Source organism: Acinetobacter sp. ANC 4173, assembly GCF_004331255.1.
Classification (GTDB): domain Bacteria; phylum Pseudomonadota; class Gammaproteobacteria; order Pseudomonadales; family Moraxellaceae; genus Acinetobacter.
Map to the genome: position 1 here is coordinate 57,672 of NZ_SJOF01000004.1, position 57,671 is coordinate 115,342.

Below are 57,671 nucleotides of genomic sequence, written 5' to 3' on the forward strand. Positions count from 1 at the left end.
GATCATTGGTCCAAACACTTGAAGCGAGACCGAATTCAACATCATTGGCTTTTTCTAATGCATCTGCTTCATCTTTGAAGGTTTGAATCGTCACGATTGGGCCAAAAATTTCATTTTGGATGGCTTCGTCGTGCTGTTCTAAACCACAAATAATGGTCGGTTCGAAATAGTAACCATCGTACTGAGTCACTTGTTTACCACCAGTCACAATTTTGGCATGCGCAGGTAAGCGATCTAAAAAGCCTTTCACATGTACAAGCTGGCGTTGGTTATTGAGGGCACCAAACAAAGCTGTTTCGTCATCAGGTAAACCGCAGTGAATTTGCTTGGTTTTAGCAACCATTTTTTCTACAAATTCATCAAAAATGCTTTCTTGGACTAAAACGCGTGCCGCTGCGGTACAGTCTTGTCCTGCGTTGAAGAAGCCAGCGATGCTGATTGCATCTGTTGCTTTTTCAAGATCAGCATCATCAAATACCAGCACAGGTGCTTTACCACCAAGTTCCAAATGCGCCTTTGCTAAATTGCTTGCCGCTGAAGCAGCCACTTGTAATCCTGCACGAACTGAACCAGTAATCGACACCATTGCAGGCACTGGATGAGAAACAACTTTTGAACCTGCATCAGCCAAACCTAAGATGACATTAATGGCACCTTGAGGGAAAAACGGAGCAGCAATTTCAGCAAGTAGCAAAGTACTATTTGGCGTGGTGTCACTTGGTTTTAATACCACGGTATTACCCGCTGCTAAAGCAGGCGCAATTTTCCAAACTGCCATTAATAATGGGTAGTTCCAAGGCGCAACTTGACCTACAACCCCAATAGGTTCACGACGGATACTTGAAGTAAAACCATCTAAATATTCAGCAGTTGCCTTTCCTTCTAAGCAGCGAGCTGCACCCGCAAAAAAACGGATGTGATCAATAGAGGCTTTAATTTCTTCAGCCGCAATCATGTGTTTAAGCTGACCCGTTTCTACACTCTGTGTATCTACAAGTTGATCTGCATTTTTTTCCAATGCCTCTGCAAAATTCAATAATGCTTTTTGGCGCATTGAAGGCGTTGAGCGTCTCCAAACTTTAAATGCAGCTTTTGCACACTTATAGGCATAATCCACATCTTGTTGTGTCGCATTTGGCGATTGTGCATAAATTTGACCGTTCACAGGGCTAATTAAATCAAAGAATTCAACCCCTGTTGTTTGAACAAATACACCATTAATAAAATGCTTTAATTGTTTAACGTGCATTTGAACAAATCCATTCGCCTGTTCTAAATTTTCACCAATATGTAGGTCTGTCATGCAATTTCCTTATTCAGCAATTCAAATAAAATATCTATCTACTCACCACAATTTCTTATTTATTATTTATGATTTTTTTTGTCAAGAATATTTTAAACGTGAACCAAGATAAACCCACCCTGAAATTAAAATTAATATACTTACATTTTTTCATTTAAACTTTACATTTTTATTTTAACTTTACATTTTTACATAATATTAAATATTTTAAGTTATTGATTTTCATCAATTAAAATTAATTATAAAAATAATAACATCAAAAATAAATAAATAAAAAACTACATAATATTATGGCAAAAAAATTATTTTAAAAAAAATTGGCTCCTGCTAAAATTAATAAATTGGCTCTCGTTTGTAATTATAAAAAAAGACAAATTAGGCTATGTAAATGTATAGCGATTTGAATTATTCATATCAGAAAAAAATGGTATTGAATCTCAAATTGCAGAAAAGGAATTTCATTTAAAACAGAAAATTTTATTGATCTTCATCAAAGGATTAAATTTTCTAGATTCGAATTAAAAACCTTTTATACCTAGAATATTCCACGCTCCCAAAACAGGATTGGGAAAATTTTAATACTTAGGTATTGAACTTTATTGCTAAATAAGGAAATTGCATGAATGACCTTCCTATAGGTGAAAATGTAGGACAAGAGACGAATTCATCGTCTGTCCAAAATTCACAGTTTGAACGATCAATTGGATTGATCTCGAATTTCTCACTTGGTTTTACTTATCTATCACCGTTAACAGCCGTTTATTCACTCTTTGCACTTGCGATTACGCTTGCTGGTCCTCCATCTATTTGGTGGATTATGGTTGCCGCTTTTGGTCAATTATTGGTTGCAATCGTATTTGGTGAAACCGCTTCACAATATCCAATTACTGGCGGACTGTACCCTTGGGCGAGACGTCTATGGGGAAGAAAATATGCGTGGATGGCTGCATGGGTTTATCTTTGGGCATTGGTCGTTACCGTGACTTCTATTGCGGAATATAGCGCAGGATTTGTCGCCTCATTATTCCAATATGAACCAACGGCAATGAATTGTTTATTGACCACCATCATATTGTTAATCTTATGTATGGTTGTGAATATGTCTGGTACCAAAAACCTGGCACGTGTTGCTAAAATCGGTTTCTGGTGTGAAATTGTGAGCGTAATCGCGTTGGGAATCTACTTATTGATTTTCCACCGTGCTCAACCATTCTCGATTGTATTTGATACCATGGGCGTTCTTGCACAAGATGGTTCATATACCACAGCATTCTTCTCTGCATCACTACTTGGCTTATTCATGTTCTTCGGTTTTGAAGCCTGCGGTAACGTCGCTGAAGAAGTTAAAAATCCAAGTCGCCAAATTCCAGTGGCCATGATTTTGAGTATTGTATTCGGTTGTATCTCTGCAATGGTTTCGGTATTAGGTTATTTACTTGCATCACCAAACTTACAAGCGATTGTAAATGGTCAAGTGACTGATCCTATTCCATTTATCTTACGTGATACATTGGGTACAAATGGTGCAAATCTGTTTATTGTGATTGCCATCATCGCGATGCTCTCTTGTATCTTGTCTTTACAAGCTGCCCTTAGCCGTCTTTTGTTCTCTTTCGCACGTGACCAAATGCTGCCTGGAAATAAATGGATTGCTAAATTATCGAAGCAAAATGTACCTGATAACGCCATGATTTTAAGCTGCTTGTTGCCGCTAATTTTCTGTGTTGTGGTGTATTTCTCACCCGATAACTTGGCGCGAATCACTGCCTTTGCTGTCATCGGTATTTATGTTTCTTTCCAAATGGTTGTATTTGCCGCGCTGAAAAACCGCTTAAAAGGCTGGAAACCTGCGGGTGAGTGGAGTGTTGGTGCTTGGGGTCTACCAATCAATGCGCTTGCTCTGGCATATGGTGTGGTTGCAATTTATCTACTTGCTCAACCTGCCGATGTTCCTTCTTTCTTTGACCGTTGGATTGTACTGATTGGTTTAGGTTTCGTAATTGTCAGTGGTCTGCTCTACATGTTTATTGCAAAACCTTATGGCAAATCACGAGCGCCTGAGAATGATGCAATTGCGCATGCGGCTGAACTGCGCCAAAAGCGTAATGCAGCTTAATTCTTCTTCATAAGAAGCAAGATAAATTCATCATTCAACTCTAAACTTGCCTTTATAGCGTGTTGAAAACAAATGTTTAGAGCGTGGAAGTTAAAGAAATGAGTTCTTTGAGTACTGCGCTCTGTAAACATTTATACCTTATTTACAGCTTTTTAAGTCATGGATGACTTTTCCAAATGATTTAAAACGATTTACAGGTTTTAATACATGGACAATCGCAGTATTAACATTCGCAAACTCACATTAGCGCAAGTGATTATTGTGGGTATTGCTTATATGACCCCGATGACTGTTTTTGACACTTTTGGGATTGTGTCAGACATCACCAATGGTCGAGTTCCCCTCGCCTACATCTTCGCACTTTTTTCCATGTTGCTGACGGCATTTAGTTATGCTCGATTAAGCCAGCAAACTGACCGTCCGGGTTCTGCCTATACCTACACCGCTGAAAGTTGTGGAAATTCGGCAGGTTTCTTTGTCGGATGGTGTTCATTACTCGATTATATTCTGCTGCCTTTAATTAATGCCTTATTGGCGGGAATTTATCTCCATGCCTTAATGCCAGCAGTGCCCTATGCGGCATGGGTATTTGTGGCTGCTGGATTAGTCACATTAGTCAATTGTTTTAGAATTCATATTCTTGCCAACCTTTCCCTGCTCTTTGTATTCGTACCATTAATCTTACTTGTGGTTTTTATATATCTGGTGATTAGTGGCATTGGTTCAAATGGCTATGAACATGTGCTGACCTTAAAACCATTATTTAATGGCGATACCAGCATTGTGCCATTAATTACGGGCGCATCTATTCTGTGTTTCTCGTTCTTAGGTTTTGATGCTGTAACGACGCTATCTCACGAAACTAAAGATCCGAAAAAAACCATTCCTCGTGCTGTCATGTTGACCACATTCATAGGCGGTTTCATCTTTATTTCTGCATCATGGTTTATTCAGCTTTATTTCCCAGATAACGCGCGTTTTAAAGACCCCGAAGCGGCTTTACCAGAAATTGCCTTATATGTCGGCGGCGCCTTATTTCAAGCATTATTTTTGGTTGGACAGATCATGAATACCGTCGCCTCTGGATTAGCTTCTCACGCCAGTGCAGCGCGCTTAATTCATATTATGGGTCGCGATGGTATTTTCCATAAAGGCATCTTCGGTTCAGTCAACCAAAAATTAGGTACACCTTTATATTCTGTTCTTGCCATCGGCATGGTTTCTTTGACAGCAATGTTTTTAGATTTATCTACCGTACTGAATTTAATCAGTTTTGGTGCCTTAATTGCTTTTACAGCTGTGAATTTCTCTGTATTCATGAAGTTTTATGTGCATGAAAAGCAACGTGCAGGTTTTAAAGCGTTCTTCTTAAATCTTTGTTTACCTGTGTTATCTGTACTATCCCTTGTTGCAATGTGGCTCAATCTAGAATCCAGTGCATTACATTTTGGTCTTGGCTGGCTAACTGTTGGCATCGTGTTGTTTGTGTACAAGAAAATTCGCAAACAAAGCATCGTCCTGAGCAATGCTTAAGCTTATTCACCAAATTTAAAAAGAGAGTTCCATATGTCTATCGAAGTGACTAAACCCATTTTACTCAACGATGTCACATTTAAGGCCAGCCAATATCAACAAACTGGTCAAGAATGGAACTGGATTGCAGCTTCACGCGGTCAGTTCGACCACCCTGCCAACTACTATGAAAGTTCATTGCAAGATTGGCATACTTTTGATGTGCTGAATGCAAATATCGAGTGTGATGTGCTTGTGATTGGAGGTGGACTATTAGGAACCTCGACCGCACTGCATTTGGCAGAACAAGGTCTAGACACCGTGTTGGTTGAAAAAAACCGCATTGGCAGCGCTGCTTCTGGGCGTAATGGTGGACAACTAACGCCGGGCTTGGCGCGTTGGGAAGCCGAGACCATGGCGGAGCACTTTAGTTTTGAAGATGCAAAAAAGTTATGGCATTTCACGTCCACTGAAGCCATGTCGTTAATTGACGGCATCAGTGAAAAATATGACTTACATTTGCAACGTAAACGTGGTCATATCACGGCTGCGGTGCATTCAGGACATTTAGATGCTTTGCGTGACGGTATGCAAGCACGTGAATATTTAGAAGAAAGAAACACCGCGATGCTTAGCCAAGATGAATTGCGTACGCACATTCATTCTGAAAATTATTTTGGCGGCTTGTTAGATCACCTCGGGGGTCATATTCATCCCCTAGCCTTGACCCGCGGTTTGGCGTATGGTTTTTGTCAAAATGGTGGCAAAATTTATGAACAAACTGAAGTAAAGTCTATTCAAGAGCGTGCCGATGGTATTTATGTCACCACGGCAAACGGTGTAATTAAAGCCCGTAAAAGTGTGGTGATGGCGGTACATCATGCGTCGTTTACACTATTGGAAGAACGTAAACAAACCACCATTCCTTTTTATACTTATGTGTGTACCACAGCACCGTTAGAACTTGATTTAAAAGCGTTACTCCCAACGGATATGCCAGTGTATGACACGCAGTTCCAAATTGACTATTATCGTGGCGTATCTCAAAACCGCTTGTTATTTGGGGGGGAAGGTACAGGTTCTTGCTGGGATGCACAGCAGACTCACGACTATTTATTGGGACGTATTAAGCATGTATTCCCGCAATTAAAGCAGGTTGAGATCGACTTTGTTTGGAGTGGTAAAACTGACTTAACCGTGAATGGTGCTACTGATAGCCGTAAGTCTGGCAACAAGTTCCCAATTTATGCAGTGCATGGTTGGAGTGGACATGGCGTGGCACAAACTGTACGCATTGGTAAAGCCATTGCAGATGACTTTTGTGGTCAATCGGATGACTTTGAAATGCTGACCAAAATTCAGCATATGAATATTCCGATGGGTCGTGCGTTAGCACCCATTGTAATTCCAATTGCCAAAAGCATGTATGGCCTTGGCGCGATGATTAATCCAGGGAAAATGGTGTCGTTCTAATTCATTTTAAGATCAGTTCAAAGGCTGCCTATGTGCAGCCTTTTTGCCCATACCGTTATTACTTTCTAAGCTGCCTACATGGCAGTGAACTCACAAAGCTACCACCATTTACGTATAGTAAAGCACCCGACCATCTTTTTGCATGACACGAGCCTGTTCAAGGTAATAGACATTTGCGCGTTTTGAATGAAGAATTGCTTTTAAGTTTGATGGATTCAGTTGTTCCATTTTTTATAAAACTATAAATGTAATAATTAAAATGAGTATAAAAAATTATTGGAAAAATATATGAATCTTGAATGTAAAACGACATACTTTGACGTTTACTTCACTCTTTAGTTTAAACAAAATTCTTATTTTTCAACTTAAAGCGTTGGTCGTAAGGCTCAGCTTTGTGTATAAAAATTAAACTCAATGGATCAAAAAATACAGAAAATTGTCTAATTCATTATGATTTAACTGATTTATTTTTTCGAAAATCTAGATAAAATTCGATTAAAGACCAAATCACGACCAATAAAAAAAAGAAAAACACCAACAGAAAAGCGGAAAAATACATCATATTGTTCAATCCTAAACTTGCTTTAGTAAAACGACAGATATCCAATGAAGTTCCACTTCATCTAAGACAAAAGTCTAATATGGTTTAAATGCAATGAATAGTGATTTTTCCAATAAATTAAGACTTTTTTTCAATAAATTGATCAATAAAACCAATAAATATGGCAGTTTATTGCTATAACCGAAACACCATCACAAAACAAAAAAACCAAATATACACTTGTATTTTATATATGCAATTACATCATTCCAGCTATTGACCTTATTTTGAAATAAGCAGACATTAGCAAGCTTGATTAACCCCATAACATTAAGATCCGCTATGTTAAAAAAAATGATTGGCGAATCCGCATTTAAACTTGCGGGCTGGCAATATCACGTAGAACCCAATACGCTCGAAAACAAACAAGTGATTGTGGGTTTTGAACACACCTCAATGATGGATGCTGTTTTATCTCTCGCTTTGTTCCAAATTTACGATATTAAAATCCATACCCTCATCAAAAAAGAATTGTTTAAAGGCCCGTTGAAACCATTGCTAGAAGCTATTGGCGGAATTCCAGTTGACCGTAAATCTAATCAAGATATTGTGGGACAAATGGTCGACCTTTTTGCCTCTCACGAGAAATTTAATTTAGTCATTGCACCTGAGGCAACTCGTGCAAAAGATGGTGAAGTCCGCAAACCCATCCGTACAGGATTTTGGCATATTGCCAAAGCGGCCAATGTCCCTATTGTTTTGATGTATGCCAACTCACAAACCAAACAAGGTGGTATTTTTGGCAAAATTTATCCCACTGAACTTCATCACGACCTAGCACTTATGCAAAAGTTGTATAAAGAAAATGTGGGATTGGACATTATTATTCCTGAACCCCAATAGCATTGTTCAATTGTTTAAAAACTCAAACTTAAGCCCTTTCTCTAAAAAAAGGGCTTATGGTAGAATCTGCTCAATTTGATTTGGCATAAGGCCAATCTACAAGGAGCATATTTCGCATGGCGGGTCATTCCAAGTGGGCTAATACTAAGCATCGTAAAGCAAAACAAGATGCGAGCCGCGCTAAAGTATTCACAAAATTCATTCGTGAAATTGTTACAGCTGCCCGTTTAGGCGGCGGTGATGTTGCATCTAACCCACGTTTACGTGCTGTCGTTGAAAAAGCATTAGTCGCAAATATGACACGTGATACCATCAACCGTGCTATTCAACGCGGTGTTGGTGGTGAAGAAAATGCTGACTTAAAAGAAGTCACTTATGAAGGTTATGGCGTAGGCGGTGTTGCTGTTATTGTTGAAACCATGACCGACAACTTAAACCGTACTGTGCCTGATGTTCGCCATTGTTTCTCTAAAACCGATGGTAACTTAGGGACTGCTGGTTCAGTGGCTTATATGTTTACTAAACGCGGTGAAATTACTTTTGAAGACGTTTCTTTAGAAGACAAAATCATGGACGTGGCTTTAGAAGCTGGTGCTGAAGATATTGAAGTAGCTGAAGACGAAATTTTAGTCATCACAACACCTGAGACTTTTGGTGAAGTTCAAGATGCGCTAACAGCAGCAGGTTTAAAATCTGACAATGCTGAAGTCGTGATGAACCCTTCAACTAAAGCATTGATTTCCGATGTAGATCAAGCGAAAAAAATCGTGAAAATGATTGATATGTTTGAAGATTTAGATGATGTGCAAAACGTTTATACAAACGTTGAATTTACAGAAGAAGTTTTAGCTCAGCTAGATGAGTAATCTTTCAAAAAATAAAAAAACGCGCTCATAGGCGCGTTTTTTATTGCTGTATGTAGACGATGACCTTGCTTAGATGAGTAATCGGTCTGACTTTAAAATTTAGTATCTAAACCTTATTCAATAAACCCCGACAGTTAAATACATTGTATTCCTTAATGACGAAGCTGGAATGTAAGGCAACCACATGCTCAATCTTACCAATCCGATTCAGGAGAATCTGACTGTAATTTTCCATATCGCGTGCAATCACTTCTACAATAAAATCTGCCGACTGCCCTGTGACCAAAAAAGCATTAATGACTTCTGGAATACTTTCTAATTCTTCTAAAAATTTGGAAAAAGTATCGCTATCATGCTTACTTAAAGAAACTTGCAGTAATACATGTAAGCTAAAGCCGAGTTTTTGATAATTAATGTCGCGACGCACATTGGTCATGACATTGGTATCAATTAAATGTTTAATACGGCGATGAACCGAGCTGACAGAAAGATTAATTCGCTCTGACAGTTCATTCAGGTTCACATCTTCATGGGTTAATATTTCCAGAATTTGTTTGTCAAAGCGGTCTAATTCCATCACTGGCTCCAAAAATAAAATAATAAGGTATAAATAAAACCACGTATGAGTTATTTGAATTATGCAAGATACGTGCTCAGCATCCGAGAACGATTATTTCGTTTATTCCACTAAAAATAAAGTCGCGTATGCTACTTATTTTTATCAATCCATAAATTTACAGAAATTCAATGCAATAAATACCCTTGAATATAAATTAAATGTCATTCTTAGGTAATATTTAACGATCTTTTTTACTTGAGTAGTTCGTAGAAGATTATATGCCGCGCCAGTCTACACGTGCATTGCGTTCGGTGTAATAAATACGCTGTACATATTGTCCCAAAGGTAAATCTAAAAGTTGATGCTTGAAGATATAAAACTCTTCAGAACTACCCGAAATGTAGTCTTCTTCACGCTCCCAAGGGGTTCCAGCTATTTCTAATAAAGGTGCAAGCATGGAACAGACTGAAATATCTGCAAGCCCCAAACGCTCACCCACAAAATAACGCCCATCATTTTCTAATAATTTCTGATTCAATATGGTAATCAGTTGTTCCATCTGATGCTTAGAATAAGCAACTTTTTCAGTATCAAGCTGATAACTCTTAGACACCAGTGTTTTTAATATGGGTTTAGAAAATTTCTCAAATTGGCGTAGATAACCTTTTTCACCAATCATAATGTCTAAGGTTTCATCACTTTCCGATAAACTTTGCGCCAAACCCCAACGGCGTACATGTAAGCCAAGCTCAGACGCCAAAGCATTAATTTCTAATGCAACTTCTCTTAAATGTGGATCTGTACGTAATAATGCATGTTCAGGATAAGTCTGATCTAAATACAATGCAATTTGGGTTGAATCCGCAACCCAATACTCATTGTCTCGTAAAATTGGCAGTTTATTTTGCCCTGTTTTGAGTTGTGCAAAAGCACGATGTACACCTGGGATTAGATTCTGCGCAACAAAATCGAGTTGTTTATGATCGAGTAACCAGCGAGCTTTCTCACAATAATGAGATAAAGGAAACTGGTATAAAATTCGCATAAACACTCCAAAAGATGAGACGAACATTGATTTATTCAGAAAACCAACGCTTTCAGTCTGTTACTTTAGTCAGTCAAAGCTAGAAACACAATGTCCTTTTTATCCCAAAATAACTACGACTTAACCTTGTACGGTTATACAATTTTCTGTCTTGAATATCTTTAAACAAGATAACCCTCCATTTCTGGAACAGCCCATAAAACCTTATAATTAAAATTATTAATTAAAATCAACCACTTAACTTATCTAAATTTATTCAAACTTTACCACTTTAAGTTTTAAACATTATTTTTCATAAGTACATGGAAATCAGTCAGTTAATTTTCTATAACAGACCGATTAACGTTTTGACATTGTTTCAAAGGTGTCATCATGGCTTATATCAATTCTAAAAACATACAGATCATCGAAAATGATCAGGATGCAATTAATGCCGCTTATCAGGTCGCGGACTTTGCCCTTGAAGGTCGCAATGCTCGCGATCAAAACCGAGTATTACCTTTTGCAGAAATTGAACAATTTAGCCAAAAAGGCTTAGGCGGTTTAAGAATTCCCAAACAATATGGCGGTGCTTATGTGTCTAATAAAACACTGGCACGTGTATTCCGTATTTTAAATAAAGCCGATTCTAGTGTAGGACAAATCCCACAAAATCAAATTAGCTTGCTTTACCTCATTGATTTGATGGGCACTGAAGCGCAAAAGCAGTTCATTTTTCAGCAAATTTTAGAGGGTAAACGCCTTGCCAATGGTGGACCAGAACGCCATACCAAAGACTCTAAAACACTCAACACCATTTTGAGTATTGAAAATGGTCACTACTATCTGCAAGGTGAAAAATTCTATTCAACGGGTAGTAGCTTTGCCCACTGGTTAGCCATTAAAGCCATTCATCCTGAAGGTCATGTGGTGCTGGTGGTTGTAGATCGTGAAGCGCAAGGCGTAGAAGTGATTGATGACTGGGATGGTTTTGGACAACGCACTACATCGAGTGGCTCAGTCCGTCTGAACCATGTGGAAATTGATCCTTTCCTGATCTTTGACGAACGCCTCTTAACGGCAGCACCAACCTATCGTGGGGCTTATTCACAACTGTTACAAGTCGCGATTGATGTCGGCATTGCTGAGGCTGCCTTTGAAGATACGCTGGCAACCGTCAAAAAAGCGCGTCCAATTGTCGATGCCCAAGTGGAAAAAGCCAGCTTTGAGCATTACACCTTACAAGAAGTAGGCAAACTGCAAATTCAACTTGAAGCCGCTATTTTACTGCTCGATGACGCCGCAGAATTTTTAGATGAGCTAGATCAGCTTGAGCGTGTAACCGATGAGCAAGCTGCACGTGCCTCTATTCTCGTCGCTGAAGCCAAAATTTATGCCAATGATGCGGCACTGAATATTTCTGAAAAACTGCTCGAACTCGGAGGCAGCCGTTCGAGTTTAAGTCAATTCAATTTAGATCAGCACTGGCGTAATGCACGTGTACATACCTTACATGATCCAGTGCGTTGGAAACTGCATGCGCTAGGTGATTATTACCTGAATCATCAATTACCTGCCCGCCATGCATGGATTTAAGGAGAATAACATGACCTCATTTCAAAGCATTTCCCCTGCACAGGCAGCGCAACTTGCACCCGCACATATTATTCAATCCGATGCCGAAGCCTTAGAAATTGCACATACCTTGGCAGAACAATTCAAGCACAATGCGATTCTACGCGATGCTGAGCGCATTTTGCCTTTTGATGAAATTGAAGCTTATAGCCAGTCTGGACTTTGGGCCATTACGGTACCTAAACAATATGGGGGTGCTGAAGTTTCAAGCTATACCGTGGCGAAGATTATTGCCCTTATGAGTGGTGTGGATGGTTCAATCGGTCAGATCCCGCAAAATCATTTCTACGCCCTAGAAGTACTGCGGAATACAGGTACTGAACAACAAAAACAAAAACTTTATCAGGAAGTCTTGCAAGGTGCGCGCTTTGGTAATGCGCTTGCAGAATTTAAAACTAAGAATGCCGCACAAAAACAAACTGCAATTTCTCCGACAGCGAATGGTTTTATCGTCAATGGTGAAAAATTCTATTGCACAGGCAGTTTGTTCGCACATCGCATTCCAACCTTGGTCAAAGATGCACATAACCGCGAGTTTCTGGCCTTTATCCCACGTAATAGTGAAGGCCTAGAACTAATTGATGATTGGTCGGGATTTGGACAACGCACCACAGGCAGTGGTACGGTCAAATTCCATCAAGTCTTTGTCGCTGCAGAAGATGTGATTCCTTTCGATCAAGCCTTTCAACAGCCCACCTTGGTTGGTCCTTTTGCCCAAATTATGCATGCGGCAATTGAAACAGGCATCGCCCGTGCTGCTTTTGAAGAAACCTTGGTCCGTGTGCGTCAAGCCCGTCCTTGGATTGATTCAGGTGTCGATGCTGCAACCCAAGACCCACTGACCTTATTAGAATTAGGTCGCGTCGTAGCAGATGTTCGCGCTAGCGAAATGTTATTAAAACAAGCCGCTCGCTCTATCGATGCCGCCAAACCACAACCCAGCGAAGACAACATTACCCAAGCGTCTTTAGATGTTGCCAAAGTACGTGCCCATAGCAGTGAAACAGCACTCAAAGCATCGTCCAAACTGATTGAACTGGCAGGTAGCCGTGGTAGCCAGCGTGCAGATGGTTTAGACCGTTTTTGGCGTAACGCCCGTGTACACACCCTGCACGATGCAGCGCGCTGGAAGTATTACTTCATTGCCAATTACACCCTCAACGGCATTCGCCCTCCACGTCGAGGGACCTTGTAATGACACAACAAACGCCAAAAAAGATTATTTTAAATGCCTTTGATATGAACTCGGTTGGACATATCAATCATGGTTTATGGACACATCCTCGAGATCAATCGCACCGTTTTAATGAACTCAGTTATTGGACTGAATTGGCACAAACACTAGAACAAGGCTTATTTGACGGTCTATTTATTGCCGACATTACCGGTGTTTATGATGTCTATCAGAATGGCATTGATTTAACCCTGAAAGAATCGATCCAGTTGCCTAGTCATGATCCAAGTACCTTGGTTTCAGCTATGGCTGCTGCAACCCAACATTTAGGTTTTGGTGTTACGGTTAATTTAAGCTATGAGAACCCGTATCAATTTGCTCGTCGTTTTGCCAGTTTAGACCATTTAACCCAAGGTCGTATCGGTTGGAATATTGTGACGGGTTATTTAGATAGCGCGGAACGTTTAGTAGGACAAAAGGGTCTAAAAGAACACGACCTGCGCTATGCCCAAGCCGAAGAATTTCTTGAGCTTTGCTATAAGTTTTGGGAAGGCTCTTGGGAAAATGACGCGGTACTGAAAAATAAAGCGCAGCGTATTTTTACCGATCCCGCTAAAGTACATGCCATTCAGCATCAGGGACAGTTTTATCAAAGTCAGGGGGTGTTTCAAGTCTCTCCTTCACCACAGCGTACCCCCGTTTTATATCAGGCAGGCGCTTCGCCACGTGGTTTGGCCTTTGCGACTCAACATGCTGAAGGTATTTTCATTGGTGGCGACCAACCTGAAAAAATCAAACAACAAGTGGATAAAATTCGTGCCCTCGCAGTTACACAAGGTCGCGATGCCGATACGGTAAAAATCTTTGTCGGGATTACGGTTGTGACCGCCGAAACGGACGCACTGGCACAGGAAAAGTTAGCAGAATATATTCGTTATGCCAGCCCTGAAGCGGGTTTAGCACATTACTCCAGTTCAGTAGGCATCGATTTATCCCAGTTTGCAGATGATGAAGCGATTCCTTATCAAAAAACCAATAGTATTGCCTCGGTCAATCAAAAGTTTAAAGAACAAACCATTACCCGTAACGACTTAAAAGCACAGCATGTCTTGGGTGGACGTTATCCCCTCATTATTGGAAGTGGTGCAGCTGTGGCGGAACAACTGATTCAGTGGATTGATGAAACAGGCATTGACGGTTTTAATCTGACCCGCACAGTTGCCCCAGAATCGCATCAAGACTTTATTCGTTATGTTATTCCTGAATTACAACAACGTGGGCGCTACAAAACCAGCTACAGCGAAGGCAGTTTAAGACACAAACTGTTTCAACAAGGCGACCATCTTGCCGCCCATCATCCTGTGCAGCAGTTCCGATGTTTAAGCTCAAACTCGACTCCAGACTTAACCACACATTCAGAAAAACAGACAGCTTAACTGCTGTAAATTGAAAAATACGAGAGATAACATGGCTTTAACTGCAAAAAATAAATTCACCTTCTTGGGGGTGATTGTCGCTGCACTGGTGATTGGGCTGGTGGCGTGGAGTTACCATAAAAAGACCAGCAATACCGAATTGGTCATTGGTATTAGCCCACCCTTTGCTAATCCATTAAAAGTCGCGGTCGAAGAAGCGAAACAACAAGGGATCAATGTCAAACTGGTGGAATTTTCCGACTGGAATACGCCGAATATTACCTTGAATCATGGCGATATTGATGCCAATTATTTCCAGCATCAACCCTTCTTGGACAATGCGATTAAGGAAACTCAATTCAAGCTGAAAGCATTGGATAAAGGCGTCACAACTCATGTCGGTTTATATTCCAAAAAGTATCATTCACTGGGTGAACTACCAGATCAAGCACGTGTGGTCATTCCAAATGATCCTGTGAATCAAGGTCGCGCATTGTTGCTTTTACAACAAGCCAAACTGATTACTTTAAAAAATCCAGAGAATCATTTATCTAACTTACAAGACATTGCTGCCAATCCTAAAAAGCTGCAATTTATTGAAGTTGAAGGTCCGCAAACGGCACGTGCAGTGGATGATGCCGACTTAGTTTTCAGCTACCCACATTATTTACGTCTTGCCAAAACCATTGACCCGAATGATGCGCTGATTTTGGATGACAACACCAATACCCGTTATTCCATTTTATTTGTGGTGCGCGATGACTACCAACAGCAACATCCAGAGAAAGCCGCACAATTAGAAAAATTTATCAAAATTTATCAGACTTCTGCCAAAGTTAAACAAACTTTGAATGATGAAATTGGCTCAAAACTTTGGTTCCCTGGCTGGAAGTGAGATTGAGCAATGACAGATTCAGTTTTTAAGCCCAAAAATCCTAAGGTATGGCTGATTGGACTGACCGTTGTGATCTTGATTGCTGCTGTAGCGGTTTACCGCTACAGCAAAAGTCAGGCCCAACAAGATGTTTTAACCATTGGCATTAGCCCACCTTATGCAGAACTGCTGCAAAGTGTCGCAGATGATGTGAAAAAACAAGGGATTCAGGTCAAACTGGTCGAATTCTCTGACTGGCATGCACCAAATGTCGCAGTACAAAACGGCGATATTGATGCCAACTTTTTCCAGCAAAGCGTCTTTTTACGCAATGCAATTCGTGAAACTCAATATGACCTCCACGCCTTTGCCACAGGTACAGGCAGTCATGTTGGACTATATTCAAAAAAATATAAGTCTTTACAAGAACTCCCAAACAAAGCCCGCGTGGTCATTCCGAATGATCCTGTAAACTCTGCCCGCGCACTGATTTTGCTGCACCGCGCAGGTTTAATTCAATTGAAAGATATCAATAACGAACTTTCGACTGTGCAGGACATCGTTCAAAATCCAAAGCAACTGCAATTTATTGAAGTTGAAGGACCACAAACTGCACATGCATACAACGATGCCGACCTCATTTTTGGTTTTCCACATTACTTAAACATGGCGAAAGTAACCGATCCGCATAGCGCTCTGTTTCTCGACCCTATCGATAAAAAATATGCAATTTTGTTCGTCACGCGTAAAGACTACAGCGATCACAATCAAAAACTAGCCACTTTCGTTCAAGCTTTCCAAAACTCTAAAAAAGTTCAAGAGATTTTAGACCGAGATTTTGGCAGCAAAATGTGGTTTGAAGGCTGGAAATAAGGAGAAAGACAATGGTGAGTTTTGGTTCTCATGTGGATTTTTCCCTTCCACATATCAAAATCCGTAATTTGAACAAGTATTATGCAGTACAAAATCAACACGTCCATGCACTAAAAAATATTGATTTGGATATTCCTGAAGGTAAGATTTTCGGCATTATTGGTAAAAGTGGTGCGGGAAAATCTTCCCTGTTACGCACACTCAATGGCCTAGAAAAAGTCAGTGAAGGTAGCATTCACATCCATCAACACAACTTAGCCGAACTCAATCATGCCGAACTGATTCAGCTACGTCAGCGCATCGGCATGATCTTTCAGCACTTTAATTTAATGTCTGCCAAAACCGTCTGGGACAATGTCGCGCTTCCGCTCAAAATTGCCCATTACAGCGCTGCTGAGATTGAGCAACGGGTCAGTGAAGTGCTACAACTGGTTGGTTTAGCAGATAAAGCGCAACACTATCCTGCCCAACTTTCAGGTGGGCAAAAACAACGGGTCGGCATTGCTCGAGCGTTGGTACATCATCCTGAAATATTGTTATGTGATGAAGCAACTTCGGCACTTGATCCAGAAAGTACCTCAGTGGTGTTATCGCTGCTCAAGGAAATCAATCAAACCCTCGGTATTACCATTGTCCTGATTACTCATGAAATGCAAGTAATCCGTGAAATTTGCGATCAAGTGGTGGTGATTGAACACGGTGAAATTGTGGAGTCTGGACAAGTCTGGTCGGTATTTTCTAATCCTCAGCAGCAAATTACCCAAGAGTTGCTGAATTTAGAACAATTGGAGTTGCCATTTCAGTTACACGCAGAACCCTCAACAGAATCGAGTCATACGATCTTGCGATTAAGTTATGCTTCGACATTACAACATGCACCCGATCTAAACTCGATATTCTCAAGCGTAGATGGTCCCGTGCACCTGTATCAAAGCCATATTGATTCGATTCAGGAACATTTGATTGGAAAATTTGTGGTGGCCGTGCCGCAAGCCAATCTGGATCTCAATCAGCTTAAACAACAACTGCAACACCAGTTTGCCAAAATTGAGGTATTGGGCTATGCACGACCAACTCATTGAACTCTTGCTCACAGGAACAGTTGATACCCTGCTCATGGTCGGTGTATCCGCGATTTTGGCTTTCCTGATTGGTTTACCCATGGCAGTCATACTGGTGAATACCAGTGAACACGGCATTTATCCCTCAAAACCGATTAATCAAGCTTTGGGTTGGGTGGTGAATATCACCCGTTCGGTGCCTTTCCTGATTTTAATGGTGGCTCTGATTCCCTTAACACGCTTTATTGTCGGCACCAGTTACGGCGTCTGGGCTGCTGTCGTGCCCCTGACCTTAGCCGCAACACCATTTTTTGCACGGATTGCGGAAGTAAGTTTGCGTGAGGTCGATCAGGGCTTAATTGAAGCCGCACAAGCCATTGGTTGTAACCGTAAACAAATCATTTGGCATGTATTACTGCCCGAAGCATTACCCGGGATTGTGGCAGGTTTTACCGTCACCATTGTCACCATGATTAACTCCTCCGCAATTGCAGGCGCGATTGGTGCAGGTGGATTAGGTGATATTGCCTATCGTTATGGTTATCAACGCTTTGATATGCAAATGATGCTTGCGGTCATTGTGGTATTGGTGATTCTGGTCATGTTGGTACAGGCAACAGGAGATGCGCTTGCACAACAACTAGACAAACGAAAAGTTTAACAATCATGCACTTGAAGGTGCCGAAAAGAAAGATACCAGCCATGACCTGACTTTGTCATGGCTTTCATGTAAAATCAGCGCCAATTTTTAAATAATACGTTGTGAGTCATTTCATGGGTTTTAATTGCGGTATTGTCGGCTTGCCGAACGTTGGTAAATCTACCCTTTTCAATGCGTTAACTAAAGCAGCAATTGCGGCAGAAAACTTCCCGTTCTGTACCATTGAACCAAACACAGGGATTGTTCCTGTTCCAGATTTACGTTTAGACAAATTAACTGCAATCGTAAAACCACAACGTGTGATTCCAACCACGATGGAATTTGTAGATATCGCAGGTTTGGTTGCTGGCGCATCTAAAGGTGAAGGACTCGGTAACCAGTTCCTTGCCAACATCCGTGAAACTGATGCCATTGCACACGTAGTTCGTTGTTTTGAAGATGAAAACGTTATTCACGTGAATGGTAAAATTGACCCCTTAGATGATATTGCCACCATCAATACTGAACTTGCACTTGCTGACTTGGAAACTGTAACCAAAGCCGTTACACGTTTAGCAAAATCAGCGAAAAGTGGCGACAAAGAAGCCATTGCAACGAAAGCCGTTTTAGACAAAATTCTGCCTTTATTAGATGAAGGCAAACCAGCTCGTGCTGCAACGCTTGATGACGATGAACGTAAATTGGTACGTGGTTTTGGTTTAATGACTTTAAAACCAACCATGTACATCGCTAACGTGGCTGAAGATGGTTTCGAAAACAACCCACATTTAGAAGCAGTGAAAAAACTTGCTGCGGAAGAAAATGCAATTGTGGTTCCACTGTGCAACCAAATCGAAGCTGAAATTTCATTACTTGAAGATGAAGACCGCGCTGAATTCCTTGAAGCTCTAGGTATGGAAGAACCTGGTCTTAACGTGGTGATCCGTGCAGGTTATGCCTTACTTGGCTTACAAACTTACTTCACGGCAGGCGTACAAGAAGTACGTGCTTGGACTGTAAAAGTTGGTGCAACTGCGCCACAAGCTGCGGGTGTGATTCACACTGACTTTGAAAAAGGCTTCATCCGTGCTGAATGTATTGCTTATGATGACTTCATTCAATATAACGGCGAAGCGGGTGCCAAAGAAGCAGGTAAATGGCGTTTGGAAGGTAAAACTTACGTGGTACAAGACGGTGACGTTTTACATTTCCGTTTCAACGTCTAATTAAGTTAGATGTTGCTAAAAGCCAGTGTTATCACTGGCTTTTTTATACCCAAAATATGGATGAACCAAGCTCATCAACAACACCTCTTAACTTTATATACAAAAGATACAGAGCACTCTCCTTTTTCTGTCGCCTGAAATCTTGAGCATAATTCAAACATAAATGACTCAGGTTAAACACAATTTCCATATGATAAATATAATGATAATAATTATCATTATATTTACATTAAATCCAACATCGCCTACACTCCTATTCATAACTAAAAACTTAGATTAAAAGGATGCTGCTATGGCTTATACCCTTCCCCATTTACCTTATGCCTATGATGCACTCGAACCGCATATTGATGCGAAAACCATGGAAATTCATCATAGTAAGCATCATCAGACTTACATCAACAATATTAATGCAGGCATTCAAGGGACACCTTGGGAAAACTTAACGGTGGAGCAATTAGTTACTCAGGTAAATGATGTTCCAACACAACTCAAAAGCAATGTCATCAACAATGCAGGTGGACATGCCAATCACAGCTTATTCTGGACCATTATGAGTCCTCAAGGCGGTGGACAACCTATAGGCAAAATTGCAGCAGCGATAGAGGCTGAACTGGGTGGATTTGACAACTTTAAAGAGGCTTTTACCAAAGCGGCACTCACCCGCTTTGGTAGTGGATGGGCTTGGCTAACAGTCAGCCCAGATCAAAAATTATTGGTAGAAAGCACAGCCAATCAGGACTCGCCACTCATGCAGGGTCACACACCCGTTTTAGCACTCGATGTGTGGGAACATGCCTATTACTTAAAATATCAAAATCGACGCCCTGAATATATTTCAGCATTTTTTAATGTTGTGGACTGGCAAGAAGTCAACCGACGTTATGAACAGGCAATCCAATAATGCATGTGGTGGTTGAATTGCCCATGTCATCATTTCATCAACTACGCTTTATATTGGGAGTTCTTATTTTGCTAAGTGGTGCATTACTTTGCATTTATAAAGTGGCTACATCCATATATGTCTTTTAATTTTTGAGAAACTGTGTCCAATGCTCCATATGGCAGAGCATTGGATTAAAATACATAAAGATTTAAATGGTATTAAGATGTCGTGGCATGTGCAGGTTTCGTATCCATCGCTGCGCGTTGTTTTCGTGCCTGTTCCAATATACGTTGTTGCAATTCTTGTCTAAAGCCCATCATAAATATCGCTTCGGCTAATACAAATAACGGACCAATGATCAAACCGACTAAATCATCGACAAAGGCAGGTTTTTTCTTTTCATAAAAATGCCCCACAAACTGAAATACCCAACCCACCACAAAAATACCAATGCTCAGCGTTAACCACACCGCAAAACCTAAACTGGCAATCTTTAATGCCACAGGATAGACCGCAGAAAATAGCAATAACATGATACAGCCAAACCAGAGATCTAATTTCAAATAATACGCACAACTCACTATAATCAAGCCCAAGGCTAAGGTGATTTCAAATCCTGCAAAGTGAAACCCTGCCCGTGCTGTCAAACACATAATGGAAAACACAATCAGCGGGATCCCCACAAAATGCGTTAAAATATTTTTATGATCAAGATGATAAGCCGCATACTGGCTTAAAAGTTGTTCTAATTTACTCATCGGAATCGTCCTTGTAAGATGCATAAACGCACTATATAAAAAAATCATTTTTATAGTTGTCACCTAGCCGACAATTCAAAATATAAGGATGCCCATGACACTGCAAATGGATGATCTTCAACATCTGGCAAATAATCGTTGGTATTCTGAATTACCGCTCTCCTTTCAGCAGTTTATTCAGGAACATGCGCTTATACAGCACTATCAGAAAGAGCAAGCTATTTTTTACTCTGGAAATGCTTTTAATGGAATCTATGCCGTACTCGATGGCGCAGTACGCTTAGGCTATGTCGATATTGAAGGTACAGAATCTATTGCTGCAATTGCAGAGCCGATTATGTGGTTTGGTGAAATCTCTTTAATTGACCAGCAACCGCGTTCCCACGATGCCATTGCGATTCAAAAAACACGCATCCTGCATATTCCTAGTGCTGCCATCCACACTTTACTCACTACACAGCCTCAGTTTTGGTTTCATATTGCTCAACTCACCAGCCAGAAATTACGTATTGCCTTTTTAGAGCTGATTTCAATTCAAACTCAGACCATCAGGCAACGGCTAGCTTTACGATTAATGCTGATTTTACAAGGCTATGGCAATCATGTACTGATTGAAAAAAATGTCATTCAATTGAGTCAGGAACAACTGGCACAAATGTTAACTTGTTCACGGCAAACGGTGAATCAGGAATTACAAGCTTTAGAAAAACTCGGTGTATTAAAACTTGCGTTTAAAAAAATTGAAATTTTAGATCAGGAACAGTTACATCGCTTGGCGTATACCCTACACAGCTAAAACCAAAGTAACATGCCGTGTTGTTATGGTGCAAAAGTTTTCACCATAACTGTGCACACTTCAATATATGCACCAAAAAGTAACTCAATTAAGAATTTAATTGGCAGACATTGACCTCATCAAAACCATTGGTGCAAGGTGCAACTTCATGTGCAACAGAATCATGCAAAGCTGTGTGTGCTTTCGGTTGTTCAATCTGCGCATTCACCGTTGAACTGAATACCCAGAAAAGACTTAAAGCAAGCATAGATGTTTTCAACATAGAACGATAACCTCACGATCATAAATGTTACTTTTCACGTAAATTATATCGTTTTTTATCGCATAAAGATAATGCATTAAATTAATCAAGTCAGTCTTATTTTCTATTATCGTCTTTACTGTTCGTACATCTGCATTGTAATGTTATCAACCACAATGCAGCTTTAAATATTTAAATTTTATGAACTAAATGCCTTTTTCTTCGGGTCAGTATTGCCTAATTCTGGATGCTCAAGCGCATCTTTGCATTGTGCTTTGTCTCGTTCATAATCCGCTTTTTTCTGCGATACTGTCGCTGAGTTCTCCATAGTCTCCCGCGCCCAAACATCTAAACCAGTCAATGCTTTTCGACACAATGCGTATTTGCCTTCAGTCACAGAGTCTGTCATTTTGACGTTAATACGCCAATCTGTACTTAGTTTACGCGCAGGTTTACGTACATTCTCTTCAATTAAATTCCGTTGCTTACGGTATACATAAGGATCTGCCTCGTTCATGAATCGCCATGCTTCATGTGCATAGGTGGTTGCATCATTGGTTAATTTAGGCGCAGCCTTAATTTCAGCTTTCTTTTCAGCATGATCTGAAGATTGACCACAACCTTGTAATAACACCGCACTACTCAACACAGAAACAACAAGAACAGGCGCTCTAAGTATTCGCATTTAGGGAATCACCGCAACAATCTAGTAAGCACTATGCTAGTAAATTCGGCTACAATACACAATCTTATTTGACCTATCGTTTAACTCTAACAAGGTGTGTCGTGTCACAACACAAATTAACACCCAAGCAAACGGCTGGCTTTTGGCAAGGTGCCAAAGATAGCCAAGCGATTATCTTAACTTATTTACCTGTTTCTTTTGCCTTTGGGGTTTCTGCGACGCAGTTTGGCTTTAGTGCTTGGGAAGCCTTATTTCTCTCTTGTACCATGTATGCCGGTGCCAGCCAATTTCTGGTGGTTGCACTTTTAGGCAGTGGGACATCTATTTGGATGACTGCACTGACTGTCATTGCCTTGGATATTCGTCATTTACTGTATGGTCCAGCCTTACAAAACCTAATTCAAGACCGATTAAACCTAAAAAAAACCGCGATTTGGGCGTGGGGACTGACTGATGAAGTCTTTGCTTCAGGCATGATCAAACTTTCTCAAAGACGCCAAGAATGGTCTGAATCATGGATGTTGGGACTGAGTTTATTTAGCTGGTTATCTTGGGCAACCGGCTCTTTTTTGGGTGGACTGTTTGCCGATCAAGTCAGCAATCTACCGCAGTTTCTTCAGGCTGCACTGGATTTCTTGTTGCCCGCGTTATTCCTCAGTTTCCTACTGGCTGCTTTTGAGAAAAAACATATTTTTGTGGTGAGCGTGACCATTTTAGTGTCTGCGATTGCCTGCTATTTCATTGATCTCTCTGCGGCAATTTTCATTGGTATTTCATCAGGTATATTTGCAGGTTTGTTTAAGCACTATGTCCTCAAACAACATGATGCAGAACTTACAGGAGCATCACATGAATCTTGAGATTATATTGGTGGGAGTTTTGGTCGGTATTGCCAATTTTGCCTCACGTTTTGGTCCTTTTTTTGTCATTCAAAAATTTCAACAGAATTCGCAAAAGCGTGGTGCATTGTGGTTAAAAATCGCCTTAGGCTCAATTGGTATTTCCGCCATTAGCTCCATGTTGGTCGTTGCAACTCTTCCACCATTGTTAGAAACACCCAATAAAAGTTTGGCAATGTTAATTGGGTTTTTGGTCCTGACTGGCTTGTATTTCAAGTTTAAGAAAATTGTACTCGCAACTTTAACTGCTGCGTTGACCTATGGTCTGGTTTATACCTATATGCCTTTTCATTTTTAATTTATTCTGAATGGATGATTCACAACCCAATTCATCACTTGAGAGCAATTTTCAGGTGATTAACTAAAAAGATGAAATAAACTTACTTTATGAAAGTTAAATAATTTTGATTAAAAGCATAAATGATCCTGTCAGAATAAACTGCTCAAAAAATTGTTCGACAATCTTATTATTTTATGTGAAACCGACCTGAACACGGCCTTGAGTTCTGCTATGCTAAAACCCCATTTACGCAAGGATGAATCACATGAGCGTGACTATTGGTACTCCCCTTCAATCTTCTGCATTTAAAGTTCTACTATTAGGGTCTGGTGAACTCGGAAAAGAAGTGGTGATTTCACTGCAACGTTTGGGTGTCGAAGTACACGCAGCTGACCGATATGACCATGCTCCTGCCATGCAAGTTGCGCATTATCAACATACCTTGAATATGGCAGATCCTGAAGAATTAAAACAACTCATTAATCAAGTTCAACCCAACCTTATTGTTCCTGAAATTGAAGCGATCGCGACTGAAGTTCTGGTCGAAATTGAAGCACAACAAATCGCGACCATTATTCCTTCTGCCAAAGCCGTGAACCTTACCATGAACCGTGAAGGTATTCGTCGCTTGGCTGCGGAAGAACTTGGTTTACCCACGTCTGCTTACCGTTTTGCCGACTCTCTTGAATCTTTCCGCGCTGCTTGTGATGACATTGGTTATCCAAACTTTGTGAAACCGGTCATGTCCTCTTCGGGCAAAGGTCAATCACGTGTAAAAAGCTTTGCTGAAGTGGATGCTGCTTGGGAATATGCGCAAACAGGTGGCCGTGTAAATCAAGGTACTGTCATTGTGGAATCACAAATTGACTTTGATTTTGAAATTACCTTACTCACTGTTCGTGCTAAAAATGCAGAAACAGGTGAAATTGAAACCCAATACTGCGACCCAATTGGCCATCGTCAAGATTCTGGTGATTATGTAGAAAGCTGGCAGCCACAACCCATGACAGCAGTGGCTTTGGAAGAAGCAAAACGTATTTCTCATAAAGTCACGACTGCTTTAGGTGGTTGCGGTATTTTTGGTGTGGAATTGTTTGTCAAAGGTGACAAAGTGTGGTTTAGTGAGGTCTCACCTCGTCCACACGATACAGGTCTTGTGACTTTAGCTTCTCAATATCAAAGCGAATTTGAATTACATGCACGCGCCATTTTAGGCTTGCCTGTCAATACCGCTCGCCACAGTGTTGCTGCAAGTGCTGTCATTTATGCAGGTGTGGATGATACCAATCTTTCCTTCTCTGGCTTAAATCTTGCTTTGGCAAATCCAAATACTGATTTACGTCTGTTCGGAAAACCTGAAGGTTTTAAACGCCGCCGTATGGGTGTTACTACTGCACGCGCTGAAACCACCGATCAAGCACGTGAACTGGCACAACACGCTGCGGATCAAGTCATTGTGAATCAGAACTAACTTATACATATTACGGACTCCTGTTCATGATCAATACTTCACCATTATTGAATTACGTCAAAAGTAACCATGATATTCAAGCGATTAACCAATGGCGTACCGATGTAGAAAAGCAATTACAGGAAAGTTTTGAACATGGACAGCCCATTCGTGAAATTATTTTAGCGCGCTCTAATCTGATTGATGAAGCACTGCAATTTCTCTGGCAACATGCTGAGTTAGATCAAACCAATCTCGGTCTGTTTGCGGTCGGGGGCTACGGTCGCCATGAAATGCTGCCATATTCAGATGTCGACATTATGATTTTGTCGGAAGATGAAATTACAGCAGATCAAGAGAAACTGATTTCTACTTTTATTTCTTCGCTTTGGGATGTTGGCAATTTTAAACCCGGCATCAGTGTGCGTAGCATTCGCCAATGTGTCGAAGAAGCCACCAATGATCTCACTGTTGCCACTACCCTAATTGAAGCACGTCTAATTATCGGCTATGAACATCTCGCACGTTGGCCGCGTCGCATTGTTTCGCAAACTTGGACAGATAAAACTTTCTTTGACGCGAAAATGGAAGAACAACATCGCCGTTACGCACAACACAACAATACTGAAAGTAATTTAGAACCCGACATTAAAAATGCTCCGGGCGGTATCCGGGATATTAACCAAATTGGCTGGATTGCTAAACGCCATTTCCGAGTGAACCGTATTTATGACTTAGTCCATTTGGGCTTTATTTCTGAGTTTGAACTCGGTGTATTGGAAGAAGCCGAAAGTTTCTTATGGGAAATTCGCCATCATTTACACCGTCTAACCAAACGTGACGAGAACCGTTTATTATTTGACTATCAGCGTGACATTGCTGGTATGTTTGGTTATGTACGTGAAGAAGATAAGTCACCCAACTATCCAATTGAACAATTCATGAAACGGTACTACCGTACTGCGCAACAGGTGTCTACCCTGAATGAAATGTTGTTGGCATATTTTAGTGAATCCGTTATTACCCCACGACTGCCACAATATGAACGTCAAATTGTAGAAATTAATGATAATTTCAAACTAGTCGATGGCAAATTGGCAGTTCAGCACCATAAAATTTTCGCTGAAAAGCCTAGTGCAATTTTAGAATTATTCTATTTACTCGCGAACCGTCCAGAAATTGAAGGCATTCGCGCGCGCACCTTACGTCTACTCATACTCGCAGCGAAACGCATTGATCAGGCTTATCGCGATAATCCTGAACACCAAGCCTTGTTCATGGCAATTATTCGTTCGCCTTACCGCTTATATGACACCATGGTCGCGATGAAGCGTTATGGCGTTCTGGGTAACTATATTCCTGCTTTCGGACAAATTATGGGACTCATGCAATATGATTTGTTCCATATTTATACGGTCGATGCACACACTTTATTATTATTGCGTAACTTAAATCGCTTTAAAGAGCCTGAATTTGCCAAAGATTTCCCTGTCGTCAGTTCAGTATTCCAACGTTTAGCACGACGTGACATTGTATTTTTAGCCGCCTTATTCCACGACATCGCCAAAGGACGTGGCGGTGACCATAGTGAACTTGGTGCAGATGATGCCATTGAGTTCTGTCGCGTACACGGATTTACCGAGCGTGAATGCAAACTGGTGGCTTGGCTAATTCAAAATCATCTACTCATGTCACTGACGGCACAGAAAAAAGACATTTCTGACCCCGATGTGGTGAAAGATTTCGCAGAAAAACTGGGGGATATGGAGCATTTAGATTACCTCTATACCCTCACTGTTGCCGATATTAATGCGACCAACCCAAAACTTTGGAACTCATGGCGCGCATCACTCATGCGCCAACTCTACACGCATGCTCGCGACATTATTCGCACAGGTCTTGGTCGCCCCGTCGACTACCAAATGCTGATAGAAGACACCAAATTTGCAGCCAGTGAAATGTTGGTCAACGATTTTTCTTTGGCTGATGTAGAAAAAGTCTGGCAAGAACTCGGTGATGAATATTTCATTAAAGAATCGGCTGATGAAATTGCTTGGCATACCCGCGCAATATTAGAACACGGTGAAAATCCTGCACCGTTAGTATTAATGCGTGCACATCGTATTTCTGCGCAAGATGCGGTACAGATCTTTATTTATACGCGCGACCAACCCAACTTATTCGCAACCACTGTGGCCATTTTAGATCGAATGAATCTGGATGTTCAGGATGCGCGAATTATTACTGCGACTACAGCATTTAGTTTGGATACCTATGTGGTTTTAGACCGTTTTGGCACCTTATTAACCGATCCTGAACGTGAGGCTACGGTTATTCACTCGCTCACCTCAGCACTCAGCCAATCTGATAAATATCCGGGATTAATGCAGCGCCGTATTCCACGCCAACTTCGCCATTTTGATATTGAAAATACGGTAGATGTAACCTTGAATGAAGCGTTACAGCAAAATATGGTTGAAATTTCTACACTTGACCATCCGGGATTACTTGCGAAAATTGGTGGTCTGTTTATGATGCAAGGTTTAGACATTCACTCTGCTAAAATTGCCACTTTAGGCGAACGCGCCGAAGATATCTTCTTTGTGACCAAAAAAGATGGCTCACCAATGACGGAAGAAGAAACGGTATTATTTGCCAATCAACTGAAGCTAGCATTGGATGAAGCCTCTAATCAGGTCTGTGGTCAACATTAATTTTTAACGTTCGGGTATCCGTTTCATGAACTCTAGTTTATCCCTATTACATCCTTATCCATTTGAAAAGTTAAATAAACTTTTTAAGGATGTACAACCTGCAGATTTACCTTTGATTCCTCTTTCGATTGGAGAACCAAAGCATCCTGCACCAGAGTTTGTGAAACAGGCGATTATTGATAATTTCCAGCATCTATCGACCTATCCAAACAGTAAAGGTTTACCTGAATTACGCCTTAGCATTGCCAACTGGTTAACGCGACGTTTTCATCTCAATCAAATTAATCCTGAACAGGAAATTTTGCCTGTTTCAGGGACGCGTGAAGCGATTTTTTCATTCGTACAAGCTCTGATTAACCGTGATGAAAAACCGTATGTGGTGATGCCAAACCCGTTCTATCAAATTTATGAAGGGGCAACTTTACTGGCAGGTGCAGAACCTTATTTCATCAACTGTACCGAAGAAAATGGCTATTTAGGTGATTTTGATGCGGTACCTGCTGAAGTCTGGGAAAAAACAGCACTCTTGTTTGTTTGTACACCGGGCAACCCAACAGGCGCGGTACTGTCTAAAGAACAATTTAAAAAGCTGATTGCGCTATCCGATCAATACGGTTTTGTGATTGCATCAGATGAATGCTATTCAGAGCTTTGGTTTGATCAAGCTCCAACTGGACTTTTAGAAGTTTGTGCTGAAATTGGACGCGATGACTACAAAAACTGTGTCGTGTTCCATTCACTGTCAAAGCGTTCAAACTTACCGGGTATGCGTTCTGGTTTTGTTGCGGGCGATGCAGCCTTATTAAAACCATATTTGCAATATCGTACTTATCACGGTGCAGCAATGCCTGTTCAACATCAGTTGGCCTCTATTGCAGCATGGGATGATGAAGCACACGTTGAAGAAAATCGCGTGCAGTACCGTGCCAAGTTTGATTTATTTCAAAATGAATTGGGACAGCTATTACCCATACAAAAACCTGATGCGGGCTTTTATTATTGGCTTAAAGTAGATAATGATGAAGCTTTTGCCAAAATGTTAATGGAAAAAGCTCATGTAAAAGTCCTTCCAGGACGCTATTTATCGCGTGATACCGCGACTGGTAACCCTGGTGAAAACCATGTCCGTCTCGCTCTAGTTGCAGACCTTGCACAGTGTGAGCAAGTAATCGCGCGATTAAAAGCCATTTTATAATTAGTCTGAAAAAAACAAGGGGCATTCTCAACAGCCCCTTGGTTTAATCACTAAAAATATTTCAAATGACCATCTATAGCTTGTAAGCAAATTTACTGCTTTTATGCACCCGAGTAACAATAGAAAAAACAAATACTTACATACTTTTCACTGGTTAAATTAGTCGTATTGACTTAAATATTTAATTGTTCATTTAACAGTTAACTCGCCATAGCATCCATCAAGCCATATGCACCAACTTATACTCCGGATAATACTGTTCCTCATTGGTGCTATCCATATAAGGTATCCCAACACCCGAACGCAGCTCGTTTAACAGGTTTTCGTTGCTGAATGGAAACATACTGAAACCTGATTATTCGGAATTACAGGCGTACGAATCGTATTTTTGATACTTAACTCTTGTTCAGAATCATTATACATATAGGCAAATTGCGTAGACAACTTATCGGGGAAATTCAGATTTTCTTGTACTCCCCCCTGTATTGGTTCGTTTACCCGCTTGTAGCAGCTTATGTGAACTACCTGCAACGATGCTTTTTTCAGTCAAATCAAAGGATGCCAGCATGATTTAAGCATTCGGGTTCATTTCATCTCAATCTCGTATTGTTCACCTGCAAAAGGTTTAAATGCATGCTGGTAGCCAGAGAAATCCATTTGATGACTCCGCCTTTTACAACAGTCTGCCATGTAAAATAATTATTCATCATAAAATAGATCTGTAGAGTCATCGATTAAAGCATTATCAAAACCATAGCAAATCCTAAAAAACAACAACCTGTCAGCCTATACAATACCCTCGTATTCCTTTTTAAAAAGAGATTCCAGCCACTAAAATTGAATAGTTTAAGCAAAAACAAATTCCAGAACAGAACAACACAGACCATCCATAGGCATATCAAAAATAGCTGTTTAAAATTAAATTGATTGTAGACCAATAAAATCAGACTACTATAAAACATCAAATTTTTCGGATTAAGCACACTAGATTGCAAACCTTGAGCGAAACATAAAACGCTTGATGTCTTTATTCGGATTTGATCTTGATCTGCTAAATGCTCATTTTCTTTGTCACGATAACGAAAACATTGCAACGCCAAATAAAGTAAATAAGCTCCCCCTAAACAGCTGAAGAGTTGTAATAGAATGGGATGAATTTGACCTAAGCCCCACAACAAGACAAAGATCAACAACAAAATCAGTGCATTTCCAACCGCAATTCCCAATACGCTATAACGTGCTAATTTTGAACCATATTTCATTGAATGAATTAAAATAAGGAAAAAATCAGGTCCCGGAGAAAGTAAAGCAATAAAATGCGTAACTGCAATAAAAAAGAATAACTCCATAACTCATCTCAACTAAATTTTGAGACAAGCCTAGAACCTACTTAAATTGAATTCTTGTATAAAATTGCGCGACGGTGCTGCTTTTGATAGAACTTCGGCGTGGTCCCTGTCAACTGCTTAAACACACGTTGAAAATGACTTTGATCACTAAAACCCAATTGATAACTCATTTCAGCAATATCCTTACCTTGCCTTAAGAGCTTTCTCGCCTGATTAATTTTTAAATTGAGTTGATAGGCATGAGGCGTTAACCCCAACTTCGACTTAAATAAACGAATGATGGCGTAGCGACTTAACCCACTTTGCTCAGACAATTGCTGTAATGATAAAAACTCAGCATTGCCACTCAACCTAGAAAGTAGCAATTGGAACTCCTGCTGCGCATAGCTATTTTCGGTAAGTAATTCCAAGTGCAAATTGGGAAATAACAGCTCAGTTAAGGTTTGAATTAGCGACTGTTCTTTCTGTAAATATGAAATGGAAGAATCAAATAAACTTTGATTTAAATGGCAAAAATCTGAATATAGTCGTTCTGATTGATAAAGTTGAGGTTTATACTGAGGAACTGCATCACAACGAAAATCCTGTTTAGTTTCATGTAGTAACTTTTGTAACCAGAGCATATCCAGATGCATCATTTGATAACTCCACGCCTGATTGGGTTCAGGATTACAGGAATGCTCAACATGCGCAGGGATAAGAACAAGGGTTCCCGATTCTATGGGCCATGTCCCCACAAAATGACTATTAAAAATACTTCGACCGACATCTACTGCCCCTATAGAAAAGGTCGGATGGCTATGTGCTTTATAACAAGCACGACTGTTACATGCCCTACGTGTTTCCACATAAGGCATATTCGGATTATTCCAAAATTCGACCTGAATTTCAGAAAAACTTTGCTGCGTCATTAATCCATTTAACATTACACTTATTTTTGTAATGCCTTTTCAATCTCTTCTTCTAAAGCTTCAGGTTTAGTTGTTGGCGCAAAACGGTTTAAAACGGTTCCATCTTTGCCAATTAAGAATTTGGTAAAATTCCATTTAATGCCGCTACCTAAAACACCTTTGCTGTTATTGGTTAAATAACGAAAAATGGCATGGGCTTCTGGTCCTTTTACGTCGACCTTGGCAAACATTGGAAAAGTGACCCCGTAATTTTTCTGGCAAAATGCTCCAATTTGGTCGTTTGAACCTGGATCTTGTCCACCAAATTGATTACATGGGAAGCCAAGCACTTCCAACCCCTGCGGCTTATATTTTTCATATAATTTTTCTAAACCAGCAAATTGCGGGGTAAACCCACACTTACTCGCAGTGTTTACGATTAATAAAACTTTCCCCTTATAATCGGCAAAAGCTTTATTTTTTCCATCTAGTAACTCAGCTTCAAACTGATAAATGTTGGTCATGGATAGGTTTCCTCGTCATTTTTTTCTTGTGATTGTAATTCTAATGAAGCCGAATTTACGCAATAACGCAATCCTGTCGGCTGCGGACCATCCTCAAAAACATGCCCTAAATGAGCGTCACAATGATGACAAACTATTTCAGTTCTTTCCATACCATGTGAACTATCTTGTAATTCATCAATTGCTCCTCCAACAATTGGCTTAAAAAAACTTGGCCAGCCACAACCACTGTCAAATTTCGTCGTAGACGAAAATAACGGTGTACCACAGCAACGACACACATAAGTTCCTTCTTGCTTGGTATTCCAATATTTCCCCGTAAAAGCAGGTTCTGTTCCTTTTTGTCGAGTTATACGGAATTCTTCTGGTGATAACTCTCTTTGCCATTCTCGGTCTGTTTTACTGAGTTTTCCCATGATTATTTCCCTTTCTATCTTGCTGTTTAAAATAAGATAATCTTATATTTACGTGATTCATCTTAAAATTTCTAGTCTTTACTTAACAATTTACAAAAGACTTATAATTTCAATAAAAGCAAAAAGTAAGCAAATACTCAAAATCTAGTAAGCATTTTTATTAATTCAATGCTTTTTTGTGAGCAAAATTGGTGCTATTCTTGTGATCGTGCTTACTCAGGATTAAAAAATGTCGCAGAAAAAGAGCGTTATTTTTAAACATCTACTGCCTGTGATTAAAGAATATCAACAGGCGGGATTTACGCATGAAAAAATTGTTGCTTTACTCAGAGATGAACATGATCTCGATTTGGTAACAACTGAAACATTTAAAAGTTATTTATATCGTTATGCAAAAGTGACCTCCACTCTTTCCGAGAACATCAAAATGCCGAACACTACCCAAACCCCACGCGAAATAAAAAAATCGTCTAAGCTCGAGCATGTATGCTACGACATTCGTGGACCAGTGTTACGAGCGGCCATCGAGATGGAAGAAGCTGGTCATAAGATTATTAAACTGAATATTGGCAACCCGGCTCCCTTCGGCTTTGAAGCCCCACAAGAAATTATTAATGATGTCGCATTAAACTTGCCCAATGCTGTAGGTTATACCGACTCAAAAGGAATTTTCCCTGCACGTAAAGCCATTTGCCAGTATTACCAGCAAAAAGGCATTTTCGATATGCATGTGAATGATGTGTATATCGGCAATGGCGTATCTGAACTCATCGTCATGGCGATGCAAGGTTTATTGGATGATGGCGATGAAATGCTGGTGCCAATGCCAGATTATCCGCTGTGGACTGCGGCAGTAAACTTATCGGGTGGTACTGCAATTCACTATAAATGCGATGAGGAAAATTTCTGGTACCCAGACATCGCGGATATGGAAAGTAAAATCACGCCAAATACGCGTGGTATTGTCATTATTAACCCAAACAATCCAACGGGTGCAGTCTATCCACGCCATGTATTAGAACAAATTGTTGCTTTAGCCAAAAAATATGACCTGATTTTATTTGCAGATGAAATCTACGACAAAATTATTTATGACGGTATCGAACATGTTTCCGTTGCTGCGCTAGCAGGTGATCAACTGTGTATCTCATTCAACGGTTTATCAAAAGCTTATCGTATTGCAGGTTATCGTTCAGGTTGGATGGCCATTACTGGTGATAAATCACGCGCAATGGATTACATCGAAGGGCTAGACATGCTTGCGTCTATGCGTCTGTGTGCCAATCATCAAGCACAATATGCGATTCAAACTGCATTAGGTGGCTACCAGTCGATTAATGATTTAATTCGTCCAGGTGGTCGTTTGTATGAGCAACGTAATATCGCATGGCAAATGCTGAATGAGATTCCGGGTGTGTCGTGTGTCAAACCTGAAGGTGCAATGTATTGCTTCCCTAAACTTGATCCAAACGTGTATCCAATTCAGGATGATGAGAAACTCATGCTCGATTTACTCCGTGCAGAGAAAGTCTTATTGGTTCAAGGTACTGGTTTTAACTGGCCAACACCAGATCATTTCCGTGTCGTATTCTTGCCAGCAGAAAATGAACTGCGTGAAGCCATTACCCGAGTGGGTCGTTTCTTGGCAAAGTTACGTTAATTCTAATATTTGAAAAAGCCGCATTTTGATGCGGCTTTTTTTGTATTGATCTCACACCCATGACTGATTAATTACAACGTTGAAATAGTGAGCCTAAGGCATTCAATGTTAAACTTGATAACAAGAGAGAATGAGCGAATAACATGACTTATCAAGTACATATCATTGATGTAAAAAATCAATTACAAAACTATATTTGGTTACTTGAACATACCGAAACCCATGAAGTAATTGCCGTAGACCCAACCGAAGCACAGTTAGTTGAAGATTATTGTCAAGAACATCAATTGCACCTGAAGCAAATTTGGCTTACGCATTGGCATAAAGATCACATAGGTGGTGTACACGGTTTACTGGTCAATCGGAATATTTCCGTTTATGGTCCTCGTGATGAACTAAGCAAAATTCCGTTCATTACCCATCCACTCGCAGATGGTGACCATTTTAATTTTCATGATATTCGTATAGATGTGATTGCTGTTCCTGGACACACCTTAGGTCATATTGTCTATTTTAGTGATGCGCTTGATCTGGTTTTTTGTGGAGATACTTTATTTGCAATGGGCTGTGGTCGAGTATTTGAAGGGACTTTCGAACAGATGTATCATTCCTTGAATCGTTTGGCAGCATTACCCCCGCGAACCCAAGTATATTGCACCCATGAATACACCCTTTCCAATGCCAAATTTGCGCTACATGTAGAACCTGATAATCTTAAAATTCAGCAACGTTTTGAACAAGTTGAGGCTTTGCGAATGCTGGGTCAACCCACTCTCCCTAGCAATATTGCCATTGAATTAGAGACCAATCCCTTTTTAAGGGCACAGAGTGTCGAAGAATTTAAAAAATTACGTGAATTAAAAGATAACTTTTAATTTTTGTATTTAACAAAAATCCCTAGTTTTGGGGATAGAGCAAGTACCCAAATCACGGTTTAATAAAGACACAAAAGCAATAAAATACAACGATAAAACTGAAAGATTTCGTTTATTTTCAATAATTATAATAACAACTGAAAATAAACATGACTCTCTAATTTTTTGCACCAACCACATGGGCAATGTGGGCAAAAAATTAGGGAGTCTTTCAATGTATAATCCCAATTTTTTTAATTATAGATATTTGTTTATTTACATCCTAAATAAAAAAAGCCCAGAGAAAGGTCACTCTAGGCATTGGAAACTTGCTGTATCTTGAGTAAACCCAAGACCATCTAAAATTCTGAAACTTATACTACATCAGAAGGATTGAACATCCTAGCCATTTTCATGAATATATTTGAAGATTACACTTTATTGCACAATTAAAAATCATGTATAACAAATACATATATAAGAATTATGACCCAATATTATTATACAGATGTACTTTAATTTAGATAAAAATCAACTTGGAATTTTATCTAATGAACGGCATTTCAAACTCAAGTTGCCGCGGACAATATCAGACAACATACGCCAATCCGAAATAAAGCTGTAAAGTGGTTGTTTAAAAGATGCTGGCTTATTCTTTTCATACAGAAAATGTCCGACCCATGCACATGCATAACCTGGGATCAAACCATACAATACATATTTAGGTTTACGATGGCGAATTGCTTTCGCTATCCAATATGCACCAATAGTACTGCCTAAAACATGTAGACGCCGACTAGTAATATTACGGTGCTCGGTCAAATAAAAACGATAAAATTCATTATAATTTCGAATGGGTAATTGTGGTGCTTGAACATGCTCCAAATTCCCAGTGGCTTGAATAGTTGCGTTCATATTTAAATCATCCTGATTGTTTTAAATTATAACTTTTGATTTTGCACCCATATCATTGTGCTTTACTTTAAATGGGTCAATTACATTTTTGCTTAAGTCCAAGCTTTTAAATTGGCAAAAATAATGCTTATCCTTGCGACTTAATGATCAATCTGAAACTTCAGATCTGGTCTCGCACTGCAAAAGAAACCACCTATGGGGTTGATGGAAGCATTTCATCAGCACTCAAAATTTAGAATGCATCAACTGCCGATAATTTCACTCATAAGCGCGTACAGCATAGAATTTTTCAGCTAGAATTTAATATTAAAGCGTCACATCAGTTTTGAGCAAAAGCTGCACAAGACCTCCCCTTTTTTGAACCATAATCTAAGGCAAATTTATGATTGAAGTTGAATTAAAATTTCAAATTCCTACAGCAAAAAGAACAACGCTACTTAAAGCCTTAGACCCAAAAAAATCAAATCTGATTCACCTACAAGCAAAATACTTCGACACGCCAGATAAACAACTTTCACAACATGGCGTTGCCTTACGCTTGCGCCTTGAAGGTGAACATTGGGTTCAAACCTTAAAAGCAGCTGGAAAAAGCCATTTGCACCGCTTTGAACATAATCATGATTTCGGTGTTTCTGAACATGCCCCTGCTTTAGATTTAACGATTTATGAACATGAACCTGAAGCACGAGCCATTTTGAAAAATGCTTTGGGTGATCAGCTTACTTCATTAAAATTACAGTTTGAATCTGATATTCAGCGTACTTATCGTGTGATTCACTTCGAAGATGCAGAAATTGAAGTCAGCCTCGATATTGGTCGCTTAGCCACCGAAACTGAAGAAAGAGAAGTCCATGAAGTTGAATTTGAACTCAAACAAGGTTCTATTCAGTCTTTACTTGCCTTTAGTTTTGAATGGGTTAAAAAATATCAACTTTGGTTAGATGTACGCAGTAAAGCCGAAATGGGACATCTCCTCTCGATTCAGCAACACGCTAGCCCTGCTCAACAGAGTAAAACTTTTCAATTAGTCAAAAAAGACAGTGCTGACAGTAATGTCCGCTCGCTCATCGCGCAACAGTTACAGCACCTACTTCCAAATATTGCAGCCATCTCCGCAGGCGTTGCCGAAAAAGAGCATCTTGAACAAGCTTATTTGGCTTTGGATCATCTCTATTTAACTTCTGCCTTATTGAAAACGTGGAGCAAAGATGTTTCTGATAAATGGGCATATCAGTTGGCGGCTTTTAAACATCATTTTGAAAAATTACAGCAGCTTGAGCACATGCAAAGTACTTTGGGCGCATTACTTCAAAACCCGACAACTGTCGCTAGCCTAACCCAAGATATTTTATATGCACAAGAAAAGCTGAATAATTTGGTGCGCTCAACACTCAATGTCCATCACTTTTTAGAGCTTTTAATGTTTAGCTTGCAAAGCAGCACTGCTACGCAAGAGCTAGACTTAAAAGCTTATGCACAAAACACCTTACAACAGCAATATAAACAGATCCACGAGCAGCTTTTAGAAACTGAAGTCACAAAATTTGAAAGCCTTGAGCAACTTTCACAACGTATTCGCGAACTCAAATTTAGCTTCCCTATACTCACCTCAATTTACGATGTGAAAAATCTACAAAAATATAGCAAGGCATTAAATGAAGCACATCAAGCTGCCGAAGAATACTTAACGCTCAGTTCATCTGCTGCCTATATTCAACAAACCGAATTAGAAGCAAGCGACTGGTTTATTTTGGGTTGGTTGACTGCGAAACAAGAAGTGTATGCTCAAGCACTTCTGGATGCGACTGAACAATTTATGGTGAGTCGCAAGTTCCTTAAATTCTAAGCTACTTGATACCCCTAATACATCTACATCCACAAATTCAGTTTGTGGATGTACTTCATTGCTACATCTAGAAATAGACAAATTACATTTTTACTGGACTTCTTCAGTCACTTTAGCCAAGATATAAATTTAGCGCCATTAAAATAATTTTAAAAACTCCAGTGCGAGGGCTAGAACATGTCAGAAATCGAACTCAAATTTCAAATTCCAGATGCTTTTCAGGACATGATTTATCAAGATTTCTGCGCCTCTAAAGTCTATAAGCAACGTTTGCTCGCCCATTATTACGACACCGAAGATTTTCAATTGGCACAGCAATCCATTGCCCTTCGATTACGTTTAGAGCAAAGTCACTGGATTCAAACCCTAAAATACAAAACCGAGCAACATATTGAGCGTTTTGAGTTTGAATCTGACTTGGGCAAAAAAAAGCAGCCCAAACTTAATTTAGACGTGTATCAAGACCATTTTGATGAACTTCCCACCTTATTAACCACTCCTGATGCTGCTCAGAACTTTCAAATTAAATTTTCTACCGATGTAGAGCGTGTCTCCAAAATACTGTTGTTTAATCAATCTGAAATTGAAGTTTGTCTGGACATTGGTCATTTGGTTTTTAAAAATGAAAAATTAAGAATATTTGAACTTGAATTTGAACTGGTACAAGGCACCATTCATGACTTAATTCGTTGTATAGAACCATGGATGAATAAATACCAGCTTTGGTTGGATACTCGCAGTAAATCGCAGCGGGGCGATTTGCATCTACAACAACAGGATGTGTTATTACCACAGTATGCTGAACCGATTCTTTTAGATCAGGAAATGACAACCAATAGTGCCGTACAGATCATCTTAAATAACACCTTTAAACATTTTTTGCCGAATGCCACTGCCCTTGCTAGCGGCTCATATAATAGCGAACATGTCCATCAAGCACGTGTCGCAATACGACGCATGCGGAGTGCTTTAAAAAGTTATGCTCACTTGGTGCATAATATCTCGCCACACTGGGCAGCACAGCTCCGTATCATCTTTCAGTCTTTAGGTCATGCACGAGATACCGATGCCATTCGTGAAACCCTATTACCGCAATTACAACAAGCAGGTTGCTCAGATTTAGATATTCCAAATGCTGAGAATTATCACAATCAAATCATGTGGATTTTTCAATCCGTAGAGACCAATCAATTGATATTGGAACTTATGGACTACATGACTTCTGAACCGAACCTTAAAAATAAAAAGGAAAAACCATTTATAAAATATGCTGAGAAAATCTTAAAGAAAACCCATCAGCAGATTGCGCATGATATTGGTCATTTTTCTCAGCTAGAAGATGAAGAAAAACACATGCTACGTAAACGCTTTAAACATTTACGTTACAACATTGAATTTGTGCGTAGCTTATACCGTAAAAAAGCCGTGAAACACTATTTAACAGCCATTAAACCCATTCAAGAGCTTTTAGGGCAATATAATGACCTCTTGGTTGCCGAGCAATTCTTTCATGAATTGCCCGAAAATGAAGAGATAACATGTGCTATACACTGGCTTAAACAACAGGAAAAACAACAACTCAAACACGTCGATAAACAACTGAAAGCATTTCAAAAAATTAAACCGTTTTGGGCATAAAACTGGCTTAGCGATATTTTCCAAAAACCTTCCACACCTCATTGTCGGCCAGTGGATCACTATAACTGTCGCTACGTTGCTTACGTGGCTTATCCCGTGCATCGACCAATTTAAAGTGTTCTTCGGTGCTTAATACAATACCATTCACATAAAATCGGGTACGCGTATATTCACTTTGCCCATGCTGAAATACATAGGTTCTTAAATCAATAAACTCACGGTGCGCGACCAATGCTGCTTGTTCATCGCTATTCAACCAAGCTTGCATTACAGCGACTTGCTCGGCAGAAAATTCACCGCATTTATCTAATAAACTGGCAATTCCTCTAAAAGTTTTGGACTCTTTAGCCCGAGTTTTATTAATTCGAATTCGGTCTACATGAAAATAAAATAACGGCAAATTGAGATGACTGGGTAAATGAATGGCATCAACCACTTCATCACTTAAAAAAGGTTGGCTCAACAGTTGCGCCCGCTCAATTAAATCTTGCCATTGCTGATAATAGTGTGCGACATCTTCTGCCGAACCATAATAAATGGGTAATCCTTCGACATTTGCCAAAGTTTGTGGTGGCCAAATTTGTTGGCGCAACAGTGAAATATCGTGTTTAAGATTTTGAATTGCAATAGCATCTGACATAACGCGTTCCATTTTTATAATGCTTAGGCTATTTTTAGATTAAGTCAAAGGTTTTGTTTCTGCAAGGCTTTGCCTATAATGCAGAATGAAATTTTAGCTAGGAACAGTCATGGTTCAAAAGATTGACGCTACCGATGTTACCGAAGAAGAAGCTTTGAATGCTGCTTTTTTTGAACGTGCAGATGAATTTATTAAACATGCCAATGAATTTTGTCGCCCAGCCAAAGGACAGCAAGTCAAACCCAATGAAATTCGTGGTCAAGTGAGTGCTTCTATGCTGTTTGCAACAGCACGTTTCAATACTTGGGTTGCAGCGAATAATTTTAAAGATGGCAATGAAATGCGTGACGCTAAAGAACAAGTGATGTCTTATGTCATGCAACAATTCCAAATGATGTTAGAAGATAATTATGACGAATACTGTGAACAGTTCGAGAACTATTTACGTTTCCGCCATAACGAGGAATTCCATGCCAACAAGCATGATCATGACCATTAATTAATGACAAAATAAAAAAGCCCTCAGCTTAGACTCAGGGCTTTTTTATTGCTTAAACTTTACGATCCCAAACGATCTTTTTTATTACGTTATCGACCATGGTGACGGTGTAATAGGCATTCCCCACCAAATAAACATAATCTGATGCGGTAAACTGTTTCTCCCCTTCTTCCCACGCGTAATTCCGCACCGAGATTGGGGGGTGCTGCATATTTTGCACCAGATGAATATAGCTATCGCCAAGGGACACCAATTGCCCATTTTCAGCACGAATGACACGCGTCTCAGTGGCTGCTGTAGCGCAAGCAGTACCAATTGCAAATACAAAAAGAAGATAGCCAGAAATTTTTAGAATTTTCTTCATCTAGATAGACTCAATCAAAATGATGTTTTCGTTATTAAGAAGTAATATAAAATTTTGTTTATTTTTTACCATCTGTTTAATTTAACTGCAAGTTATAAAATAAAAAGCCACAAGATTGTGACTTTTTATTAAAACATTCAAGATGCTTAGAACTCAGAAAAACTAAGGCTTAGCCTGCCCATATTGGTCTGCCATCACTTCAAGCAATTGATCAAGATGAATGTATTTTTTAATGGCTTGGTCTACATCTGCTTTGGTCAAGTTGGCAATCGCTTGATCACGTTTTTTACGGAACAATAAATCGCGATTTCGTTCTAATTGCGAAGTCAGCATCTGATGAATATTGCGTTCATCTTCCAAAGCCGTAACTCGGTTTTTCAGAATATCGGCTTTAGCTGCTTCTAACTCTTGTTCTGTGACACCATGATCTAGCAATTCTTGTAAAACTTTATGCACTGATTGAGACACTTGCTCAGCTTTACCTGCGGTGTAATTAGCACTAATACTCAATGCACCTGAATTGACCCAATCATCCAATTGAATTTCACTGCCAAAGCCATACACCAAAGCATTCTTCTCACGTAATTCCTGTGCTAAACGTGAAGACAGTTGAGAATCTCCAAGAATGTAACTAAAGACCAGCATCGCTGGAGCATCAGGGTGATCCTCACCGAGAGGGAAAGTCAGTAAGCTTTGATAACTGCCAAATTCTCGTTGCTCTGACAGCACATGCTGCTTCTGTGCTTTATACGGCGTATATTCAGAAGTGAGCTGCGCATAAGTTTGAGACCCTTTCCAGTTGCCAAACTGTTTTTTTATCGTGCGCAACATTTTCTTGGCATTGAACTCGCCTGTAATCGCAATTTGCGCGTTATTCATGGCAAAAAATTGCTGATAAAGTTGCTTCACTTGCTCATTGGTAGAAGCTTGAAATTGCTTTTTGGCATATTCAGGCTCAAAGTGATAGCGCAAATCCCCTTGCGGATAGATTTCAATTAAACGTGCAATGGTCAGCGCAGCAACGGTTTCAGGTTCCGTGTATGGGCGGTTTAAGCTCGATAATGTTTGCGACTTGATTAAATCAAACTGTGACTGCTCAAACTTCGGATTCTTCATGACTTCGACAATGTAATTAAAGAAGTCTTCAAATTTTTCTTTTTTCGCCACAATTTGAATGGTCATACCGTTGCCGTTGGACGATGCTGTTGCAGAACCACCTGCATCAATCGATTTATCGGCAATATCTTGCAGACTGTACTTATCCGAAGCACGGAGCAATAAATAAGAAGTGAAATCAATAGTTTCACTTTTGTTCATCAAACTTTGGGCTGTACCGAACTCAACATTAATGGTGGCATAGGTTTTATTGTCTCGGGTGGCAACAGGATAAAGTGCGTATTTCATCCCATTTTTAAATTCACCACGTTGAATAGTCTTCTCGTTCTTTTCCAAATATTGTTGTGAGCTTGCAACATATTGCGTTACTTCTTGTTGATACACACTCGCATCTTTTAGCGGCTCTGGTGCTTGAACCTGTTGGTCTAAAGTTTTACTTGGTGCTTTTGCCTGCTGCTGTTGCATGGCTTTTTTCTGATCTTCAGGAGTCGGTTGAATATCACCAGTAATACGATGCTCTTTCACCAAGAACTGGTTTAAGGTCTGATTTACCTCATTCAAACTGAGGTTCTGAATATTATTTAAATCCAGATAATATTGATCCCAACGCCCCTGACTCGCTACAAAATAATCCGCCAGACGTGAACCTAATGCGGCCGAATTACTTTGAATGCTGTCGGCCTGATTTTGAATGAGACTTTTCACCCGCTTTAATTCAGTTTCATTAAAGGCTTGGGTCTTTTCTACGCCTTGATCCAGTGCCTGATCGACTTGTTCGGCATTATGATTTGGTGCATACATTGCCCCCATAAACACCAAATTAAAATCACGATCTAACCATGTGGTTGCCTGCACCATAGTACTGGTGCCTGTTTCTACCATGCTTTGATACAAATGACCACTCGGCTGCATGGTATACAACAATGGAGACAAAGCTAAAGCGGGTTTGATCTGTTCATTTTTTCCATTCAAGTAAATATTGAATTTGGCTAAATCACTGCCCTTTGCCACAGTAAATTCACGCTGTTTAATTTTACTTGCATCAAGCTGCGGTACTTGAACCTGAGCAGGAGTCTGACGTGCTGGAATTGCGCTAAACTGTTGATCAATCTGTTTCAACACTTGCGCCTTGTCGAATTTACCTGCAATCACCATTGCTGCATTATTGGGTGCATACCACGTGCGATAGAACTGGTTCAGTTCATTCATTTTGATGGACTGCAATTCTTTTAAATCGCCAATTGGTAAACGTCCTAAATACTGGTTTCCATAAGCCGATTTCCACATCTGATCCATTAATACGGCAAAAGGCTGATCCAAACGGACTTCTCGTTCACGTTTCACAATGGCAATTTCAGAAGGAACAAACTTCTCTTGCAGCACCAATTTATCCATCCGCTCGGCTTCTAAATGTAAAATTTCATTTAAAGCAGTTTGCTCGGGACGGACAACATTTATATAACGGGTCGAATAATAGTCAGTACTGGCATTGGTCATTAAAGTGTATTGATCCAGTCTGCGCTGAAATTCTTCCCCTTTGACATTTTGTGTTCCCTTAAAGGCAAGATGTTCTAACAAATGTGCTAGCCCCCCTTTACCTTGCGGATCATTTAACGAACCTGTCAGATATATGGTGCTCATATAGACTTTATTTTCTTTATCGTTCGGTGCCAAAATCACCCGAAAACCATTATCTAATTTATATTCTTCAATTTGATGATCTGATTTGACCAAAACAGGCTGTGCCCAAGCAGCCGAACTTAAACCAACAAAAAACAGAGAGAAAGTAAGTTTTTTCAACCGCATTAACATGTTAATTCCAATATATTCATTCATATAAATATTTTATAAGCTGACTATCTTACGGAATCGAAAATGGTATTTATAGTGAAGTTTTGCAAAGCAACCCTCAGTTTTGAGTGTTGCTTTGTTCAAATATAATTAATCTAAGAACAACTCAGCCTGCATATAGAGTTTGCCATAACCTGAAATTTCAATGCGTTCCTGATCTAGAATTTTGCAATACAACTCGCCACCACGTGTAGAGGCTTGATACGCAATCAACTCTGTTTTGTTTAATCGTTCTGCCCACAATGGCGCAATCGCAGTATGAATTGAACCTGTGACAGGGTCTTCATTGATGCCTATTGCAGGGGCAAAATAGCGGGATACACAATCATATTCTGCATTTGAAGCAGTAATCGCGACATCTATACTTGAACTATGTGCGGTAATCGCGGTACGTAAAGCACCCAATTGCTTTAACAGCTCTAAGTTCGGTTGCTCATCCAAAACATCTTGCACAGTTTCATACTCAACAATAAAAGCCTGTTGATTCAGATAAACATTTTTAAATGGCTTACTCAGTGCCTGTGTTAAAAGTTCAGGATAATCTTCTACTTTTTCTGCACGGCGGATTGGGAAATTCATACAAATTTTGCCATCGTCCGCCTGACTCACAACAAAAACACCCAATTTTTTCACATGAAAATGAATGGTTTTGGCTGGAGTAAAATCTTTAAATAGCACAAAACTGCTGGCTAAAGTTGCATGCCCGCAAAAATCAACTTCCGCGGTAGGTGTAAACCAACGAATTTCAAAATGCTCGGCATCAATCTTTTTTACAAATGCAGTTTCAGACAGGTTATTTTCCAAAGCAATATTTTGCATGAGTGCTTCATCTAACCATTGTTCAGTCACAATCACTGCCGCAGGATTCCCCTTAAATAATGCATTGCTAAAAGCATCGACTTGATACATTTTCATGATTTGTCTCCATTGTTTCATTATGATTATGCCGTTACAGTCAAAAAAGAACAGATACAAATTTATTTGATTTATGGGTACAGTTGTTGCACCACGCAAAAAAGAAAGCCAATATTCGAAAATATTGACTTTCTTATTTATGACGTAACAGCGAAATTAATTCTCGGTTAAATCGACATTTTCTTGTGCAAAAATAGCTTGATCGGTCTGCCCTAAAACTTGACTGGTGACCATACCCGCTGTCATAGAACCATTCACATTCAAAGCTGTACGTCCCATATCAATCAAAGGTTCAATCGAAATCAGTAGCGCCACTAAAGTCACGGGTAATCCCAACATCGGCAACACAATTAAGGCAGCAAAGGTTGCACCACCACCTACGCCTGCAACACCGACAGAACTGAGCGTTACGACACAGACCAAAGTCAGAATCCAGATAGGATCTAATGGGTTAATCCCAACGGTTGGTGCTACCATCACCGCCAACATGGCAGGATATAAACCCGCACAACCATTTTGACCAATGGTTGTCCCAAAAGAGGCCGAGAAACTGGCAATCGACTCAGGCACACCTAAACGACGCGTTTGTGCCTCAATATTTAGTGGAATACTGGCTGCACTAGAACGGCTGGTAAATGCAAAAGTCAGTACAGGCCAAACCTTTTTAAAGAATTGAACTGGATTGACACCTGTAAATAACAAAATGAGTGCATGCACAGCAAACATGATGCCCAGACCAATATAAGATGCGACAAGGAAGCCACCCAAATTTAGAATGTCTGCCAATTTTGAATTCGCCACAATATTGGTCATTAAGGCAAATACACCATACGGGGTTAAGATCATAATTAAGCGGACTAATTTCATCACCCATGCTTGCATAATTTCAATCGCAGCAAGCAGTTTTTGCCCTTTCTCTGCATCTGCCTTAATTAAGTTTAAACCTGCAATACCCAAAAACACCGCAAATATCACCACACTAATAATTGAGGTTGGATGCGCGCCCGTCAGCTCAGCAAAAGGATTGGTGGGAATAAAAGATAGAAACAGATCTGGAACTTGTAAATTCGTCACTTGCCCCACATAGTCGGTCTGAATGGCATTCAGACGTTCAGTTTCTTGTGCCCCCTGAACCAAGCCTGCTGCAGTCAAACCAAAAGCATTGGTCACCACCACACCGACAAAAGCCGCAATCGCCGTTGTAACCAAAAGCGTGCCTATACTAATGAAACTGATTTTGCCAAGAGAACCTGCATCATGCAGCTTAATCACCGCACCTAAAATGGAAACGAAGACCAACGGCATGACCACCATTTGCAGCAGTTTGACATAGCCTTTACCGACCAAGTTAAACCATTGCACCGACTCTTGCAGCACTGTTGAGCCTGTGCCATACACCAAATGCAAAAGCAAACCGAACACTACCCCCAAGCAGAGACCAGCAAGCACCTTTTTGGCAAGGCTCCAATTGGTATGACGTGTCCGACTTAATAAGAACAGCAATACCACAAACAGAATGACATTGATGATTAAGGGCATATTCATGTTTTTTCCCTAAATAATGTAATCCCTATTATAAATCAAAATTCAATTCGACTTTTGGCTTTACCTGTACAGACTCACCAAGTGTTCAAATTTAGACTACTCCTGCAACAATCGGAGTTATGATATGTCCAAGAAAATAATGTTATTGAATCTAAATATGGCTGAACTGTTAAATCCACACATTCAACCTGTCGAACTGGCAAAAGCGTATCGTTTACTCAATCATGGTCCAACCGTCTTGGTGTCTGCACAACACGAGCAAAATGCCAATGTGATGACGGCAGCTTGGGCATGTGCGCTAGAGTTGGTTCCAGCCAAAGTATCTGTCGTACTGGATAAAAGCACCAAAACCCGAAAATTAATTGAACAATCGGGTTATTTTGCCTTACAAGTTCCGACGTTGAAGCAAATTGAGTTAGTACAAGCCTTAGGTTCAATCAGTCAGTTTAATGATCCAGCTAAACTTGAGCATTGTCATACTCCACTTTTTCAATTTGAGGGTTTTGACTTACCTGTGGTGGAAGGCTGTGCAGCTTGGTTGATATGCGAACTTATACCCGAGCCGCATAATCAGCAAGCGCATGATCTATTTATAGGAAAAGTGGTTGCAGCCTATGCAGATGATCGCGTGTTTCGTGATGGACATTGGTATTACCATGAAGCTGACCCATCGTGGAAAAGTGTGCACCATGTTGCAGGAGGCCATTACTACACCATTGGTGATGCGGTAGATGCCAACAAAAGTAAGCCGTTAATCTTCCCCAACTTTGAATGATGCTCGACTAAAGGTGAAACGTCAGCAATTGTTTTTCTAAATTTTTCACCTTATAGTTCAAGTGTATTTTTTAAACAATTAGTCAAATTTTATGAACAGGACGTTCTCAAATACCCTCAAACTCAGCGCATTTCTTTGTTTAAGTATGTGTTTAGGCATCGGTATTTTGCGTTTTTCCTATACGGCCTTATTGCCTTCAACCCGCGAAGCCTATGAATGGAGTCATAACTTTGCCAGTATTTTAGGCAGCTCCAACCTTTTAGGCTATTTGATCGGTGCCTATTGGGCTATGAAAATCCCGCAAAATCCTAAAATGCCCATCTATATCATTAGCGCTGCTTTTGTGGGTTCGATGAGTCTATTTGCCTGTGCCTTTTCCAGTTTTTCAGAAACTTGGTATTTAACATGGCGCTTTATTTCAGGCATCAGTGGTGGCTTACTGATGATTCTGTCTCCAAGTGTGGTCGCTCAATGTAGCGATTTACAGCATCGCTTTAAAATCAACTTTATTGGTTTTAGTGGTATCGGTTTAGGAGTTTTATGTGCCACGCTGTTTATGACCTACCTCGACCGAATTGCAATTTCAAGTGCATGGTTAATCTTGTGTGCCTTCGCTTTTGCTATGAGTACACTACTTTGGTTTCTGGTACGTCCATTTCAAGCTCAACTACACGCTATTCCAGCAACACAGTCCCAATCAGATCAAGTCAGTTTCATTTACTACAGCTTATTAATTGCTTATGCCTGTAGCGCGTTTGCCTATATTCCCCATTCTTTATTCTGGATTGACTACTTGAGTCATGTATTGGTCTTGAATTTATTCTGGATTAATTTCAATTGGATTCTATATGGTCTAGGCAGTGCTTTAGGGGCGTATAGCGCATATGTCTTGGCGCGCCGGCTCGGGAATTTTGCCGCACTGAAAATGCTATACAGCGTCTATATCTTTGCAGTTTTAATTGCCGTACTTAGCTTCTCGCCTATTTTTACCTTTATATCTTCATTCCTCACAGGTTTACTTAATCCTGCTGTGGTTTTCCTGACTTCATACACCATTTTACAATTGTATGGTCTGGCATATAAAAAATTATGGAGTATGGCAACGCTCAGTTTTGCTACCATTCAACTGATTGGCGGTATTAGCTTTAGTACTTTGCAGCATTTTGGCGTGTCCTATCATCAGCAATTTAGCATAGCCTCAGCAGTACTATTGCTCGGCACCTTACAACTGTTTTGGTTTACTCGCACGCATAAAAAAGCCAGCCAAAACAGTAAAGCAATGACCGATTAATCATGCAAATATTTTATTCCAAACTTTCAAAATCGGTTGTATTGAGAATAATTGGACATTCTAAAGAAATTGGGTAATCGTCAAAAATAGGACAATGTTGTTTTTTTCAATATGTCCTAAAACCTATTTTTTGTGCTTCATGTAATCTGAGCAATCATCTTCTTGACCTGACACACCATATGCCTTTACAAACTCTGCTTATGGCTTAACAATGGATAAGGATTCACAACCCCTTGCCCAGTAAAATAAATCCCATAATGTAAATGTGGTGGTGTATTTTTCGCATTGCCCGTGTTGCCCACAAAACCCAGTACTGCCCCTTGCTCCACCCAATCGCCCACTTCTAAATGTGGAGCATAAGCCTCTAAATGCGCATAATAATGCCGACTTAAATCTGGGCCAATTACCCACACAACTTTGCCACCTAAGCTATCTAAACCAACTTTTGCAACGATGCCTTGCGTTGTACTCAGTACTTCAGTTCCTCGTTTAGCAAAGATATCGATACCTTCATGTTTACGATTCTGACCTCTTGCAGCACCCCATGTATCATTTATTTGTTTTGAGGTAATGCCTTTAACAGGCATAGGTAATTGCGTCGAGAGATTTTGACAAGCCAATTGAAACTGCAGAATAGGATATTTCCAACCCGTCGACTCACCTGAAACAGGCGGTTTACATGCCAGTAACATCCAACTAAGAGGTAGCAATATCGCGAAAGTTTTAATGCTTCGGTATTGAGGTTTCATTCTAATAATGTGAGCTTTTTAAATTGACTCAATTCTAATGATGAGCACTACAATTCCCAATGGTGTTTTGGTTATCTTATCAATTACCTAGAATTTCAAATAGCGGCTAAAATAACTTTATGATGAGATCAAACTTTACGCTCAATTTATCAAACATAATTTTCGAGCAAAAAAAAGCCTACTTATGAGTCAAGTAGGCTTTAAAAATTTAAAACAAGTCAGGGAACTATCAGCTTTAAATCTTGTGCTAATACTGCCAAAACTGAGAACTATTTACAATACTTTGGTTAAAGATATATTTAAAATATTTGTTAAAAGATCCTTTTTTTTAAATTAATTTTCATGTAGAGCCAATTTATACCAATCCATTCCCACATCAACGGGTTAGACTATCTTTTTCCTTGCTCAAATATTTATTATATTCTTTCAAATACTGCTCAGCCAATTGCATTTTTTGCTGTTCAGCTAAAATTTTGCCTGCTTGTTGAAAAAAGCCATGTTCCTCTTCCTTTAAATGATGGTGGACTTTTTCAGATAATTTTTTTGCAATTACTAACCAACTCGGATGGCTAAACTCAGTTTCGCTCAATTGCTCTAACCACTCATCCATCTCGTGATGTTCTGCCAAGGCATGACGGGTGATGTTAAGACCTGAATCAGTCATCATCAGTGGAATATAAAGATATCTATCTTCTGCGACTGAATGTGCAAACAATTCATTTTTTAATTCATTGAATAATTCATGTCTTTCTTCGGTGTCTCCTGAAGTCTGAATTAATTGTTCAGATAATATTCTTTGTTTGTCGTGACTTTGTCTTAATGCTTCAAAATTGTTGTATTTGTCATTGGGGCTAATCCTCAAAATTCACTTTATGGATATGCACCTACTATGAACATGTCACAAAATATGGTCTGTTCACAAACTGTTTTATTTTTAAGCGCAATGCATTACCATTTTTTTCAAATTGTGTTTTTACTCCCATTCATTGTTAATGTAAAAGAATCCAATAATCCTAGCTGCAACTACAGCTTAATTTGCTAAATGTTCAGGCTTTTTTGCAGACAACAAATTAAAAAAGAATAAGTCGCTCACCCTGTATTTAAAGCGATTGCACAAGAAGATTTCGCACCTTTATCAAAAAGGAACTGGGTGATCGCCCCTTAAAACTAAAGTGTATAAAATGCTAGTTATATTAAACTAAATCAAAAAAAGCCTCATGACTCTAGAACCAGAGCCTTAACTGAATAAAATAATCTTCACTGCTAAATGGAATGGATATTATCTGATCTTAAAGCATATATGATTCAGATTTTTAATAAAAATTTTATAATTGACTCAATAATTTACTTTTTCTCATTAGCTCACACATTTATAATTTTTATCAATTGAGGGACATAAACATCACCGAATATCGTTCAAACTCTTATCAAATTTTCACCACTTTTTCATAGAATCACCATTAAGATTTTCAATAGAAAGCCGATAAATAAAAAATGCCACAGAGATTATCATTATTCGATATATTAAATAAGTCTGAATCATTTTCCATCATCAGGCTAAAAATCTAAGAATTAAAAATAACAACTTTAAGCAAGGAGGCAATCCATGCCTAATTTCAAAAGACCTCAGCTCTTAGGTCTAATTTTTCACGCTATATTGCTCACAGGTGTTACTACTGCCCTACATGCAAATACTCCACCTGTAGGACTGAATACCCCTAAAGCGCTTGTTTATCCTAATATCGATCTCAGTTTAAGTGAAAGTCTTTATCCAAATGAGGTCGCCACGGCCAAGCAAATTGCAGACATCATTGAAATGTCCATCCGCAAACAATATGCCACAGATATCGCGCTACGTGATGCACACCCTAAAGCACATGGTTGCGTACGCGCAGAATTTAAGATAAATGAAACATTGCCTCAAAACCTGATTCAAGGTGTTTTCATTCCAGGGAAAACTTATCAAGCATGGATTCGTTTTTCTAATGGATCAAGTAATGCTAAACAGGCGGATATTAAAAAAGATGCACGCGGCATGGCAATCAAACTTTTAGCCGTGCCAGGGAAAAATCTTTCAGATGAGGCCTCTTCCACGCAAGATTTTATTATGATCAATCACCCTGTCTTTTTTGCCAATGACCCCGCTCATTATCTGTCATTCATGCAAGATATCAATAGTGATAAATTTCTAAAAAAACTGCATATCCCTTTTGCATTAGGGGCTAAAGGAACTTGGATTGCCTTAAACACTAGAAATAAAATTTCAAATCCATTACAAACGAGATACTGGTCTATGGTGCCCTATCAATTGGGATTAGGTAGCAATCGCCAAGCGGTAAAATATTCTGCTCGAGCGTGTTCGAGCGTTATCAGCCCTATTCCAGCTAAACCTCAACAGAACTTCTTAAGAGATGCACTCCGTACGAGTTTGCAAGCAAGTGATGCGTGCATGGAGTTTTTAGTCCAACCTCGAACATCCAACTCAATGTCCGTCGAAGACTCTATGACAGAATGGAAAGAAGACCAAGCCCCTTTCTACAAGGTGGCAACGATTCGTATTCCTCAGCAAGTATTTGATACCCCAGAACAAAATAAATTTTGTGAAAACCTCTCCTTTACGCCATGGCATGCATTAGCTGAACACAAACCCCTTGGCGCTATAAACCGAATGCGCAAAGTCATCTATGAGCAGATTAGTCGCGTCCGACATGAAATGAATTCGACTGAAAGATTCGAACCCTGATAGCAATCAAAATAAATGAAGGAACCCTATGCTTTAACGCAATGGTCAGTAAATTTCTGTGTCTAAAGAAGAAGTCCGTATGGGCATGGAACCTCTTCCAGAATATATTGAGTTACAGCATCAAAAAACTGTATGAAGGATGTATACAACTTAAGTATCTGCTGCATGTTGATCAGTCTAACGCCATAACCTGCGCCACTCACATTGCCATGATGGAAGAAATCATCAACCCTGTCTTTGATGTGTACTGCACTGCATTTTCAGCGATTGCTGGCTATGAAAATGGTTCGACTTTTGCAGATGTCTGTCTCCCTATCCGTTCGTATTTCAAAGGAGATGAATCTCACTGGTTGAATACTCTTGAGCGCGATATTTCAGCATGCGATGAGTTTATTTAACCTCAGACATAAACGTCGTGCTGAATTAGATCCATTCCTTAATCTAATAAAGGTACATAAAATCAGATATTCGACGAATACTTGCAGGGTTCAAAGCAAAGAGAGTTACACATCATATGTAAAGAATAAAATTGAGGAGCACAAGCCGAAATCTGATATAGTAGCCCCAATATAGTGGGCTTTTTCTTTACCCTTCCCGACCCACTCCCACTTATACGGGTAACTAAACGGGTAATTCAAACAAGTCCAAACAAATTTTTTAAATTTTCTAGTAGGTTAAAGTGAAAATAGTCATTCTTAACAAGCCTTATGATGTGCTGTCGCAGTTTCGTAAAGACGAAGCACACATGACGATGTCTGATTTTATAGACGATTCGACTTTGCGTTTGGCTGGTCGTCTTGATATGGACTCTGAAGGCTTAGTTTTTTTAACTGACCACGGTGGTTTAAATCAATACATTACCAACCCTGCAAACAAAAAGTACAAAACTTATTTAGTACAGCTTGATGGCGATGTAACCGAAGAAGCATTAGAGCAACTTCGCAAAGGTGTTGAATTAAAAGATGGCATGACCTTACCTGCCAAAGCATCTAAGGTTGAACAACCTGAGTGGTTATGGGATCGTGATCCTCCTGTACGTTTCCGTGCATCTGTCCCTACATCTTGGGCCGAAATTTCAATTTGCGAAGGTCGTAACCGTCAAGTCCGTCGTATGACTGCTGCTGTAGGTTTTCCAACTTTACGTTTAATTCGTACTCGAATTGGTGCAATTGATTTGGTTCAAATGGGTTTACAACCGGGTGAAACTAAAGAAATTGAGCCACTTTTATACCCTGACTTTCAAAACATTCCTGCTGAAGAACCTTACCGTTCGCGTTCTTATGTGAAAAAACCAGGTGGTACAGGTGGTAAACCTATGGTTCGTAAGAATAAAGATGGTTCAGTGAAAAAGACTTCAGGTACTAAACGTATCTGGCAAATGGATGAAAGTGAGAAACCAAAGCGTAAAACCAATGGCACAACTCGTCCAAATACCAAAGCACCTCGTGGTCGTGGACGTAATGGTCGTTAAGAGTTGATTGTTTTAAAGCCCACGTCAGTGGGCTTTATTTAATAAATTAGTCTCGCTTATAAACGAGACATACTTCTTCACGATCTAATTCTTCTAATTCAGTTTGCATATATATTTCATAGTTATATTTTTCATATACTGCATATAAATTCTCAAAATCAATCACAATTTCAGCAAGCATAGTTTGTTGCGTATTATTAATATCTAAATCAAGTTCATATAGATTTAATTTTACTTCCACAGTTTCTTTTTCAGCAATTTGATCTACATAAAATATGGCTTTTTTCATATTGTTTCGAATATAAAGCGCATTAGCTACTCCACCTAAATTTGTCAGATTAAACTTCACTTCAACCAGGAAGTCACTGCCATCAGGATGAGAAAAATATGTGAATCCACTATCTCTAATCACAAATATTGGCTTAACCGCTTTGTTGAGGGCAGAAAACTGCTGCTTTTGAATAGTGGCTAATTCTTTTTGCTGCTTTACGCTTTCCTGCATCTCATTAATTTGGAGCTGAAGCGCACACTCTTGTTGTTCTAATGCTCTCGTATTTTGATCTAACTGCTTACCTTGCTGTATATAACCTAAAATCAACCAAAAGAAAGCAATGGGTGCAAATATTCCTGCAAGAAAATCACCCAATTCATTTAATGTTGCAAGTAAGTGATAGCCATAACTTTGACTAAATAAATCCCCGAAAACCAAATAAACGTAACTGAAACTCCGAAGATCAAACTTTTCTTATTCATTTTTCTTAAATCTCATAAAATATTCTGATACACAACAATGTCATCTACTGCCATTCGAAGTAGGAAGCATACAATATTTATTATTTCGGCGAAGTATTAATCAAAAATGTCATTTGACAAGTTCATTATATGACAATGGTTTTGGCTAAACAAAAGTAGCTCATACCGAAGGTTAAGCACAGAATGTAATATCTAATGATTAGCTACAATGCGGCAAATAATAAGGCAAAGGTTCAATTTCTAAGGTTTGGAATATAAACAAAGAAAAAGCCGATGCATTCGCATCGGCTTTTTTTCACATCATCGGCTAAAAACCGATTTTGCTAAACTTAAACTGTTGCAAGCGCCGCGTTTAAAGTTTCACTTGGACGCATTACAGCATTTACTTTCGCTGGATCTACTGCGTAGTAACCACCGATATCCGCAGCTTTACCTTGAACAGCAGAAAGCTCCGCAATGATTTTGTCTTCATTTTCAGCAAGTGCTTTTGCAAGTGGAGCAAACTTCGCTTTCAACTCAGCATCTTCATCCTGAGCAGCCAAAGCTTCAGCCCAGAACTTCGCTAAGTAGAAATGGCTACCACGGTTGTCCAACTCACCTGTACGGCGTGATGGAGACTTATCATTGTCAAGTAACTGACCCGTTGCTTGGTCTAGAGTTTTCGCAAGAAGTTTTGCTTGAGCATTGTTTTCTTTAATGCCTAGCTCTTCTAAAGAAACCGCTAATGCAAGGAACTCACCTAAAGAATCCCAACGTAAGTGGTTTTCTTCAACAAGCTGTTGTACGTGTTTAGGCGCTGAACCACCCGCACCAGTTTCGTACATACCACCGCCCGCCATTAACGGCACGATAGACAACATTTTCGCTGAAGTACCCAATTCCATAATTGGGAACAGGTCAGTCAAGTAGTCACGTAAGATGTTACCTGTTACAGAAATCGTATCTAGGCCACGCGCTACACGTTCAAGTGTATAACGCATTGCACGTACTTGTGACATGATTTGAATATCAAGACCAGTTGTATCGTGGTCTTTCAAGTACTTTTGTACTTTCTTGATAAGTTCATTTTCATGTGGGCGGTACGGGTCAAGCCAGAAGATTGCAGGCATACCAGAGTTACGTGCACGTGTTACTGCAAGTTTCACCCAGTCACGAATCGGTGCATCTTTTACCTGACACATACGCCAGATATCACCTTCTTCTACATTCTGTGACATCAACACTTCGCCAGTTTCTAGGTCAGTGATGTTTGCAACACCTGCTTCAGAAATTTCGAAAGTTTTGTCGTGCGAACCGTATTCTTCAGCTTTTTGCGCCATCAAACCAACGTTAGGCACAGTACCCATCGTACGTGGATCGAAGTTACCATTCCACTTACAGAAATTGATCATTTCTTGATAGATACGCGCAAAAGTTGACTCAGGCATTACTGCTTTACAGTCATAAGGTTTGCCGTCAGCGCCCCACATTTTACCGCCACCACGGATCATTGCAGGCATTGAAGCATCTACAATTACATCGTTTGGTGAATGGAAGTTTGTGATGCCTTTCGCCGAATCAACCATTGCAAGTGCAGGACGGTGTTCCTGGCAAGCGTGTAAGTCTTCAATGATTTCTTCACGTAAAGATGTCGGTAAAGTTGCGATCTTCTCGTAAAGACCAGCCATACCGTTGTTTACGTTAATGCCTAGCTCATCGAACAATTTACCGTGTTTTTCAAAAGCATCTTTGTAGTAAATTTTCACACAGTGACCAAAAACGATCGGGTGCGAAACTTTCATCATGGTTGCTTTTACGTGTAAAGAGAACAAAATGCCTGCTTCTTTGCAATCATCAAGTTCTTTTTCATAGAAATCGCAAAGCGCTTTCTTGCTCATAAACATTGAGTCAATGATTTCACCATCTAGAAGCGCAACTTTTGGCTTAAGCACAATAGTTTCACCAGACTTAGTGATCAATTCCATTTTCACGTTACGCGCGCGATCAAGCGTCATCGATTTTTCACCATGATAGAAGTCACCTTCTTCCATGTGTGAAACGTGAGTTTGTGACCATTGCTTCCACTCGCTCATAGAGTGCGGGTGTTTCTTAGCGTAATTCTTTACTGCAGCAGGTGCACGACGGTCAGAGTTACCTTCACGTAAGACAGGGTTTACAGCTGAACCTAAGCACTTACCATAACGTGCTTTAATCGCTTTCTCATCTTCAGTGGTTGGATTTTCAGGATAGTCAGGAATCGCATAGCCTTTTGATTGAAGCTCTTTGATACATGCTATTAACTGAGCAACAGATGCACTGATATTTGGAAGTTTGATGATGTTTGTGTCAGGATCTTGTGTAAGACGACCTAGTTCTGCAAGATTGTCTGGCACTTTTTGCTCTTCTTTTAGGCATTCAGAGAATTCTGCAAGAACACGTGCGGCAACAGAGATATCCGTTTTAACGATCTCTACACCAGCAGATTTAGTAAAGGTCTCAATGATCGGCAGTAGCGAATAAGTCGCCAACAATGGCGCCTCATCAGTCAGTGTGTAAATGATGTTTGACTTTCCACCAGCCATATATAGCCCCTTGTGTTAAATTGAGTTTTGAGAACCAGACTTTTGGCCCAGCCCTACGAACCGATTGCTTAAATAAACCCTGAGAGTATCGGCCTTCAACGCTTATCAGTCAACGATATATCTTGTGATAACGACATTTCGTTAGAAAATACCCAACAGATTATGTGGTTTTTTTAAACATTTTTAAAGTCAATCATTTACATATAGAACAAAATATCGCCTGCACTATTTATTCTTCTCGTTATTCTTTCAAATCGCTAATGTTCATATGCAATCCAATATATGGCGATGCGATAACCAATTCATCTTCAATTAGGAGCTATTTCCTCCTGCATCTTGAATATTTGTTGAACTTTCAAATTTCTCATTTTTATGAAAACAACTTGATCAGGCTCTATGATAATGCTAATTATGATTCAGATTTAATAAAAATTAAGAAATACCATATCAAAAAAGGATGAAACATGGATACTGTAAAAGGACATACATTATTTAACAATGATCAGGTTATGCAAGATATTGGTGCCCGCTTGATCGACTACAAAGACTGCTATGCCAAAGTTGAACTTTTGGTCGAAAAGCGACATACCCAAGGACATGGTACTTGTCATGGCGGAATTATCTTCACTTTAGCAGATGGTGCTTTTGCCGTAGCTTGCAATACAGGTGATTATCCTGCCGTTGGACAGCACTGCAATATCAGCTACATTAAACCTGGACGGATTGGTGATGTACTGACTGCGACAGCAGAGTTACGCTCTCAAGCAGGTCGTTCCGAATTCTATGACATTCAGGTGGTGAACCAAAAGCAAGAAACTATTGCAGAGTTTAGAGGTGTGTCACGTATGCTCGTTCCTACGCAAAAAGAACAGCTCTAGCGAGGTGACTATCAAAACTCTATGACCACCACCCTTGGGTAATGCTGAATTATGGTTACATAATGAAATGTTGGTTTCTGATTGATTGTTTAAACTCAATCTTTTTTAAGCTTTAGGAACAGTCAGATGGTTAAATATTTCTTGCCACTTGTTGGACTTGGTCTCTCTTCTTTCTGCTTTGCACAAAATCCTTTAAGTGTGCATGTACTCAATTTGGACAATGGTTTACCGTCTGCAAATGTGAAAGTCGTGCTAGAAACGCAGCAAAACAATCAATGGGTCGAGATCAATTCAGGTACGACCAACGAACAAGGTCGAATTACTGAGCT

52 protein-coding genes and 1 pseudogene (2 of these 53 cut by a window edge) are annotated in these 57,671 nt (G+C 39.8%); 32 read left to right on the forward strand and 21 right to left on the reverse strand.

What is annotated here, in order from left to right; genetic code table 11:
* Positions 1-1,249 carry the 5' portion of a gamma-aminobutyraldehyde dehydrogenase gene (locus E0H94_RS06625; RefSeq protein ID WP_131325844.1) on the reverse strand. It extends 188 nt beyond the left edge of the window, so the window shows 1,249 of its 1,437 coding nt (coding positions 1-1,249); it begins with the start codon at positions 1,247-1,249; its stop codon lies off the left edge, out of view.
* 673 nt (positions 1,250-1,922) lie between these two features.
* Between E0H94_RS06625 and E0H94_RS06630 the strand changes: the two genes are divergently transcribed.
* The 3 genes from E0H94_RS06630 to E0H94_RS06640 all read left to right on the forward strand — a co-directional run bounded on the left by E0H94_RS06630 (position 1,923) and on the right by E0H94_RS06640 (position 6,404).
* The gene (locus tag E0H94_RS06630) at positions 1,923-3,419 is read left to right on the forward strand and encodes an APC family permease (RefSeq protein WP_131325686.1); all 1,497 of its coding nucleotides are present in this window, start codon (positions 1,923-1,925) and stop codon (positions 3,417-3,419) included.
* 207 nt (positions 3,420-3,626) lie between these two features.
* Entirely contained in the window at positions 3,627-4,952 is a 1,326-nt protein-coding gene (locus E0H94_RS06635; protein WP_131325687.1) for an APC family permease, read from the forward strand.
* A 33-nt stretch (positions 4,953-4,985) separates the two neighbouring features.
* Positions 4,986-6,404, forward strand: a complete 1,419-nt coding sequence (locus E0H94_RS06640; RefSeq protein ID WP_165495591.1) for an NAD(P)/FAD-dependent oxidoreductase — start codon at positions 4,986-4,988, stop codon at positions 6,402-6,404.
* Between the two features lie 111 nt (positions 6,405-6,515).
* Here the strand turns inward: E0H94_RS06640 and E0H94_RS06645 are convergent.
* Positions 6,516-6,632, reverse strand: a pseudogene (locus E0H94_RS06645) (subtype I-F CRISPR-associated endonuclease Cas1); the annotation flags it as partial.
* 655 nt (positions 6,633-7,287) lie between these two features.
* Between E0H94_RS06645 and E0H94_RS06650 the strand changes: the two are divergent.
* A complete protein-coding gene (locus tag E0H94_RS06650; protein ID WP_131325688.1) occupies positions 7,288-7,848 on the forward strand; it encodes a 1-acyl-sn-glycerol-3-phosphate acyltransferase in 561 nt (186 codons plus the stop codon).
* A 116-nt stretch (positions 7,849-7,964) separates the two neighbouring features.
* The gene (locus E0H94_RS06655) at positions 7,965-8,714 is read left to right on the forward strand and encodes a YebC/PmpR family DNA-binding transcriptional regulator (protein WP_131263667.1); all 750 of its coding nucleotides are present in this window, start codon (positions 7,965-7,967) and stop codon (positions 8,712-8,714) included.
* 106 nt (positions 8,715-8,820) lie between these two features.
* On the opposite strand, the gene E0H94_RS06660 is transcribed toward E0H94_RS06655, so the two are convergent.
* On the reverse strand, positions 8,821-9,291 hold the full coding sequence (locus tag E0H94_RS06660) for an Lrp/AsnC family transcriptional regulator (RefSeq protein ID WP_116762633.1): 471 nt from the start codon (positions 9,289-9,291) through the stop codon (positions 8,821-8,823).
* A gap of 256 nt (positions 9,292-9,547) precedes the next feature.
* Positions 9,548-10,318 carry a glutathione S-transferase family protein gene (locus tag E0H94_RS06665; protein ID WP_131325689.1) on the reverse strand — a complete coding sequence of 257 codons (771 nt, stop codon included), beginning with the start codon at positions 10,316-10,318 and terminating at the stop codon, positions 9,548-9,550.
* A gap of 372 nt (positions 10,319-10,690) precedes the next feature.
* Between E0H94_RS06665 and E0H94_RS06670 the strand changes: the two genes are divergently transcribed.
* The 9 genes from E0H94_RS06670 (at position 10,691) to E0H94_RS06710 (ending at position 20,099) form a co-directional block, all read left to right on the forward strand.
* Positions 10,691-11,893: an SfnB family sulfur acquisition oxidoreductase gene (locus E0H94_RS06670; RefSeq protein WP_131325690.1), complete on the forward strand. Its 1,203-nt coding sequence runs from the start codon at positions 10,691-10,693 to the stop codon at positions 11,891-11,893.
* Between the two features lie 10 nt (positions 11,894-11,903).
* Positions 11,904-13,127: an SfnB family sulfur acquisition oxidoreductase gene (locus tag E0H94_RS06675; RefSeq protein WP_131325691.1), complete on the forward strand. Its 1,224-nt coding sequence runs from the start codon at positions 11,904-11,906 to the stop codon at positions 13,125-13,127.
* Positions 13,127-14,542: an LLM class flavin-dependent oxidoreductase gene (locus E0H94_RS06680; RefSeq protein ID WP_131325692.1), complete on the forward strand. Its 1,416-nt coding sequence runs from the start codon at positions 13,127-13,129 to the stop codon at positions 14,540-14,542. Before E0H94_RS06675 ends, E0H94_RS06680 begins: the two co-directional genes overlap by 1 nt.
* A 31-nt stretch (positions 14,543-14,573) precedes the next feature.
* Complete coding sequence (locus tag E0H94_RS06685) at positions 14,574-15,416, forward strand: MetQ/NlpA family ABC transporter substrate-binding protein (RefSeq protein ID WP_131263672.1); 843 nt, start codon at positions 14,574-14,576, stop codon at positions 15,414-15,416.
* Between the two features lie 9 nt (positions 15,417-15,425).
* Positions 15,426-16,268, forward strand: a complete 843-nt coding sequence (locus tag E0H94_RS06690) for a MetQ/NlpA family ABC transporter substrate-binding protein (protein WP_131325693.1) — start codon at positions 15,426-15,428, stop codon at positions 16,266-16,268.
* Between the two features lie 11 nt (positions 16,269-16,279).
* Entirely contained in the window at positions 16,280-17,350 is a 1,071-nt protein-coding gene (locus E0H94_RS06695; RefSeq protein ID WP_131325694.1) for a methionine ABC transporter ATP-binding protein, read from the forward strand.
* Complete coding sequence (locus E0H94_RS06700; protein WP_131325695.1) at positions 17,331-17,990, forward strand: methionine ABC transporter permease; 660 nt, start codon at positions 17,331-17,333, stop codon at positions 17,988-17,990. The genes E0H94_RS06695 and E0H94_RS06700 overlap by 20 nt, the downstream gene beginning before the upstream one ends.
* A gap of 113 nt (positions 17,991-18,103) precedes the next feature.
* On the forward strand, positions 18,104-19,195 hold the full coding sequence (gene ychF / locus E0H94_RS06705) for a redox-regulated ATPase YchF (RefSeq protein WP_116762617.1): 1,092 nt from the start codon (positions 18,104-18,106) through the stop codon (positions 19,193-19,195).
* Positions 19,196-19,487: 292 nt separating this feature from the next.
* Entirely contained in the window at positions 19,488-20,099 is a 612-nt protein-coding gene (locus E0H94_RS06710; protein WP_131325696.1) for a superoxide dismutase, read from the forward strand.
* Between the two features lie 200 nt (positions 20,100-20,299).
* Here the strand turns inward: E0H94_RS06710 and E0H94_RS06715 are convergent, their stop codons facing one another.
* Entirely contained in the window at positions 20,300-20,839 is a 540-nt protein-coding gene (locus E0H94_RS06715; protein ID WP_131325697.1) for a DUF962 domain-containing protein, read from the reverse strand.
* 94 nt (positions 20,840-20,933) lie between these two features.
* Here E0H94_RS06715 and E0H94_RS06720 point away from each other — a divergent pair, with 94 nt between their 5' ends.
* The gene (locus E0H94_RS06720; protein ID WP_227548562.1) at positions 20,934-21,635 is read left to right on the forward strand and encodes a Crp/Fnr family transcriptional regulator; all 702 of its coding nucleotides are present in this window, start codon (positions 20,934-20,936) and stop codon (positions 21,633-21,635) included.
* 88 nt (positions 21,636-21,723) lie between these two features.
* On the opposite strand, the gene E0H94_RS18455 is transcribed toward E0H94_RS06720, so the two are convergent.
* Together E0H94_RS18455 and E0H94_RS06725 are read right to left on the reverse strand one after the other, a co-directional pair.
* Positions 21,724-21,897 carry a hypothetical protein gene (locus E0H94_RS18455; protein WP_165495592.1) on the reverse strand — a complete coding sequence of 58 codons (174 nt, stop codon included), beginning with the start codon at positions 21,895-21,897 and terminating at the stop codon, positions 21,724-21,726.
* 178 nt (positions 21,898-22,075) lie between these two features.
* Entirely contained in the window at positions 22,076-22,561 is a 486-nt protein-coding gene (locus E0H94_RS06725) for a hypothetical protein (protein ID WP_131263679.1), read from the reverse strand.
* A gap of 101 nt (positions 22,562-22,662) precedes the next feature.
* Here E0H94_RS06725 and E0H94_RS06730 point away from each other — a divergent pair, with 101 nt between their 5' ends.
* The 5 genes from E0H94_RS06730 to dapC all read left to right on the forward strand — a co-directional run bounded on the left by E0H94_RS06730 (position 22,663) and on the right by dapC (position 29,099).
* Positions 22,663-23,421 (forward strand): AzlC family ABC transporter permease, encoded by a 759-nt coding sequence (locus E0H94_RS06730; RefSeq protein ID WP_131325699.1) that lies wholly within the window; start codon positions 22,663-22,665, stop codon positions 23,419-23,421.
* Positions 23,411-23,758, forward strand: coding sequence for an L-valine transporter subunit YgaH (gene ygaH, locus E0H94_RS06735; protein WP_131325700.1), 348 nt, complete (start codon positions 23,411-23,413; stop codon positions 23,756-23,758). Before E0H94_RS06730 ends, ygaH begins: the two co-directional genes overlap by 11 nt.
* Before the next feature lie 238 nt (positions 23,759-23,996).
* Positions 23,997-25,211, forward strand: coding sequence for a formate-dependent phosphoribosylglycinamide formyltransferase (purT, locus tag E0H94_RS06740; RefSeq protein WP_171462053.1), 1,215 nt, complete (start codon positions 23,997-23,999; stop codon positions 25,209-25,211).
* Positions 25,212-25,237: 26 nt separating this feature from the next.
* On the forward strand, positions 25,238-27,904 hold the full coding sequence (gene glnD / locus E0H94_RS06745) for a [protein-PII] uridylyltransferase (protein WP_131325702.1): 2,667 nt from the start codon (positions 25,238-25,240) through the stop codon (positions 27,902-27,904).
* Positions 27,905-27,929: 25 nt separating this feature from the next.
* The gene (gene dapC / locus E0H94_RS06750; RefSeq protein ID WP_131325703.1) at positions 27,930-29,099 is read left to right on the forward strand and encodes a succinyldiaminopimelate transaminase; all 1,170 of its coding nucleotides are present in this window, start codon (positions 27,930-27,932) and stop codon (positions 29,097-29,099) included.
* Between the two features lie 734 nt (positions 29,100-29,833).
* On the opposite strand, the gene E0H94_RS06755 is transcribed toward dapC, so the two are convergent.
* From E0H94_RS06755 to msrB, 4 genes are read right to left on the reverse strand one after another with little or no spacing between them, the layout of a single operon-like run.
* Positions 29,834-30,448 (reverse strand): LysE family translocator, encoded by a 615-nt coding sequence (locus E0H94_RS06755; protein WP_131325704.1) that lies wholly within the window; start codon positions 30,446-30,448, stop codon positions 29,834-29,836.
* Between the two features lie 41 nt (positions 30,449-30,489).
* Complete coding sequence (locus E0H94_RS06760) at positions 30,490-31,359, reverse strand: helix-turn-helix domain-containing protein (protein ID WP_205679290.1); 870 nt, start codon at positions 31,357-31,359, stop codon at positions 30,490-30,492.
* Positions 31,360-31,379: 20 nt separating this feature from the next.
* Positions 31,380-31,862, reverse strand: coding sequence for a glutathione peroxidase (locus E0H94_RS06765; protein ID WP_131325705.1), 483 nt, complete (start codon positions 31,860-31,862; stop codon positions 31,380-31,382).
* Positions 31,859-32,278, reverse strand: a complete 420-nt coding sequence (msrB, locus tag E0H94_RS06770; protein WP_116762589.1) for a peptide-methionine (R)-S-oxide reductase MsrB — start codon at positions 32,276-32,278, stop codon at positions 31,859-31,861. The genes E0H94_RS06765 and msrB overlap by 4 nt, the downstream gene beginning before the upstream one ends.
* A 229-nt stretch (positions 32,279-32,507) precedes the next feature.
* On the opposite strand from msrB, the gene E0H94_RS06775 reads away from it, so the two are divergent.
* On the forward strand, positions 32,508-33,938 hold the full coding sequence (locus E0H94_RS06775; protein ID WP_131325706.1) for a pyridoxal phosphate-dependent aminotransferase: 1,431 nt from the start codon (positions 32,508-32,510) through the stop codon (positions 33,936-33,938).
* A gap of 143 nt (positions 33,939-34,081) precedes the next feature.
* On the forward strand, positions 34,082-34,813 hold the full coding sequence (gene gloB / locus E0H94_RS06780; RefSeq protein WP_131325707.1) for a hydroxyacylglutathione hydrolase: 732 nt from the start codon (positions 34,082-34,084) through the stop codon (positions 34,811-34,813).
* A gap of 510 nt (positions 34,814-35,323) precedes the next feature.
* Here the strand turns inward: gloB and E0H94_RS06785 are convergent.
* Positions 35,324-35,707 (reverse strand): DUF962 domain-containing protein, encoded by a 384-nt coding sequence (locus E0H94_RS06785; RefSeq protein WP_131325708.1) that lies wholly within the window; start codon positions 35,705-35,707, stop codon positions 35,324-35,326.
* Between the two features lie 382 nt (positions 35,708-36,089).
* On the opposite strand from E0H94_RS06785, the gene E0H94_RS06790 reads away from it, so the two are divergent.
* Together E0H94_RS06790 and E0H94_RS06795 are read left to right on the forward strand one after the other, a co-directional pair.
* Entirely contained in the window at positions 36,090-37,553 is a 1,464-nt protein-coding gene (locus tag E0H94_RS06790) for an inorganic triphosphatase (RefSeq protein WP_131325709.1), read from the forward strand.
* Positions 37,554-37,730: 177 nt separating this feature from the next.
* Complete coding sequence (locus E0H94_RS06795) at positions 37,731-39,191, forward strand: CHAD domain-containing protein (RefSeq protein WP_131325710.1); 1,461 nt, start codon at positions 37,731-37,733, stop codon at positions 39,189-39,191.
* Between the two features lie 7 nt (positions 39,192-39,198).
* Here E0H94_RS06795 and E0H94_RS06800 read toward each other — a convergent pair whose 3' ends face one another.
* A complete protein-coding gene (locus tag E0H94_RS06800; RefSeq protein ID WP_116762578.1) occupies positions 39,199-39,831 on the reverse strand; it encodes a hypothetical protein in 633 nt (210 codons plus the stop codon).
* 109 nt (positions 39,832-39,940) lie between these two features.
* Here E0H94_RS06800 and E0H94_RS06805 point away from each other — a divergent pair, with 109 nt between their 5' ends.
* Positions 39,941-40,330 (forward strand): DUF3144 domain-containing protein, encoded by a 390-nt coding sequence (locus E0H94_RS06805; RefSeq protein WP_116762576.1) that lies wholly within the window; start codon positions 39,941-39,943, stop codon positions 40,328-40,330.
* Positions 40,331-40,382: 52 nt separating this feature from the next.
* On the opposite strand, the gene E0H94_RS06810 is transcribed toward E0H94_RS06805, so the two are convergent.
* From E0H94_RS06810 to E0H94_RS06825, 4 genes are all read right to left on the reverse strand, one after another.
* Positions 40,383-40,694 carry a hypothetical protein gene (locus E0H94_RS06810; RefSeq protein WP_131325711.1) on the reverse strand — a complete coding sequence of 104 codons (312 nt, stop codon included), beginning with the start codon at positions 40,692-40,694 and terminating at the stop codon, positions 40,383-40,385.
* 162 nt (positions 40,695-40,856) lie between these two features.
* Positions 40,857-43,622 (reverse strand): M16 family metallopeptidase, encoded by a 2,766-nt coding sequence (locus E0H94_RS06815; RefSeq protein ID WP_131325712.1) that lies wholly within the window; start codon positions 43,620-43,622, stop codon positions 40,857-40,859.
* A 129-nt stretch (positions 43,623-43,751) separates the two neighbouring features.
* Complete coding sequence (locus E0H94_RS06820; RefSeq protein WP_131325713.1) at positions 43,752-44,576, reverse strand: PhzF family phenazine biosynthesis protein; 825 nt, start codon at positions 44,574-44,576, stop codon at positions 43,752-43,754.
* A 156-nt stretch (positions 44,577-44,732) separates the two neighbouring features.
* Entirely contained in the window at positions 44,733-46,121 is a 1,389-nt protein-coding gene (locus E0H94_RS06825; RefSeq protein ID WP_131325714.1) for an L-cystine transporter, read from the reverse strand.
* A gap of 124 nt (positions 46,122-46,245) precedes the next feature.
* Here E0H94_RS06825 and E0H94_RS06830 point away from each other — a divergent pair, with 124 nt between their 5' ends.
* Together E0H94_RS06830 and E0H94_RS06835 are read left to right on the forward strand one after the other, a co-directional pair.
* Positions 46,246-46,896 carry a flavin reductase family protein gene (locus E0H94_RS06830; RefSeq protein WP_227548563.1) on the forward strand — a complete coding sequence of 217 codons (651 nt, stop codon included), beginning with the start codon at positions 46,246-46,248 and terminating at the stop codon, positions 46,894-46,896.
* 91 nt (positions 46,897-46,987) lie between these two features.
* Positions 46,988-48,187: a YbfB/YjiJ family MFS transporter gene (locus E0H94_RS06835; RefSeq protein ID WP_205679291.1), complete on the forward strand. Its 1,200-nt coding sequence runs from the start codon at positions 46,988-46,990 to the stop codon at positions 48,185-48,187.
* A gap of 185 nt (positions 48,188-48,372) precedes the next feature.
* Here E0H94_RS06835 and E0H94_RS06840 read toward each other — a convergent pair whose 3' ends face one another.
* The gene (locus tag E0H94_RS06840) at positions 48,373-48,879 is read right to left on the reverse strand and encodes a M23 family metallopeptidase (protein WP_413773008.1); all 507 of its coding nucleotides are present in this window, start codon (positions 48,877-48,879) and stop codon (positions 48,373-48,375) included.
* Positions 48,880-49,312: 433 nt separating this feature from the next.
* Entirely contained in the window at positions 49,313-49,792 is a 480-nt protein-coding gene (locus E0H94_RS06845; RefSeq protein WP_131325849.1) for a hemerythrin domain-containing protein, read from the reverse strand.
* 750 nt (positions 49,793-50,542) lie between these two features.
* Between E0H94_RS06845 and E0H94_RS06850 the strand changes: the two genes are divergently transcribed.
* The 3 genes from E0H94_RS06850 to E0H94_RS06860 all read left to right on the forward strand — a co-directional run bounded on the left by E0H94_RS06850 (position 50,543) and on the right by E0H94_RS06860 (position 53,150).
* On the forward strand, positions 50,543-51,679 hold the full coding sequence (locus E0H94_RS06850; RefSeq protein WP_131325716.1) for a catalase family protein: 1,137 nt from the start codon (positions 50,543-50,545) through the stop codon (positions 51,677-51,679).
* A gap of 41 nt (positions 51,680-51,720) precedes the next feature.
* The gene (locus tag E0H94_RS06855; RefSeq protein ID WP_131325717.1) at positions 51,721-52,077 is read left to right on the forward strand and encodes a hypothetical protein; all 357 of its coding nucleotides are present in this window, start codon (positions 51,721-51,723) and stop codon (positions 52,075-52,077) included.
* A gap of 281 nt (positions 52,078-52,358) precedes the next feature.
* On the forward strand, positions 52,359-53,150 hold the full coding sequence (locus E0H94_RS06860; protein ID WP_131263704.1) for a pseudouridine synthase: 792 nt from the start codon (positions 52,359-52,361) through the stop codon (positions 53,148-53,150).
* Between the two features lie 46 nt (positions 53,151-53,196).
* On the opposite strand, the gene E0H94_RS18650 is transcribed toward E0H94_RS06860, so the two are convergent.
* Both E0H94_RS18650 and E0H94_RS06870 read right to left on the reverse strand, forming a co-directional pair.
* Positions 53,197-53,859 (reverse strand): hypothetical protein, encoded by a 663-nt coding sequence (locus tag E0H94_RS18650; protein ID WP_131325718.1) that lies wholly within the window; start codon positions 53,857-53,859, stop codon positions 53,197-53,199.
* A 373-nt stretch (positions 53,860-54,232) separates the two neighbouring features.
* Positions 54,233-56,464, reverse strand: a complete 2,232-nt coding sequence (locus tag E0H94_RS06870; protein ID WP_131325719.1) for an NADP-dependent isocitrate dehydrogenase — start codon at positions 56,462-56,464, stop codon at positions 54,233-54,235.
* Between the two features lie 464 nt (positions 56,465-56,928).
* Between E0H94_RS06870 and paaI the strand changes: the two genes are divergently transcribed.
* Complete coding sequence (gene paaI / locus E0H94_RS06875; protein ID WP_131325720.1) at positions 56,929-57,342, forward strand: hydroxyphenylacetyl-CoA thioesterase PaaI; 414 nt, start codon at positions 56,929-56,931, stop codon at positions 57,340-57,342.
* Positions 57,343-57,468: 126 nt separating this feature from the next.
* Positions 57,469-57,671 carry the 5' portion of a hydroxyisourate hydrolase gene (gene uraH, locus E0H94_RS06880; RefSeq protein ID WP_131325721.1) on the forward strand. Its footprint extends 196 nt past the window's final position, so only the first 203 of its 399 coding nucleotides appear in the window; it begins with the start codon at positions 57,469-57,471; the stop codon falls past the right edge of the window.

Excerpts from the sequence above, each read along its gene's own strand:
- E0H94_RS06630 (WP_131325686.1), top strand. The coding sequence starts at position 1,923 with ATGAATGACCTTCCTATAGGTGAAAATGTAGGACAAGAGACGAATTCA.
- E0H94_RS06635 (WP_131325687.1), top strand. The coding sequence starts at position 3,627 with ATGGACAATCGCAGTATTAACATTCGCAAACTCACATTAGCGCAAGTG.
- E0H94_RS06640 (WP_165495591.1), top strand. The coding sequence starts at position 4,986 with ATGTCTATCGAAGTGACTAAACCCATTTTACTCAACGATGTCACATTT.
- E0H94_RS06650 (WP_131325688.1), top strand. The coding sequence starts at position 7,288 with ATGTTAAAAAAAATGATTGGCGAATCCGCATTTAAACTTGCGGGCTGG.
- E0H94_RS06655 (WP_131263667.1), top strand. The coding sequence starts at position 7,965 with ATGGCGGGTCATTCCAAGTGGGCTAATACTAAGCATCGTAAAGCAAAA.
- E0H94_RS06660 (WP_116762633.1), bottom strand. The coding sequence starts at position 9,291 with ATGGAATTAGACCGCTTTGACAAACAAATTCTGGAAATATTAACCCAT.
- E0H94_RS06665 (WP_131325689.1), bottom strand. The coding sequence starts at position 10,318 with ATGCGAATTTTATACCAGTTTCCTTTATCTCATTATTGTGAGAAAGCT.
- E0H94_RS06670 (WP_131325690.1), top strand. The coding sequence starts at position 10,691 with ATGGCTTATATCAATTCTAAAAACATACAGATCATCGAAAATGATCAG.
- E0H94_RS06675 (WP_131325691.1), top strand. The coding sequence starts at position 11,904 with ATGACCTCATTTCAAAGCATTTCCCCTGCACAGGCAGCGCAACTTGCA.
- E0H94_RS06680 (WP_131325692.1), top strand. The coding sequence starts at position 13,127 with ATGACACAACAAACGCCAAAAAAGATTATTTTAAATGCCTTTGATATG.
- E0H94_RS06685 (WP_131263672.1), top strand. The coding sequence starts at position 14,574 with ATGGCTTTAACTGCAAAAAATAAATTCACCTTCTTGGGGGTGATTGTC.
- E0H94_RS06690 (WP_131325693.1), top strand. The coding sequence starts at position 15,426 with ATGACAGATTCAGTTTTTAAGCCCAAAAATCCTAAGGTATGGCTGATT.
- E0H94_RS06695 (WP_131325694.1), top strand. The coding sequence starts at position 16,280 with ATGGTGAGTTTTGGTTCTCATGTGGATTTTTCCCTTCCACATATCAAA.
- E0H94_RS06700 (WP_131325695.1), top strand. The coding sequence starts at position 17,331 with ATGCACGACCAACTCATTGAACTCTTGCTCACAGGAACAGTTGATACC.
- ychF (WP_116762617.1), top strand. The coding sequence starts at position 18,104 with ATGGGTTTTAATTGCGGTATTGTCGGCTTGCCGAACGTTGGTAAATCT.
- E0H94_RS06710 (WP_131325696.1), top strand. The coding sequence starts at position 19,488 with ATGGCTTATACCCTTCCCCATTTACCTTATGCCTATGATGCACTCGAA.
- E0H94_RS06715 (WP_131325697.1), bottom strand. The coding sequence starts at position 20,839 with ATGAGTAAATTAGAACAACTTTTAAGCCAGTATGCGGCTTATCATCTT.
- E0H94_RS06720 (WP_227548562.1), top strand. The coding sequence starts at position 20,934 with ATGACACTGCAAATGGATGATCTTCAACATCTGGCAAATAATCGTTGG.
- E0H94_RS18455 (WP_165495592.1), bottom strand. The coding sequence starts at position 21,897 with ATGTTGAAAACATCTATGCTTGCTTTAAGTCTTTTCTGGGTATTCAGT.
- E0H94_RS06725 (WP_131263679.1), bottom strand. The coding sequence starts at position 22,561 with ATGCGAATACTTAGAGCGCCTGTTCTTGTTGTTTCTGTGTTGAGTAGT.
- ygaH (WP_131325700.1), top strand. The coding sequence starts at position 23,411 with ATGAATCTTGAGATTATATTGGTGGGAGTTTTGGTCGGTATTGCCAAT.
- purT (WP_171462053.1), top strand. The coding sequence starts at position 23,997 with ATGAATCACATGAGCGTGACTATTGGTACTCCCCTTCAATCTTCTGCA.
- glnD (WP_131325702.1), top strand. The coding sequence starts at position 25,238 with ATGATCAATACTTCACCATTATTGAATTACGTCAAAAGTAACCATGAT.
- dapC (WP_131325703.1), top strand. The coding sequence starts at position 27,930 with ATGAACTCTAGTTTATCCCTATTACATCCTTATCCATTTGAAAAGTTA.
- E0H94_RS06755 (WP_131325704.1), bottom strand. The coding sequence starts at position 30,448 with ATGGAGTTATTCTTTTTTATTGCAGTTACGCATTTTATTGCTTTACTT.
- E0H94_RS06760 (WP_205679290.1), bottom strand. The coding sequence starts at position 31,359 with ATGACGCAGCAAAGTTTTTCTGAAATTCAGGTCGAATTTTGGAATAAT.
- E0H94_RS06765 (WP_131325705.1), bottom strand. The coding sequence starts at position 31,862 with ATGACCAACATTTATCAGTTTGAAGCTGAGTTACTAGATGGAAAAAAT.
- msrB (WP_116762589.1), bottom strand. The coding sequence starts at position 32,278 with ATGGGAAAACTCAGTAAAACAGACCGAGAATGGCAAAGAGAGTTATCA.
- E0H94_RS06775 (WP_131325706.1), top strand. The coding sequence starts at position 32,508 with ATGTCGCAGAAAAAGAGCGTTATTTTTAAACATCTACTGCCTGTGATT.
- gloB (WP_131325707.1), top strand. The coding sequence starts at position 34,082 with ATGACTTATCAAGTACATATCATTGATGTAAAAAATCAATTACAAAAC.
- E0H94_RS06785 (WP_131325708.1), bottom strand. The coding sequence starts at position 35,707 with ATGAACGCAACTATTCAAGCCACTGGGAATTTGGAGCATGTTCAAGCA.
- E0H94_RS06790 (WP_131325709.1), top strand. The coding sequence starts at position 36,090 with ATGATTGAAGTTGAATTAAAATTTCAAATTCCTACAGCAAAAAGAACA.
- E0H94_RS06795 (WP_131325710.1), top strand. The coding sequence starts at position 37,731 with ATGTCAGAAATCGAACTCAAATTTCAAATTCCAGATGCTTTTCAGGAC.
- E0H94_RS06800 (WP_116762578.1), bottom strand. The coding sequence starts at position 39,831 with ATGTCAGATGCTATTGCAATTCAAAATCTTAAACACGATATTTCACTG.
- E0H94_RS06805 (WP_116762576.1), top strand. The coding sequence starts at position 39,941 with ATGGTTCAAAAGATTGACGCTACCGATGTTACCGAAGAAGAAGCTTTG.
- E0H94_RS06810 (WP_131325711.1), bottom strand. The coding sequence starts at position 40,694 with ATGAAGAAAATTCTAAAAATTTCTGGCTATCTTCTTTTTGTATTTGCA.
- E0H94_RS06815 (WP_131325712.1), bottom strand. The coding sequence starts at position 43,622 with ATGTTAATGCGGTTGAAAAAACTTACTTTCTCTCTGTTTTTTGTTGGT.
- E0H94_RS06820 (WP_131325713.1), bottom strand. The coding sequence starts at position 44,576 with ATGAAAATGTATCAAGTCGATGCTTTTAGCAATGCATTATTTAAGGGG.
- E0H94_RS06825 (WP_131325714.1), bottom strand. The coding sequence starts at position 46,121 with ATGAATATGCCCTTAATCATCAATGTCATTCTGTTTGTGGTATTGCTG.
- E0H94_RS06830 (WP_227548563.1), top strand. The coding sequence starts at position 46,246 with ATGTCCAAGAAAATAATGTTATTGAATCTAAATATGGCTGAACTGTTA.
- E0H94_RS06835 (WP_205679291.1), top strand. The coding sequence starts at position 46,988 with ATGAACAGGACGTTCTCAAATACCCTCAAACTCAGCGCATTTCTTTGT.
- E0H94_RS06840 (WP_413773008.1), bottom strand. The coding sequence starts at position 48,879 with ATGTTACTGGCATGTAAACCGCCTGTTTCAGGTGAGTCGACGGGTTGG.
- E0H94_RS06850 (WP_131325716.1), top strand. The coding sequence starts at position 50,543 with ATGCCTAATTTCAAAAGACCTCAGCTCTTAGGTCTAATTTTTCACGCT.
- E0H94_RS06855 (WP_131325717.1), top strand. The coding sequence starts at position 51,721 with ATGGTCAGTAAATTTCTGTGTCTAAAGAAGAAGTCCGTATGGGCATGG.
- E0H94_RS06870 (WP_131325719.1), bottom strand. The coding sequence starts at position 56,464 with ATGGCTGGTGGAAAGTCAAACATCATTTACACACTGACTGATGAGGCG.
- paaI (WP_131325720.1), top strand. The coding sequence starts at position 56,929 with ATGGATACTGTAAAAGGACATACATTATTTAACAATGATCAGGTTATG.